The sequence below is a fragment of the Nocardiopsis baichengensis YIM 90130 genome (assembly GCF_000341205.1).
GTDB lineage: Bacteria > Actinomycetota > Actinomycetes > Streptosporangiales > Streptosporangiaceae > Nocardiopsis_A > Nocardiopsis_A halophila.
This window is the reverse complement of record NZ_ANAS01000018.1, coordinates 1-57,671: the sequence shown is the minus strand read 5'-3', so window position 1 is coordinate 57,671 and position 57,671 is coordinate 1. Positions and strand designations below refer to the sequence as shown.

Annotated in this window: 45 protein-coding genes; 15 read left to right on the top strand and 30 right to left on the bottom strand. The window is 74.7% G+C overall.

The window, feature by feature from the left end; all coding sequences use genetic code 11:
• Nucleotides 1–616: 616 nt before the first annotated feature.
• Nucleotides 617–2,281 carry a bis-aminopropyl spermidine synthase family protein gene (locus C892_RS0115070; RefSeq protein WP_017557896.1) on the top strand — a complete coding sequence of 555 codons (1,665 nt, stop codon included), beginning with the start codon at nt 617–619 and terminating at the stop codon, nt 2,279–2,281.
• Between the two features lie 492 nt (nt 2,282–2,773).
• Here the strand turns inward: C892_RS0115070 and C892_RS0115065 are convergent, their stop codons facing one another.
• The 13 genes from C892_RS0115065 to hisI all read right to left on the bottom strand — a co-directional run bounded on the left by C892_RS0115065 (nt 2,774) and on the right by hisI (nt 14,807).
• Nucleotides 2,774–3,853, bottom strand: a complete 1,080-nt coding sequence (locus C892_RS0115065; RefSeq protein WP_017557895.1) for a hypothetical protein — start codon at nt 3,851–3,853, stop codon at nt 2,774–2,776.
• A gap of 124 nt (nt 3,854–3,977) precedes the next feature.
• Nucleotides 3,978–5,174 (bottom strand): hypothetical protein, encoded by a 1,197-nt coding sequence (locus tag C892_RS0115060; RefSeq protein WP_017557894.1) that lies wholly within the window; start codon nt 5,172–5,174, stop codon nt 3,978–3,980.
• Nucleotides 5,175–5,243: 69 nt separating this feature from the next.
• Nucleotides 5,244–6,464 carry a prolipoprotein diacylglyceryl transferase gene (lgt, locus tag C892_RS0115055; RefSeq protein WP_017557893.1) on the bottom strand — a complete coding sequence of 407 codons (1,221 nt, stop codon included), beginning with the start codon at nt 6,462–6,464 and terminating at the stop codon, nt 5,244–5,246.
• A 25-nt stretch (nt 6,465–6,489) separates the two neighbouring features.
• A complete protein-coding gene (locus C892_RS0115050) occupies nt 6,490–7,500 on the bottom strand; it encodes a DsbA family protein (RefSeq protein ID WP_017557892.1) in 1,011 nt (336 codons plus the stop codon).
• A gap of 110 nt (nt 7,501–7,610) precedes the next feature.
• Complete coding sequence (locus C892_RS0115045) at nt 7,611–8,147, bottom strand: MauE/DoxX family redox-associated membrane protein (protein WP_017540494.1); 537 nt, start codon at nt 8,145–8,147, stop codon at nt 7,611–7,613.
• Between the two features lie 262 nt (nt 8,148–8,409).
• Entirely contained in the window at nt 8,410–9,258 is an 849-nt protein-coding gene (gene trpA, locus C892_RS0115040) for a tryptophan synthase subunit alpha (protein WP_017557891.1), read from the bottom strand.
• Entirely contained in the window at nt 9,255–10,487 is a 1,233-nt protein-coding gene (gene trpB / locus C892_RS0115035; RefSeq protein WP_017557890.1) for a tryptophan synthase subunit beta, read from the bottom strand. The genes trpA and trpB overlap by 4 nt, the downstream gene beginning before the upstream one ends.
• Before the next feature lie 347 nt (nt 10,488–10,834).
• Nucleotides 10,835–11,641 carry an indole-3-glycerol phosphate synthase TrpC gene (trpC, locus tag C892_RS0115030; protein WP_017540490.1) on the bottom strand — a complete coding sequence of 269 codons (807 nt, stop codon included), beginning with the start codon at nt 11,639–11,641 and terminating at the stop codon, nt 10,835–10,837.
• A gap of 183 nt (nt 11,642–11,824) precedes the next feature.
• A complete protein-coding gene (locus C892_RS0115025; RefSeq protein ID WP_017557889.1) occupies nt 11,825–12,331 on the bottom strand; it encodes a DUF2752 domain-containing protein in 507 nt (168 codons plus the stop codon).
• Between the two features lie 144 nt (nt 12,332–12,475).
• Complete coding sequence (locus C892_RS0115020; protein ID WP_026124372.1) at nt 12,476–12,937, bottom strand: CD225/dispanin family protein; 462 nt, start codon at nt 12,935–12,937, stop codon at nt 12,476–12,478.
• Between the two features lie 396 nt (nt 12,938–13,333).
• Entirely contained in the window at nt 13,334–13,708 is a 375-nt protein-coding gene (locus C892_RS0115015) for an HGxxPAAW family protein (protein WP_017557887.1), read from the bottom strand.
• Nucleotides 13,708–14,415 (bottom strand): Trp biosynthesis-associated membrane protein, encoded by a 708-nt coding sequence (locus tag C892_RS0115010; protein ID WP_017557886.1) that lies wholly within the window; start codon nt 14,413–14,415, stop codon nt 13,708–13,710. The genes C892_RS0115015 and C892_RS0115010 overlap by 1 nt, the downstream gene beginning before the upstream one ends.
• Nucleotides 14,412–14,807 (bottom strand): phosphoribosyl-AMP cyclohydrolase, encoded by a 396-nt coding sequence (gene hisI / locus C892_RS0115005; protein ID WP_017540485.1) that lies wholly within the window; start codon nt 14,805–14,807, stop codon nt 14,412–14,414. The genes C892_RS0115010 and hisI overlap by 4 nt, the downstream gene beginning before the upstream one ends.
• 149 nt (nt 14,808–14,956) lie before the next feature.
• On the opposite strand from hisI, the gene C892_RS0115000 reads away from it, so the two are divergent.
• On the top strand, nt 14,957–15,943 hold the full coding sequence (locus tag C892_RS0115000) for an SIS domain-containing protein (RefSeq protein WP_017557884.1): 987 nt from the start codon (nt 14,957–14,959) through the stop codon (nt 15,941–15,943).
• A gap of 460 nt (nt 15,944–16,403) precedes the next feature.
• On the opposite strand, the gene C892_RS0114995 is transcribed toward C892_RS0115000, so the two are convergent.
• The 3 genes from C892_RS0114995 to C892_RS0114985 form a co-directional block, all read right to left on the bottom strand.
• The gene (locus tag C892_RS0114995; RefSeq protein WP_017557883.1) at nt 16,404–18,239 is read right to left on the bottom strand and encodes an ABC transporter ATP-binding protein; all 1,836 of its coding nucleotides are present in this window, start codon (nt 18,237–18,239) and stop codon (nt 16,404–16,406) included.
• Entirely contained in the window at nt 18,236–20,185 is a 1,950-nt protein-coding gene (locus C892_RS0114990; protein ID WP_017557882.1) for an ABC transporter ATP-binding protein, read from the bottom strand. Before C892_RS0114990 ends, C892_RS0114995 begins: the two co-directional genes overlap by 4 nt.
• Before the next feature lie 635 nt (nt 20,186–20,820).
• Complete coding sequence (locus C892_RS0114985) at nt 20,821–21,420, bottom strand: peptidoglycan-binding domain-containing protein (protein WP_017557881.1); 600 nt, start codon at nt 21,418–21,420, stop codon at nt 20,821–20,823.
• Between the two features lie 272 nt (nt 21,421–21,692).
• Here C892_RS0114985 and C892_RS0114980 point away from each other — a divergent pair, with 272 nt between their 5' ends.
• Nucleotides 21,693–23,516: a glycosyltransferase gene (locus C892_RS0114980; protein ID WP_017557880.1), complete on the top strand. Its 1,824-nt coding sequence runs from the start codon at nt 21,693–21,695 to the stop codon at nt 23,514–23,516.
• A 424-nt stretch (nt 23,517–23,940) separates the two neighbouring features.
• Here C892_RS0114980 and hisF read toward each other — a convergent pair whose 3' ends face one another.
• The 7 genes from hisF to hisD form a co-directional block, all read right to left on the bottom strand.
• The gene (gene hisF / locus C892_RS0114975) at nt 23,941–24,726 is read right to left on the bottom strand and encodes an imidazole glycerol phosphate synthase subunit HisF (protein ID WP_017557879.1); all 786 of its coding nucleotides are present in this window, start codon (nt 24,724–24,726) and stop codon (nt 23,941–23,943) included.
• Complete coding sequence (gene priA / locus C892_RS0114970) at nt 24,723–25,454, bottom strand: bifunctional 1-(5-phosphoribosyl)-5-((5-phosphoribosylamino)methylideneamino)imidazole-4-carboxamide isomerase/phosphoribosylanthranilate isomerase PriA (protein ID WP_017557878.1); 732 nt, start codon at nt 25,452–25,454, stop codon at nt 24,723–24,725. Before priA ends, hisF begins: the two co-directional genes overlap by 4 nt.
• Before the next feature lie 62 nt (nt 25,455–25,516).
• Nucleotides 25,517–26,152 carry an imidazole glycerol phosphate synthase subunit HisH gene (hisH, locus tag C892_RS0114965; protein ID WP_017557877.1) on the bottom strand — a complete coding sequence of 212 codons (636 nt, stop codon included), beginning with the start codon at nt 26,150–26,152 and terminating at the stop codon, nt 25,517–25,519.
• Nucleotides 26,153–26,238: 86 nt separating this feature from the next.
• Complete coding sequence (locus tag C892_RS31830; RefSeq protein WP_017557876.1) at nt 26,239–26,403, bottom strand: CG2302 family histidine operon protein; 165 nt, start codon at nt 26,401–26,403, stop codon at nt 26,239–26,241.
• Nucleotides 26,403–26,996: an imidazoleglycerol-phosphate dehydratase HisB gene (gene hisB, locus C892_RS0114955; RefSeq protein ID WP_017557875.1), complete on the bottom strand. Its 594-nt coding sequence runs from the start codon at nt 26,994–26,996 to the stop codon at nt 26,403–26,405. Before hisB ends, C892_RS31830 begins: the two co-directional genes overlap by 1 nt.
• Before the next feature lie 44 nt (nt 26,997–27,040).
• Nucleotides 27,041–28,123, bottom strand: a complete 1,083-nt coding sequence (locus C892_RS0114950; protein WP_017557874.1) for a histidinol-phosphate transaminase — start codon at nt 28,121–28,123, stop codon at nt 27,041–27,043.
• Nucleotides 28,124–28,181: 58 nt separating this feature from the next.
• On the bottom strand, nt 28,182–29,483 hold the full coding sequence (gene hisD / locus C892_RS0114945) for a histidinol dehydrogenase (RefSeq protein WP_017557873.1): 1,302 nt from the start codon (nt 29,481–29,483) through the stop codon (nt 28,182–28,184).
• 286 nt (nt 29,484–29,769) lie between these two features.
• On the opposite strand from hisD, the gene C892_RS0114940 reads away from it, so the two are divergent.
• The 3 genes from C892_RS0114940 (at nt 29,770) to C892_RS0114930 (ending at nt 32,341) form a co-directional block, all read left to right on the top strand.
• The gene (locus C892_RS0114940) at nt 29,770–30,336 is read left to right on the top strand and encodes a ferritin (RefSeq protein ID WP_017540475.1); all 567 of its coding nucleotides are present in this window, start codon (nt 29,770–29,772) and stop codon (nt 30,334–30,336) included.
• Between the two features lie 85 nt (nt 30,337–30,421).
• Nucleotides 30,422–30,904, top strand: a complete 483-nt coding sequence (gene ybaK / locus C892_RS0114935) for a Cys-tRNA(Pro) deacylase (RefSeq protein WP_017557872.1) — start codon at nt 30,422–30,424, stop codon at nt 30,902–30,904.
• 321 nt (nt 30,905–31,225) lie between these two features.
• The gene (locus C892_RS0114930) at nt 31,226–32,341 is read left to right on the top strand and encodes a TIGR04222 domain-containing membrane protein (protein ID WP_017557871.1); all 1,116 of its coding nucleotides are present in this window, start codon (nt 31,226–31,228) and stop codon (nt 32,339–32,341) included.
• 138 nt (nt 32,342–32,479) lie between these two features.
• Here the strand turns inward: C892_RS0114930 and C892_RS28975 are convergent, their stop codons facing one another.
• Nucleotides 32,480–33,133, bottom strand: coding sequence for a hypothetical protein (locus C892_RS28975; protein WP_017557870.1), 654 nt, complete (start codon nt 33,131–33,133; stop codon nt 32,480–32,482).
• Nucleotides 33,134–33,322: 189 nt separating this feature from the next.
• On the opposite strand from C892_RS28975, the gene C892_RS0114920 reads away from it, so the two are divergent.
• Entirely contained in the window at nt 33,323–33,778 is a 456-nt protein-coding gene (locus C892_RS0114920; protein ID WP_017557869.1) for a mycothiol transferase, read from the top strand.
• Nucleotides 33,779–33,879: 101 nt separating this feature from the next.
• On the opposite strand, the gene C892_RS0114915 is transcribed toward C892_RS0114920, so the two are convergent.
• From C892_RS0114915 to dnaE, 3 genes are all read right to left on the bottom strand, one after another.
• A complete protein-coding gene (locus tag C892_RS0114915) occupies nt 33,880–34,785 on the bottom strand; it encodes a PadR family transcriptional regulator (protein WP_017557868.1) in 906 nt (301 codons plus the stop codon).
• A gap of 409 nt (nt 34,786–35,194) precedes the next feature.
• Nucleotides 35,195–35,713, bottom strand: coding sequence for a DUF6879 family protein (locus C892_RS0114910; protein ID WP_239647403.1), 519 nt, complete (start codon nt 35,711–35,713; stop codon nt 35,195–35,197).
• Nucleotides 35,714–35,986: 273 nt separating this feature from the next.
• Nucleotides 35,987–39,511: a DNA polymerase III subunit alpha gene (gene dnaE / locus C892_RS0114905; RefSeq protein WP_017557866.1), complete on the bottom strand. Its 3,525-nt coding sequence runs from the start codon at nt 39,509–39,511 to the stop codon at nt 35,987–35,989.
• Nucleotides 39,512–39,828: 317 nt separating this feature from the next.
• Between dnaE and C892_RS0114900 the strand changes: the two genes are divergently transcribed.
• From C892_RS0114900 to fxsT, 6 genes are all read left to right on the top strand, one after another.
• A complete protein-coding gene (locus C892_RS0114900) occupies nt 39,829–41,034 on the top strand; it encodes a M14 family zinc carboxypeptidase (RefSeq protein ID WP_017557865.1) in 1,206 nt (401 codons plus the stop codon).
• A 556-nt stretch (nt 41,035–41,590) separates the two neighbouring features.
• Complete coding sequence (locus C892_RS0114895; RefSeq protein ID WP_017557864.1) at nt 41,591–42,610, top strand: AraC family transcriptional regulator; 1,020 nt, start codon at nt 41,591–41,593, stop codon at nt 42,608–42,610.
• Nucleotides 42,611–42,702: 92 nt separating this feature from the next.
• Nucleotides 42,703–44,160, top strand: a complete 1,458-nt coding sequence (locus C892_RS0114890) for an aldehyde dehydrogenase (protein ID WP_017557863.1) — start codon at nt 42,703–42,705, stop codon at nt 44,158–44,160.
• Between the two features lie 724 nt (nt 44,161–44,884).
• The gene (locus tag C892_RS0114885) at nt 44,885–46,762 is read left to right on the top strand and encodes a VMAP-C domain-containing protein (protein ID WP_026124371.1); all 1,878 of its coding nucleotides are present in this window, start codon (nt 44,885–44,887) and stop codon (nt 46,760–46,762) included.
• Nucleotides 46,763–46,775: 13 nt separating this feature from the next.
• A complete protein-coding gene (locus C892_RS0114880; protein WP_017557862.1) occupies nt 46,776–47,900 on the top strand; it encodes an AAA family ATPase in 1,125 nt (374 codons plus the stop codon).
• Nucleotides 47,897–52,411, top strand: coding sequence for an FxSxx-COOH system tetratricopeptide repeat protein (fxsT, locus tag C892_RS0114875; protein WP_026124370.1), 4,515 nt, complete (start codon nt 47,897–47,899; stop codon nt 52,409–52,411). The genes C892_RS0114880 and fxsT overlap by 4 nt, the downstream gene beginning before the upstream one ends.
• On the opposite strand, the gene C892_RS30630 is transcribed toward fxsT, so the two are convergent.
• Nucleotides 52,398–52,697: a DUF397 domain-containing protein gene (locus tag C892_RS30630; protein ID WP_083934383.1), complete on the bottom strand. Its 300-nt coding sequence runs from the start codon at nt 52,695–52,697 to the stop codon at nt 52,398–52,400. The genes fxsT and C892_RS30630 overlap by 14 nt on opposite strands.
• A 232-nt stretch (nt 52,698–52,929) precedes the next feature.
• On the opposite strand from C892_RS30630, the gene C892_RS0114870 reads away from it, so the two are divergent.
• A complete protein-coding gene (locus C892_RS0114870; protein WP_239647402.1) occupies nt 52,930–53,265 on the top strand; it encodes a CU044_2847 family protein in 336 nt (111 codons plus the stop codon).
• A 71-nt stretch (nt 53,266–53,336) separates the two neighbouring features.
• Here C892_RS0114870 and C892_RS0114865 read toward each other — a convergent pair whose 3' ends face one another.
• Both C892_RS0114865 and C892_RS0114860 read right to left on the bottom strand, forming a co-directional pair.
• Entirely contained in the window at nt 53,337–55,169 is a 1,833-nt protein-coding gene (locus C892_RS0114865) for an AMP-dependent synthetase/ligase (RefSeq protein WP_017557859.1), read from the bottom strand.
• Between the two features lie 883 nt (nt 55,170–56,052).
• Nucleotides 56,053–56,712, bottom strand: coding sequence for a PaaI family thioesterase (locus C892_RS0114860; RefSeq protein WP_017557858.1), 660 nt, complete (start codon nt 56,710–56,712; stop codon nt 56,053–56,055).
• A gap of 215 nt (nt 56,713–56,927) precedes the next feature.
• Here C892_RS0114860 and C892_RS0114855 point away from each other — a divergent pair.
• On the top strand, nt 56,928–57,671 hold a 744-nt coding region (locus C892_RS0114855; protein WP_026124369.1), incomplete at its 3' end, for an AraC family transcriptional regulator.

The window sequence follows — 57,671 nt, the reverse complement described above, 5'->3', positions numbered from 1 at the left end:
CGGTGCGACCGCTGCGGCGCGATCGGCGCCCCCGCCCCGGGTGCGCGCCCCTCCTCGCCGTTGATCTCGGGAGAGTCGGGGTAATACTCGCCGGTATTACCCCGACTCTCCCGAGATCAACGGGGGCGTCGATACGGACGGCAGGCAGTGCCCCCGGGGGGGCGGCCGGAAGCCTCGAGGCGCCTCAGAGTTCCACCACGCCGGCGGACACGACCGGAAGGGCCCCTCCAAGGCCAAGGCGGCAGGCCACCCGGCGGCCGACCGCCAGAGCAGGGGGAACCGCCTCATCTCTTCGTCGCCGCACTCCCCTGGCCCCCGGCGACCCGCCGCCCGGCAAGCAGCCCCGAGCGGGGAACCAGCCGTCCCGTCGTTGACCGCTCCGACGGCCCCCGAACGCCCCACACCCGACAGCGCCAGCCGATGGATCGCCGACCCCGCCTCATCGCCGCCGTCGCCCCTGGCCCCCGGCGACCCGCCGCCCGGCAAGCAGGCGCGAGCGGGGCACTCGCCGGTCCGTCGCCGCCGGCCGCCCGGACCGCGAGGGACCCGGCGGCCGACCGACGTCCCCTGGGGCGGACCGGAACCGCCTCGACCTGGGGAATGGGAGGATCGGACGGTGAACGATCTTCCGCCTGAACTCTCGGCCCTGCTCGATGCGCAAGGCGCCGACGCCACCCGCGCCCACCGGGTCCTGGGCGCCTTGTCCAACGGCGCCTGGTGGAGCCCCCGCGAGCTGGTGCGGGCCACGGCGGTCGCCCACCGTGTGGCCGCGGGCGTCCTCGACGCCCTCGGCGCCGACCTGGAGCGGTTCGCCGCCTCCGGCAGCGAGGAGCGGGTGCGCCTGGTGCGGCCCGCCCGCTACGCGGAGGCCTTCGACCGCCCCCGCCCCGCAGACGCCTGGGCGCCGCTCATGGAGGCCCACCCCCGGGCGGCCGAGGAGCTTCGGCGCCTGGTGGCCGAGGCCCCGCCCTCCCGGACCGACCTGGACCACGTGGCCGCCACCGCGCGCACCGCCCTGCGGCGCGGGGTCTTCCTGGCCGACCGCTTCGACCTGTCCGGGCGGCTGCTGCTGTGCGTGGGCGACCACGATCTGACCTCCCTGGCCACGCTGCTGGTGCAGCCCGATGCCGAGGCGGTGGTCGTCGACGTCGATGAGCGCATGCTCGCCTCCATCGACGCGGCCGCGGACCGCCTGGGGCTGGCGATCCGGTGCCACTTCGCCGACCTGCGGCTCGGCCTGCCGCCATCGGTGGTCGGCGCCTGCGACGTGGTCTTCACCGACCCGCCCTACACCCCTGAGGGGGTCGAGCTGTTCGTGCGGCGCGGCCTGGAGGGCATGGCCGACCCGCGCCGGGGGCGCGTCGCCGTGGCCTACGGGGTGAGCGAGACGACCCCGGCGCTGGCCGCCAAGACGCAGGCCCGCCTGGCCCGGATGGACCTGCTGTTCGAAGCGGTGCACCCGGACTTCAACCGGTACGAGGGCGCCGAGGCCATCGGCGCGGCCAGCGACCTGTACGTGCTGCGGCCGCTCTCGCGCGCCCCCGCGGGCCAGGCGGGCGAGGCCGCCCGGATCTACAGCCAGGGCGGCAACGCGAAGGAGGCCGCCGCGAAACGGGCCGAGCTGGCGGAGCTCGCCGGGTCCCCGGCCCTGCCCGAGCCCGGGTCCGACGGCGGACCGGGGACGGTGGTCGGCGACTGGCCGGCCGCCCAAGACGCGGCAGGGGTGCGCCGGGTGCGGCTGGGCACGTGGATGTCGGGGCCGGTCGAGGCCGGGGATGCGGTGGTGAACCTGACCGGCGGCTGGGAGGCGCTTCTGGGGCGGGCGCTCCTGGCGGCGGGCGGCGGTGGCGCGCGGGCGGTGGTCCCCTCGTCGGCGCCGCAGGTGCGCGACGAGGCCGGCCAGCGGGCGCTGGCGGCGCTGCTCGGACCGGGGGTCCGGGTGCGGTTCCGCCGGGGCGGTCCGGGGAGCCGGCTGGTCGTGGTGGAGGCGTTCCCCTCCCCCGTCGGCGCCGGTGCGGGGCCGACGGAGCGGCTGCGCGCCCGGGTGCGCGAACGGGCCCACGGGCCGCTCCCCCGCGTGCTGCGGGAGGCGGTGATCGCGGTCGCGGCCGAGGAGGGCCACAGCGTCAACAAGCGCACCGCACGCGGCCTTGTGGCCCGAGCGGCCCCCTGGACCGCCGGGCACACCCTCCTCGACCTGCCTGAACACCGCTTCGCCGACCTCGACCAGGCCGCCGAGCGGATCACCGCCGAGCTGTCAGAGGCCGCCCCGGTCGAGTAGACCGGGAACACGCCCGCCCCGGCAGAGGGGCCTCGAACGAACAGGGAGCATGCCTCGGCCGACGAAGCACTCCTAGGCGACCGGGCCCGGTCCAGGGGTCGCTGAGCTCGGTGGACATGGACACCGACGGCTCACGGCCATGCTGTCGGAGGCCACCAGGGGTGAGGCGGCTGCCGGATCGGGCGCACGCCCCGTGTGAGCCCGTGTGTGAGGTGGCGGAGTCTCGGCGTCTGAGAACCGGAAGAGGGCTTGGCCACGGGGTCGGCGAAACCGTCGGGGAAGGGTTCTTGAACGGGCGCGTCGGGCCGCGGCGCGCTGAGCGGGGCAGTGCGGAAGCCTGTGGTGGCGGCGGGCATGGAGGCGGGGCGCTTGTCGGGTGTCGGTTGAAGGCATAGCCGGGGGCACGGAGTACGCGGTTCCACGGGCGTGCGGGTATGAGCGAGGCCCCGAGCGCTGTCGGCGCTCAGGGCCTCGTGGTGCTCTCGTTGAGGGTCAGCCCGTTCCGGTGCCGGCGCCTTGGCCTGTTCCCTGCCCGGTCGCCGCGTCGCCGCCGGTTCCGGCACCGCCCTGGCCCGCGTCCGCTCCGGTGCCCGCGTCCGCTCCGGCGCCCGTGCCCGCCCCGGTTCCGGCGCCCGCTCCGGTGTCGGTGCCCTCCTGGCCCGAGCCTGCGCCCTGGTCGGCGCCCATCTCGGGGCGCTCCAGCTCCACCACCCGCCGGTACAGCGGGTCCTGGAAGGAGTTCAGCGCGATCAGGGGCGCGGTCAGGTCCTCACGCTCCGCCGGGTCCTCCGAGGACTTGTCCTGGGCCCAGGAGACCATCAGGTAGTGGCCGTTCACCGAGGCCTCGGCCCGGCTGAAGCCGGCCCCCAGGCGGGTCAGCGGGTCCTCTTCGCCCGGGTTGACGATGAACCCGGGGCTCTCCTCGTCCTCGTCGCTGAGCAGCGGCTGCTCCATGGCGTCGGCGACCGCCTCGGAGGCCTCGGTGTCGCGCAGGTTGAACAGCACGACCGCGCCGACGTAGTCGTCCGAGACGTAGCCCGCGCTGGCCGCCTGGATGCACCCGGCGTCCTCCAGCGCCTTGACGACCGGGTCGCCCCAGACCGCCGCGGAGCAGTCCTCGGTCAGGGACTGGGCGGAGAGCTCGAAGACGATGCCCTGGCTGTCGATCTCCTTATTGTCCCGCTCGAACATCTCGCCCTCGCTGAGCGGGCGGGAGTCGACCTCCTGGGAGACCAGGGCCTCGCCCATACTCTCCGAGCCGTAGACCGAGTAGGTGGCGGGGCGCGCCTGCTCCGGGGCCTTGGCTCCCCCGGCCATGACGTTCCACACGAGCACGCCGACGAGCGCGACCACCGCAACGCCCAGGGCGCCCAGCAGGGCCGGAAGGGCCTTGCCGCGCTTCTTCGGGCCGTCCTCACCGCCCGCGTCCGCCCGGCGCCGGGAGCCGCCGCCGGAGCGCCGGCGCGGCGCGCCGTCCGCCTCTTCCGCCGGGTCGGCTCCGCCGGTCCTCCTGCGCCTGCCGCCCTTGGCGGCCGGGGGCGGGGTCGCGCCTGAGGGATCTGAAGAAGACACCGTGACCTCTCGAATGCCGGAGCGTGCTGCTCGCGTTGTGACGTGCGGGCCGCGCGGTGAGCGCGGGGCGCGGCGCCGGTAGGCGCATCCTAGCCGGGATCGCGGGGGGCGCCGTGCGGGCGGGTCAGCCCTCCTGCTCCTCCTTGGCTCGTCCGACCTGCTCGTACACCCACACCGCGGCGTCCATCGCCACCACGTTGACCTCGGCCATGCTGGTGTCCTCCTCCGGCTCCCCGCCGTCGGCCCGGGCGACCCAGTAGACCGCCAGGTAGTGGCCCATGACCTGGGTGGAGGCCTGGCTGTAGCCCTGGTGCAGTCCGTCCACGCCCTCGTCCATGGGCACCAGGAAGCCCACGTCGCTCTCGTGGTCGTGCGGGTCGAGCGCCGTGGCGGCCTCGCTGGAGGCCTCGGCGTCGGACAGGTCGAAGAGCGTGAACTGCGCCACGTACTCCTTGTCCTGGTCCTGGTAGAAGCCGCGGGCCGCGGAGGTGCAGCCGCCGTCGACCAGCGCCTGTCCCAGGTCCTCGCCCCAGACCCAGCGGGTGCAGGAGTCGGTGGCCTCGGCGTTCTCCAGGAGCATGGTGAAGTCGTCGAGTTCGAGCTTCTCGGCGTCGGAGGCGAACACCTTCTCGGCGTCGAGCGGTTCGGCGTCGTCGGCGCGCTCGGCGATGGGGGCGAAGATCTCCTGGTCCTGCGCCTCGCCCTGGTAGACCGTGGGCAGCAGGGTGGAGTGGCCGTCCTCCGGCATCTCCAGGGCGGGCTTGTCGCCGCCTTCGAGGGGGGTGTCGGTGAGCAGGAGGTAGAGGAGCACCCCCAGCAGGGCGACCAGGGCGACCCCGCACAGCCCCAGGAGGACCCCGAGGACGGCGGTGCCGCGCTTGCCCGAGCTCTGTTCGGCGAGCGTGCTGACGACGTTGTTGGGCCGGTCGCCCAGCACGCTGACCTTGCGCAGCGCCGTGGCGGAGAACTTGGAGACCGGGTCGACCTCGGCGGCGGCGGAGCGGCGGCCGCGGCGGGGCGGTGTGCCGTTCTTCTTGGCCTTCTCGGCCTTCTTTGCCTTCCGCCCGGCGCGCCCCTTGCCCGCGCGCCTGCCGCGGGCGGGGGCGGCCTCCCCGGCGGCCCGGCCGTCGTCGGGCAGCTCTTCGGGCAGGTCCTCGGGCCCGGCCGCGTCCTCGTGCTCGGGGGCCGGGCCGGCCTCCTCGACGGGTCCGGTGTCGACCACGGTGTCGGGCGATGCGGCGTCACCGCGGTGGCGGCGGCCGGACCGGGCGCGGCGCGACCTGCGCGCGCCCGCCCGGTCGGCGGAGTCCGATCTGCTCACGTCGTTGGCTCACTCATCCTCGCCGGCGCCGCCTGCGGCCGCGGGGTCCCGCGGCGGCGTCGGCGGCGCCTATTCCTCCCGCTTGTGGCCGGCGGGTCCGGTCGCGGTCCCGTCCTCGCCGGTGCCGCTGTCGGGGGCCGGTTCCGCACCGTCCGGTCCGGCCGGGGCGGCCGGTCCGGCCGGGGCGTCCTCGGCGGCGTCTCCGGCGCCGTCCAGCCGCTCCGGCGCGTCCGCGGCGTCCGACGCCTCCGGTGCGGAGGCGGGGGCCGCGCCGCCGGAGCCGGGCTCCTGCGGGCCGGTGCCGCTCGGCGCCGCGGACTCCTCCGCGCCGGGCCCGGTGTCCGCCTCTGCGCGGGCCCCGGACCGGCCCTCGGAGGCCGGGTCGGTGTCGAAGACCTGGGTTCCGGCCTCGTGCCCGTAGGGCACCACGCGCGTGGAGAAGCGGTCGAGCCGCCGCCCCGCCCACACGAAGTAGGCCAGGGCCCCCAGGAACACCGCGACCGAGGTCCAGTTGTTCAGCCTCAGGCCGAGGATCTCGTTCGCGGGGTCGATGCGCATGTACTCGATCCAGAACCGCCCCACACAGTAACCCATGACGTACACCGCGAAGAGCCGCCCGCCCTGGAGGGCGTCGGTGTAGCGCCGACCGAGCCAGACCAGGAGCACGGTGAGCCCGATGTTCCACAGCGACTCGTACAGGAACGTGGGGTGGTATGTGGTGAAGCCCTCGATGTAGCCGGCGGGCCGGCCCGCCTCGGTGGAGATCTCCAGCGCCCACGGCAGGTCGGTGGGGCGCCCGAAGAGCTCCTGGTTGAAGTAGTTGCCCCAGCGCCCGAAGGCCTGCGCCAGCGGGATGGTGGGGGCGATGGCGAAGGACAGCTTCGTCATCGACAGCCCGCGCTTGCGGGCCACCAGCCACACGCCCAGGGCGCCCAGCGGGACGGCGCCCCAGATGCCCAGGCCCCCGTTCCAGATGTACAGCGCCTGGATCGGTTCCCGGCCGGGGCCGAAGTACAGCTGGTAGTCGCTGATGACGTGGTAGAGGCGGCCGCCGATCAGGCCGAGGATGACCGCGGGCACCGCCAGGTCCATGATGGTGCCCTTCTCACCCCCCATGGCGGCCCAGCGGCGCTCGGACCACGCCACGGCGACGATGACGCCGGTGAGGATGCACAGGGCGTACACGTGCAGGGTGAGCGGGCCGATGTCGAACTGGCTGACCGGCGGCGGCGGGATCGCGGCCAGGGTGAGGCCGTCCCCGACGGTTCCGGCCTCAGCGGCGGTGGGCATCGCTGGTGTCGTCATCTCGGGTGGTTCATTCCTTGGCGTCAGGGGAGGCGGAGGCCCCGGCATCGCCTTCGGCGTCCTCGCCGCCCTCGGCGTCCTGGGCCGGCGTGGAGTCCGGTTCGCCGGGCTCGGCTTCGGCGACGGCGCTGCGGAGGCTGGAGGCAGAGTACATCTCATTGCCCATCTTCGCGCCGTCGAGGTAGACGCTGGGGGTGCCCGCGAACGCGTTCTCGCCGCTGTAGCGCTCGTTCACGGCGCCGGTGGCCTCCAGGACCCCCAGCACGTAGGTGTCGTCGAGGAAGGAGGAGTCCACGCCGTTCTCGTCGCCCCAGGCGATCAGGTCGGTGACCGGCATGGTGCCCACCGCGTCGCCGCCCATCTCGGCCTGGGCCTTCTCCAGCAGGTCGGGGGCGTAGTCCTGGGCGAACCGGTCGGCGACCTCGGACTCGGCGTCGACGCGCTCGGCGAAGGCGGGGTCGTCGATGCCGACCTCCTCGCCCCAGCCCTTCAGGTCCTCCGGGGAGAACCCGGCCTCGCCCTCGGCGGGCTGGTTCTCGAAGAGGATGTCGTTGTACTCGACGAACTTTCCGGCGTCGGCGGCGGCACGGGCGGCGGCCCCGCCGCGCAGCGAGTTGGTGCCCAGCGGCTCGCCGCGCAGGGCGAAGATGCTGACCGGGCGGTAGTGCACGATGACCTCGCCGGCGGCGGCCATCTCCTGGACGGCCGAGCCGGTGGCGGTCTCGAACTGCTTGCAGGCCGGGCACTGGTAGTCGGCGTAGATCTCCAGCACGGGGGCGCCGGCGCCGTCCTCGGCCAGCACGACGCTGCCGTCGGTCTGCAGCGCCTGCGGGGGGAGCTGGACGTCGCTCTCGGAGCGGTCCCGCATGACGACGAAGTAGCCGACGGCCACCACGACCGCGACGACCACGACCGCGGCCCCCGCGACCAGCAGCACCCGGTTCCGCTTCGCCTTCTGCTGCTCCTTGAGGCGCTGCTGCTTCAAACGTTCGCGCGCCTCGCGCCGCGCCGCCTTGCCCATGGGCCGATCACCGTTCTCCGTCGTGTGGGTTGCTCGCGTCCGTCCCCGCGGAGGCGGGGTCGTTGTATCAGGTTCGGCGGCGCCCCGGGGACGCCGCCCGCCGCCGGGGCTCAGCGGTAGAGCCCGGCGACCCGGTCGAGGGACAGGGGGGAGCGCGGCCAGATCATGACGATACCGGCCAGCAGGATGAAGCCGATGTCGCGGGCGATGTCGACGCCGTAGGCGGTCTCGCCCGGTTCGACGGTGCCGCCGGTGCCGAAGCAGCCGCAGTCGATGTTCAGCCCGCGCGCCCAGGCCGAGATGATCCCGGCGATGAACAGCAGCATGAGCACGGCGGTGGCCGCGCCGACGTAGCGGGTGGCCAGCCCGATGAGCAGGAGCAGCGCCAGGGCGAACTCCAGCAGCGGCAGGGTGATGCCGATGAACTCGGCGATGCCGCTCGGGAAGAGCTGGTAGGCCTCGACGGACTGGATGGACAGCGCCGGGGGGAGCTTGGTGTAGGCGGCGAAGGCGAGGATGCCGGCCAGGGCGACACGGCAGGCCAGGGTGGCCCAGGGCTGGACGGCGTCCCAGCGGGCCGCCCCGGGGGCGCGGGCGGCGCCGCCGTCGGGCTCGTCGGGGTCGTGCTCGTGGGGCCCGGTGCTCATGTCTGCCCTTCCCTCGTGGCCGGAGTGGACGCGCTGCGGGCCGCGGTCGCCGGAGGGGGCGCGCGGCGTCGCAGCGGAGCCTACTGCATGTGACCGGCCGGGTACCGTTCGTCGCGGTGAACGCTGAACGCGCTGAACGCGGTGAACGCGGCGCGGGGCGCGGCGGCCGGTGCTGGAGAACTCTACGCCGACCGCCGCGCCCCGCACGTCCTCTTCCTGGGAAGAGGACGCGATTCTCACCCGTTTCTCACCCGGGCGGGCCTCAGCGGCGCCCGGCCCGCGCCCCCTCGGCCAGCTCCTCGGCGAAGGCGCCCACCGCCGCGGTGGCCGCGCCCAGGTCGGCGGCGTCCAGCACGCGCTGGCAGAACCCGGCCCCGGCGATGACCCCGTCGGCGTACCCGGCGACCTCGGCGGCCTGCTCGCCGGTGGAGATGCCCAGCCCCACGCACACCGGGAGGCCGGACCCGGCGGCCTGGCGGGTGCGCACCACCAGCTGCTCGGCGGTGCTCGCCACCTGGGCGCGGGTCCCGGTCACCCCCATCAGGGAGGCGGCGTAGACGAAGCCCCGGCAGGCGTCGGCGGTCAGCTTCAGCCGCTCGTCGGTGGAGGAGGGCGCCACCAGGAAGACGCGGTCGAGCCCGTGGGCGTCGCTGGCCTCCAGCCACTCCCCCGCCTCCTCGGGCAGCAGGTCGGGGGTGATGGCCCCGGAGCCGCCCGCGGAGGCCAGGTCGGCGGCGAAGCGGGCGGTGCCGTACCGGTCGATCGGGTTCCAGTAGGACATGACCAGCGCGGCGGCGCCGGCCTCGGCGACCGCCTCGACCACCCGCAGCACGTCGGCGGGGGCGGTGCCGGCGGCCAGCGCCCGGTCGGCGGCGCGCTGGATGGTGGGGCCGTCCATGGTGGGGTCGGAGTAGGGCAGGCCGACCTCGACCACGTCGCAGCCGCCCGCCACCATCGCCCGGACCACCTCGATCGAGGAGGACAGGTCGGGGAACCCGGCCGGCAGGTAGCCGATGAGCGCGGCCCGCCCCTCGGACCGGGCCCGGGCCAGCCGGCTCTGCAGCGGGGTGCCCCCGCCGGCGTCCTGTGCGGTGCTGGCGTCGCCGTTCACTCCTGCTCCCCCTCGTCGTCCATGAGCCCGAAGTAGGCGGCGGCGGTGCCCATGTCCTTGTCGCCGCGGCCGGACAGGCTCACCAGGATGGTCGCCTGCTCCCCCAGCTCCCGGCCGAGCACCTGGGCGCCGGCCAGGGCGTGGGCGCTCTCGATGGCCGGGATGATGCCCTCGGTGCGGCACAGCACCCGGAAGGCCTCCATGGCCTCGGCGTCGGTGACCGCCCGGTACTCGGCGCGGCCGGTGTCGGCGAGCCAGGCGTGCTCGGGGCCGACCGCCGGGTAGTCCAGGCCGGCGGAGATGGAGTGGCTGGGCACCGTCTGGCCGTGCTCGTCCTGGAGCACGTAGGTGCGCGCACCCTGGAAGATGCCGGGCGTGCCGCCGGTGATGGAGGCGGCGTGCCGGCCCGAGGCGACGCCGTCGCCGCCGGCCTCGAAGCCGAACAGCCGCACCCCGGGGTCGTCGATGAAGGCGGCGAAGGCCCCGATGGCGTTGGACCCCCCGCCCACGCAGGCGGCGACCGCGTCGGGCAGCCGGCCGGTGCGCTCCAGGACCTGCTCGCGGGCCTCCTGGCCGATGATGAAGTGCAGGTCGCGCACCATCGAGGGGAAGGGGTGCGGGCCGGCGGCGGTGCCCAGCAGGTAGTGGGTGCTGTCGACGTTGGCGACCCAGTCGCGGAAGGCCTCGTTGACCGCGTCCTTGAGGGTGCGGCTGCCGATGGCCACCGGGACGACCTCGGCGCCGAGCATGCGCATCCGGGCGACGTTGAGCGCCTGGCGGCGGGTGTCCTCCTCGCCCATGTAGACGACGCACTCCAGGCCGAGCAGGGCGCAGGCGGTGGCGGTGGCCACCCCGTGCTGCCCGGCGCCGGTCTCGGCGATGACGCGGGTCTTGCCCATGCGCTTGGTGAGCAGCGCCTGGCCCAGCACGTTGTTGATCTTGTGCGAGCCGGTGTGGTTGAGGTCCTCGCGCTTGAGCAGCACCCGGGCCCCGCCGCAGTGCTCGGCGAAGCGGGGGGCGTCGGTGAGCGGGCTGGGCCGGCCGGTGTACTCGCGCAGCAGGGTGCCCAGCTCCCGCTGGAAGTCCGCGTCCTCGCGGGCCTCGCCCCAGGCCCGGGCGACCTCGTCCAGGGCGGCGACGAGCGCCTCGGGGCTGAAGCGGCCGCCGTAGCGGCCGAAGTGTCCGGTCGCGCCGCCGCGGGCGGCGGTGCCGGTCGTGTCGGTGGTCATGTCGGGTCTCTCCTGGCCGGCGCTGCGGGGCGCGCGGCCGAACCGTGGGTCGTCATCGGGCGGTCGGGGGCTTCGGGCCCCTCGGGCCGCGCCGCGACCGGCTCGGGGCGGGCGGGCCCGGTGGGGCGCCGCCGCGTGCGGGCCTCCGCCGTGGGGCGGTGCCGCGGGTGAGCCGCCGCGTCGCGGTTCGTGCGTGGTCCCTGCCCGAGGGGGGCCGCCGGCCGGCGCGGCCGGGGGCGGTGGGCCCGGAGCCCGTGCGGCGCCGGTGCGCAGGGCGCCGTCAGGCGCCCGGTCCCTCCCTCAGGGCAGGCCGGGCCATCGGCGGTGCAGCGGTTCGGTGCGCCCGTTCATCGGCGGTCCCGCAGGGCCGGGTGGGCGCCGGCGGTGACCAGGTCGGCGACGGCGGTCCGCGGGTGGCGGCCGGTCACCAGGCTCTCGCCGACGAGCACCGCGTCGGCGCCGGAGCTCGCGTAGGCGAGCAGGTCGTGCGGGCCGCGCACGCCCGATTCGGCGACCCGGATGCGGTCGTCGGGGATGGCGGGGGCCACGCGGGCGAAGGTGTCCCGGTCGACCTTGAGGGTGGTCAGGTCGCGGGCGTTGACGCCGATGACGGTGGCGCCGGCCTCCAGGGCCCGCTCCACCTCCTTCTCGGTGTGCACCTCCACCAGGGGGGTCAGACCGAGCGACTCGGCGCGCTCGACCAGCGAGACCAGGGCGTCCTGGTCCAGGGCGGCGACGATGAGCAGCACCGCGTCGGCGCCGTGCACCAGCGCCTCCCACAGCTGGTAGGAGCTGACCACGAAGTCCTTGCGCAGCAGCGGGGTGGTGACCGCGGCGCGCACCGCGGCCAGGTCCTCCAGGCTGCCGCCGAACCGGCGGCCCTCGGTGAGGACACTGATCAGGCAGGCCCCGCCGTCGGCGTAGTCCCGGGCGAGCGCGGCGGGGTCGGCGATGGCCGAGAGGGCGCCCTTGGACGGGCTGGACCGCTTGACCTCGGCGATGACCTGGACGCCGGGCCTGCGCAGGGCGGCGACCACGTCCTGGGGCCGGGGGACGGCGGCGGCCGTCTCCTTGAGGCGTTCCAGCGGCGTCTGCGCCTGCCGTGCGGCGAGGTCGTCGCGCACCCCGTCGAGGATCTCGTCGAGCACGCTCACGTGGGCCTGCCCCCTCCAGATAGCGGTTGTCTCGGCGTCCGCGCCGCGCTGGACGCCTGTGGCCTCGGGGTACACGGCGGGAAGGCCGGTCGTCGGTGCCCCGGTGTCGTCCGATCGTATCCGTCCGGCATCGGCCCGGGCGCACCGGCCCGCGGATCGGGACGCGCGCCGCCGCCGGGCGGTTCAGCCCCAGAAGGGGGCGGGGGCGGGCACCCCGCCGGGGGCCAGGATCACGCCGAAGGGGGTGTTGCGCACGGCCCAGAACACCAGGATCAGGACGAGGAACGCCCCGAGCACCACGGGCGGGGTGGCCTTGCGCGGGGGCGCGCCCGGTGGGAGGGGGCGGAAGGAGCGGTAGAGCCACCGGCCGTAGCTGAACAGGATGTAGGGCAGCAGCGCCAGCAGGACGACGTTCATCTGCGCGGCGCCGGCGATGTCGAGGTTGGTCAGCGCGTGCACGGCCCGGGTGCTGCCGCAGCCGGGGCACCAGGTGCCGGTCATCAGCAGCCAGGGGCAGGTGGGGTAGTTGCCCGGCTCGTTGGGGTCCATGGTGTGGACGACCAGGAGGCCGACGAGGGCGCCCGCGCCGAACAGGACGGGCCAGGTGCCCGGGTGCAGGCGGCCGGTGAGCGCCCGGAGGCGCCCGAGCGGGCCCGGGGCGGGCGGCGGGGTCTCGATGCTGGTCTCCACGGAGCCGAGTCTAGGCCCTGGCCCGCGCGGGCGGGAAACGGCGGTGCCCCCACCGGACAGGGCGGGGGCCTACAGCAGGAGCGGCGCCGCATCCGGGGATGCGGCGCCGCGGGAGCCGAGGGTCGCCGGGCGGCCGGCGGCCGATCAGTAGTCGGTGCTACCGAAGCTCTCCTCCAGCTCGTCGATGTCGTTCTGGTAGTCCTCTTCGTACTGCTCCATCTCGGTGTTGTACTGGTCGACCGACTCGTTGACCGCCATGGCCGAGAGGACGACCGAGAAGATCATGGCCACGAGGCTGAGGGCCCAGAGGATGCCGCCGATGATGAAGGCGAGCTTGCGGAACTTGGACGCCTTCTGGTGCGCCTCCATGGCGCCGGCCTGGTCGCCCTGGTTCCACAGGGAGTTGACCTTCATGCCGAAGATCAGCGCCGGGATTCCCAGCGGCCAGAAGCAGAGCAGGGAGAAGATGAGACCGGCCATGCCGATCTCGGGCGGGTTGCCCTGAGGGGCGCCTCCGGGCGGCATGCCCCCGGGCGGGGGGCCGTAGCCACCACCGGGCGGGGGACCTTGGGGGGAGCCGGGGGGACCGGGCGGCGGGTAACTCATGACTGCCTACTTCTCTGTTCTCAGGACCGACGAAGAATTCTCGACCACGGCGCCGCGCCGTCGCGCGGGCAGGCGTGATGGGGGCCGACGGACTCAGGGTCGGGATCGCCGCGTTTCGCCGCAGATGAGTAGGCATCATGCCAGATAGTGGGGGCATTGACCCACTCGATGGGGTTTCCGTCCGGCGACGGGCGGATGTCGCCGCTGTTCAGAGGCGGTGCAGGCGGTGTGTCCGATTCGGGCCGAACGGACTCCGCCCCTGCACCGGGGACGCCTCCCCCGGGCCCGCGCCCCTCGGCGGCCCCGGAAACGGCTCCGGCCCGTTCCCCCGGTGCGTACGCACCGGGGGAACGGGCCGGTCGGGCGGCTCGGGCGGCTCGGGCCACCCGGGCCGTACTACTTGGCGCCCGCGGCGGCGGGCTCCTTGTCGTCCTCGCCGCCCTTCTTCGCGCTCTTCTTCGCGGCCTTCTCCTCGGTCTTCTCACCGGCCGCGGCCTTGGCGCCCCCGGCGCGCCCGGCCTCCCACTGCTCGCGCGTGGGCGGCACGGGGCGGGGCTCCTTGCGGCCCAGCCCGGCCTTCTTCATGACGCCGGCGACGACCGCCAGCACCACGCTGGCGCCCAGGCCCACCAGGGTCCAGGTGATGATGTCCCCGCCGAGGATGATGGCGGCGCCGGCCACGGTCCAGGCCGCGATCCAGGAGATGGTGAGGAACCAGGCGGCGACGGTGTTGCCGTGGTCCTCGTGCTCCTCGTGGTGTGCGTCGGCCATCAGGGCTCCTTCTGTGCTGCCGGGGCGCCCGCCTGTCGGGCGCGGTCGCGGTCGGGATCGTCGTTGTCGGGGGCGCCGCCGTCCGGAGCGGACCCGCCGCCGGCGGCCGGCTCGGCGGTGGGGTCCTCGCCCGCGTCGAGCGACTTCCACAGGTCGGCGGGGTCGGCCGGGCCGTCCTGCGAGGTCGTGGCGGGGGCGCCGTGGCGATCGTACCTGCTGCCCATGGCGGGCCAGCCAGGACCCCGCAGCGCGGCGGCGGCCCCGGCGGCCAGCAGGACGGCACCGCCCAGTGCGGCCAGGGCCGGCCACCCCCACGCCACGTGGAGCGCGCCCAGGTCCCCCTGGGCGGTGGTGGCCTCGGCGGCGGACGCGTTCAGCGCGGAGGCCCTGGTGCCGCTCCACACGCCGACCAGTGCGCCGGCGCCGAAGACGGCCAGCAGCGCGCCGGCGACGGTGCGCGCCCGGCCGCGCGTGGCCAGCAGTGCGGCGACCGCGGCCAGGCCGGCCCAGCCCATCGCCGCCGCGCCCGGGGCGGCGGCCGCGCCGTCCACCTCGACGGGGGCGGCCGCCAGCGGGCCGGCCATCTCCACCGTGCCGGTGGCCCAGGTCTGTCCGGCGGCGGTGATCAGCGCCGCGGCGCCCGCCGCGGTGGCGGCCAGGGCGGTGGTGTACTCGCGCTTGGCGCGTGCGGCGGCGGTGCCGGTCACCGGCCGCCCTCCACCGGAAGCGCCCCGGCGTCGAAGCAGGTGCGGTCGCCGGTGTGGCACGCCGCCCCGGTCTGGTCGACCCGCACCAGCAGGGTGTCCCCGTCGCAGTCGAGGGCGACCGAGACGACGCGCTGGACGTTGCCGGAGGTGGCGCCCTTGACCCAGTACTCGCCGCGGCTGCGCGACCAGTAGGTGGCGCTCCCGGTGGTCAGGGTGCGGTGCAGCGCCTCGTCGTCCATCCACGCCAGCATCAGCACCTCGCCGGTGTCGTGCTGCTGGACGACGGCCGGGACGAGGCCGTCGGGGGTGCGCTTGAGCCGGGCGGCGACCTCGGGCGCGAGCCCGCTCGGGGGCGCGCCTGCCGGGCCGGTCCCGGATGGACGGGCGGTCATGGCCACAGCCTATGCGCGGTGGGGCGGAGGGTGCGGCCGGGTCGCCCTTAGTGCGGGCCGCGGGGTCGGTGACAATGGCCACTGGGCGGGTGGGGGACGTCCGGCGAGTATCGTCGGGGGCGTTTGCGTAGGTGCCCCGAAGGAGTTCCGTGACCGCCCAGTTGCTCACCGCCGACCTCGCGGGAATGCCCGGCGCGCTCAACGCGCTGGCCGACCGGCTCGCCCGCAGGGACCCGTTCGAGGCGCTTCCGGCGCTGGTGGACGACGAGCCCGCGGGGATCGTACTGCTGGGCACCGGGTCGGCGCGGCACGCCTGCGAGGCCGCCGCGCACCGGCTGCGGCGGGCGGGGCTGGGGGCGACCGCCGAGCACCCCTCGGCCGAGGGCTCGCTGCCCCCGGGGCCGGCGACGCTGGTGGTGGCGGTCGCGGTCGGCGGCGGGCTGCGCGAGCTGTGCACGGCGCTGGACCGGTACGTGGGCGGTTCGGCGATCATCGTCATCACCGACGACGCGAACTCGCCCGCGGCGCGCTACGCCGACATCCTGGCGCCGCTGGGCGCCGAGCCGGAGAAGAGCGGGCTGAACTGCCGGGGGCACCAGCTGGCGCTGGCCCTCCTGCTCCACCTGGGCCACCGCCTGGGGGCGCCGCCGCTGGGCGGCTCGGCCGACCTGGTGCCGACGCTGCGCCGGTCGGCCAACGCCTCGGCGGACCTGCTGGAGCGGGCGCGCGCGTGGGTGCCCGGGGCCGCGGCCGCGCTGGGGGACGGCGCGCCGGTGCACGCGGTGGCCCCGGCCGAGCGGGGGGCCTCGGCCGAGCAGGCGTCCCTGGTGCTGCGGCAGGGGCCGGTGCTGGCGTCGTTCGCGTTCGAGACGGCCGAGTGGTCGCACACGGGCCGGTACCTGGCGGCGGTGAGCGACTACCGGGCGCTGCTCTTCACCGGTTCGCACTACGACGAGCGCTTCTCCGAGCACCTGCTGCAGCTGCGGGGCCGGTTCGTCGCCGTGGGGGGCGAGGTCGCGGGCGCCGCCGACACGGTGCGCTACCTGGGCGACGCCGACCCCGACGTGGCCCTGCTGACCGAGCCGCTGGTCGCCGAGATCCTGGCGGCCCACTGGTGGGCGGCCCGGGGCGTGTGACCCCTCGCCCTGCCGGAGCAGGGCTCGTCCCTCCCGGGCCGGGCCTTCTGATCCACGTCGGTTCGCCGGTGCGAACCGGCGGCGGGGGCGCAGGGGCGGAAGACCGCCCTCAGGCACCGCCCGGGCTCCACGGGCATCGCATCCCGCCGGGCCGGCGGTGGGGCCGTTCTGGAATCCGCGGATCCCCCGGACGGCACAGGACCGACCGAACCACCCGGGAATCCGGTGCTGAGGCCGCCGTCGGTTCCGTGAGGCGGCCGCCGTCCTGCGATCGGTCCCTCACGGCTTGCGAAGACCCCGGTAGGTGAAGGCCACCGGGCGCCGGGCCTCCGGCCGCGTCGGCCCGCCCGCCTTTCGTCCCGATGCCGGGCCCCTGGAGCGTCCCGCCGCCCCTCAGAGTGCGGGCACGGGCGGGCGCGGGGAGCGGTGCTCACCGCTCCCCGCGCCCGAGGCCCCGTGCTCAGGCCGAGCTGCGCACCCAGGAGGCGTACAGGTCGGCGTAGACGCCCTCGCGGGCCGCGAGCTCGGCATGCGGGCCGCGCTGGACGACCTTCCCCGCGTCGAAGACCAGCACCTCGTCGGCGGCCTCGGCGGTCGACATCCGGTGCGCGATCGCCACCGACGTGCGCCCGTCGGTGATGCGGTCCAGCGCCCGCTGGATGCGGGTCTCGGTGTGCGGGTCGACCGCCGAGGTGGCCTCGTCCAGCACCAGCAGGTCCGGGTCGGCGATGAACGCCCGCACCAGCGCCACCAGCTGCCGCTCCCCCGCCGACAGGGACTCGCCGCGCTGGCCGACCGGGGTGTGCAGGCCGTGCGGCAGCCCCGACAGCCAGTCGCCCAGGCCCAGGTCGGCCACGGCCCCCTCCAGCTCCGCGTCGGTCGCCTCGGGCCGCGCGAAGCGGATGTTCTCGGCCAGCGTGCCGTCGAAGAGGAACCCCTCCTGGGGCACCATCACCACCCGGCGGCGCAGCGACGAGAAGGCGACCTCGCGCAGGTCGGCGCCGTCCAGCAGCACCCGCCCCTGCCCCGGGTCCATCAACCGGGTCAGGAGTTTGACGAAGGTGGTCTTGCCCGACCCCGTCTCCCCCACCACGGCCACCCGGGTGCCGGGGGCGATCTCCAGGTCCGCCCCGTCGAGCACGGTCGGCCCGCCCGGGTAGGCGTAGGAGACCCCCTCGAAGCCCACCCGCACCGGGCCGCGGGGCAGCTCGCGCCCGTCCCGGCCCGGGTCGGCCACGTCCGGCTCGGTGTCGAGCACGCCCAGCACCCGGCGCCAGCCGGCGATGGCGTTCTGCGCCTCGTTGAAGATCTCGGTGGCCATCATCATCGGCTGCACGAACAGGGTGACCAGGAACAGGAAGGCCACCAGCTGGCCGGGGGTGAGGTGGCCGCCCACGCCCAGCAGCACGCCGGTGACCACGACCGCGGCGTTGCCCACCGCAGCCACCAGCTCGGCGAAGGGCGAGACCGACATCGACAGCCGCTGCGCCCGGACCTGCGCCTTGCGGGTGGCCAGCACGGAGTCGTCGATCCGCCGGGCGGTGCGCTCCTCGGTGCCGTGGGCGCGGATGACGGCGGCGCCGACCACCGTCTCGCCGATGACGCCGAGCATGTCGCCGGTGCGCTCGCGCACCGACAGGTAGGCCCTGGACAGCAGCTTCTGCAGCCACCGGGCGCCGAAGAGCAGCGGCAGGAAGCACACCCAGACCACGAGGGTCAGCTGCCAGGAGTAGACCGCCATCAGCACGGTGGCCACCAGCAGCTGGCCGGAGCTGACGATGAGCAGGATGCCGCCCCACTGCATGAAGGTGCTGATCTGGTCGACGTCGGAGGTGACGCGGGAGACCAGGGCGCCCTTGCGCTCGCTGTTCTGGGTGAGCACCGACAGGTCGTGCACGTGCCGGAAGGCCTTGCGGCGCAGCGTGGCCAGGCCGGACTCGGTGGCCCGGTACAGGCGCACGTTCATCACATAGGAGCTGAGCGTGGCCACGGCCAGCACGGCCGCGCAGATCGCCACGGCCCCGGCGGTGAAGTCCAGGTCGGGGCCGCCCTCGACGGTGATGCCGTTGTCGATGATCTGCTGGACGGCCAGCGGGACCACGATCTTGCCGGCGGTGGCGACGACGGCCACCAGCACGGTCCAGCCCAGGCCGCGGGTGAACTCCGGGGACAGGGCCAGGCCCCGGCGGATGGTGGCCACGGCGCCGTCGGAGGAGCGGCTGAGCCCGGGGGCGGCGCCGGGGCGGTCCGGGTCCCGCTCGTCGGCGCGGTCGGGGGCGGCTGCGGGTGCGCTCATCGGAGGGCCTCCTCTGCGGCGGCGGAGCCGCCCTCGGCTGCGGGCTCGGTGGGGGCGCCGCCGGCCGCGGCGCGCCCGGCGGCGGCGCGCTCCTCGGCCGCCCGCTCATAAGCGGTGACCAGCCGCTCGTAGCCGGGGGAACGGCGCAGCAGGTCGGCGTGGGCGCCCCGGTCGACGACGGTGCCGCCCTCCATGTAGACGACCTCGTCGGCCAGTTCGATGGTGGCCCTGCGGTAGGCGACGACCACCACGGTCGCGTCCAGGTCGCGCTCGCGCAGTCCGGCCAGGATCTGCGCCTCGACCTGCGGGTCGACCGCCGAGGTGGCGTCGTCCATCACGAGCAGCCGGGGGCGGCGCACCACGGCGCGGGCCAGGGCCAGGCGCTGGCGCTGGCCGCCGGAGAGGCTGGCGCCGCGCTCGCCCAGGCGGGTGTCCAGCCCCTCGGGCAGGGCGGCGACGAAGGAATCGGCGCGGGCCAGGCGCAGCGCGGCCCACACCTGCTCGTCGGTGGCGCCGGTGTCCAGGGCGACGTTGTCGCGGACGGTGTCCTCGAAGACGAAGGTGGACTGGGGCACCAGCGCGGCCGCGGCGGGGATCTGCCCGGCGGCCAGCTCGCGCACGTCGGTGCCGTCGTAGGCGACGGTGCCGGCGTCGGGGTCGACCAGCCGCAGCAGCAGCGTGGTCAGGGTGGACTTGCCGGAGCCGGTGGGCCCGACCAGGGCGACGGTGCGCCCGGGCGCCAGGTCCAGGTCGACGCCGTTCAGCACCGTGGTGCGGTCGCCGCCGGCCCCGCTGTCGGCGATGTCGCGGTCGGCGCCGCCGTCCTCGTAGGAGAAGTCCAGGCCGCGGACGGCGACCCCGATGCCGCCGCGGCCCTCCAGGCGGGCCTCGCCGTGCTCCATGGCGCCGTCGGCGGCCAGGACGGCGGTGACGCGGTCCCAGCCCACGACGCTGCGGGGCATGTCGCCCAGCAGCCAGCCGAAGGAGCGGATCGGCAGCGCCAGCAGGGTGAACAGGTAGGACATCTGCACCAGGTCGCCCACGGCGATGGCGTCGGCCGACAGCCGCCAGGCGCCCACCAGCAGCACCCCGAGCACGCCGAGGTTGGGCAGGGCCTCCATGACGGGGTCGAACAGCCCGCGCATGCGGCCCAGGCGGATCTGGGCGTCGCGCAGCCGGTGGGCGGCGGCGGTGAAGCGCTCGGTCTCGGTGTCCTCCCGGCCCAGGGTCTTGACCACCAGGGCGCCGTCGAAGGACTCGTGGGCGACCTCGCTGACCTCGGCCCGCAGCGCCTGGGCGCGGGTGGCCACCGGGGCGGCGCGGCGCTGGAAGACGACGTTGACGGCGAAGAGCAGGGGGAAGACGACGAACCCGACCAGGGCCAGGACGGGGTCGGTGAGCACCATCGCTCCGGCGGCGATGACGAGCATGAACAGGCTGCCCACGACCATGGGCAGCGGCGCCAGGGGCATCCAGGCGGCCTCGACGTCGGCGTTGGCGTTGGACAGCAGCTGTCCGGCGGGGTGGCGGTGGTGCCAGGCCAGCGGCAGCCGCAGGTACGTGCGGGCGACCTTGCGGCGGTAGCGGGCCTGCATGCGGAACTGCATGAGCCCGGCGTAGAGGCGGCGCAGGCCCAGGCCGAGGGCCTTGAGCACGCCGACGGCCAGCAGGGCGGCCGCGGCGGCGGTCAGGGCGCCGGCGGTGGTGCGGCCCTGCTCGAATGCGGGGAGGATGACCTGGTCGGTGATGCGGCCGAGCACCTCGGCCGAGGCGACGGTGACGGCGGCGTGCAGCGAGGCGCCGAAGACCGCGACGAGGAACACGGCGGGTTCGGTGCGCATGGCGACCCACAGCACCCGCAGTCCGCGGGCGAAGATCCGCTCCCCGGGCCCGGGGGCGCCGCGGGTCCCGTCCGCCCCGTCGCCGTTCGCGTTCGACTGCGCCATGCGGCCCCCTGTTCGTCCACGGTGTTCGGTGGCTCTCGGTCGCGTTCGCGCCGGTGGGCGCCCGCAAAAAGCACATGCCATCCGATCAGGGGACGGCATGTGCCGGACCAACCTACTGTGCCGCGAGGCGTCGAGAGTATCGATTCTGTTCAGCACGGCCCGGGTGCGGGCTATTCCACGCGGGGGGCGGCGCTGGTCACATCCGGGAGGCCGCCGCCTCCGCGCGCAGCGGTCCGGTGCAGGCGCCCCGAGGCGTCGCGCGCTCGGGCGCCCCGAGGCCGGTGGCCGGTTCCGGGCAGGGCCGTCCAGGACACGGGGAGAGCATCGCCCCCTGGGTCCTCACGTCATGGCGTCCACGCGAGTGGTGCCGTTTCCGTCCGACCGCTTCAACGCCTCCGTCACGGTTCCGGGCCGGGCCCCGGCCGCCCAGCGACGGCGGCCAGGTCCGCCGAAAGTTCCACCACTCCAGCGGACGCCATCACAGGCGCCCGGGGGCCAGGGGGCGCGCCTGCGGCAGGGCACGAGGGCCTCCTGAGCGTCGGTGCAGACGTCACGTCCACACCGGGCTCCGAAGGCCCTCCCCAGTGTTCAACCGCCGTTCCAGGCGCGTCGGGTGGCGCCGGCGTCCCGGCGCATCACCTCTCGCCGGTCAGGCCGAGCTCCTGGCAGGCTCCGCCGGTGACGAGGACGCGGAAGGTGATCGGCCCGACGATGCCGTCGGCGTCGACCCCCACGACCCCCTGCAGCTCGCGCACGGCCCCCTCGGTGACCGGGCCGTAGTAGCCGTCGACGGACAGGGCGTAGCCGTACCCCACGGCCAAGGCGTACTGCACCGCCCGCACCCGGTCGCTGGGCTCGGCCTGCAGGCCGGGCCCGACCTGGCCGAAGTCGCTGCGCGCGTGCTCCCAGGTGGCGATGTCGAACTCCCCGCTCTGCGGGACGTCCACCGCGTCCTGGTACGCCTCGACCGCCGCGGTGAAGTCCTCGCCGTAGTGGTCGTCGACCTGGCCGGCCTCGTAGTACCCGAGGCTCTGGAGCACGTGCTTGGCCATTCCGACCTCCCAGCGCTCGTCGCCGGGGGCCAGCACGGTCCACTCGCAGGCCTCGATCTTCGCCTCGACCTCGGGCGGGGTCCCGGCCCCGTCTGCGGACGCGGCCGGCGCGACGGCCAGGCCCCCGGTGAGCGCCAGCGCCCCCGAGGCGAGCAGGGCGGCGATCCTGTTACCAATGGACATGAGAGTGTCTCCCTTTTCTCTCAGGGTCCCGTCCGTTCTCTTCAGGGAGACCCGCGGCGGCCGTCCGGGGTTCGCGTGCAGCGGGTAAATACCTCTCGACGGCCAGTGTTCACTCCCTTTGTCCGTCGCAGGTCAACCGGGGCACGGGGCTGCGCGTCGCCGGACCGGCACCGCGAATGCGCGGTGAACGGCGCCGTTCATGTCAGGGAATTCCTCGTACGGAGCCCGGTGACCGGTGCACCGCGCGGGCGATCGGCGCCAGACTGGTCAAGGTGTCCGATACCCCTTCCCCCACGTCCAGTCCTCCGGAGCGGGCGCCCGCTCCCCTCCGGGCGGCGCCCTGGGACGGCCTGCGCGACGCCGCCGCCCGGGCCGGCCTGCGCCTGGCCAAGGCCTTGCCGGAGAGGGCGCGCGCCTCGGCGCTCGCCGCGGCCACGGCCCGCAGGAGCAGCGGCCCGCCGCCCCGGTTCCCCGCCGCCTACCTCCTGCTGCTCGCGGCCGGCGAGCAGGTCGACGAGGCGCGCGACGACATGGCGCGCATCGCCCGGCGGGCCTCGGCCGCCACGCCGCGCGGCCGCAGGCGCGCCCTGCGGACGGCCTCGGTGCTCGCCGCGGCAGAGCGGCCCCGGCTGACCGAGGTCGCGCTGCGCCACCTGCCCGAGCTGCCGGAGCGCTACGCCGTCCCCCTGGCCGGGGCTGTGGCGGCGCGCAACGCGCGCCTGCTGTTCGACAGGGGGCGGATCAGCGAGGCCGTCTCCGCGGTGGAGCCCTTCACCGGGGGGCACGAGGTGTGCGCACGGCTGCACGAGCGGCTGGTCGGCGAACACCGTGCCCTGGGACCGCTGCCCGAGCCGCCCCCGCGGGACGGGGAGGGGTACGAGCCGGTGCCGGGGCGGGTGCTGCACCTGGTCTCCAACGCGCTCCCCCGCACCAGTGCCGGGTACACGGTCCGCACGCACAGGATCGTCACCGCGCAGCGGGACGCGGGGCTGGTGCCGGCCGTGGTCACCTTCCCGGGATGGCCGCTGGACGACCGGGGCGGACCGGAGTCCTGCGAGCTGGACGGCGTGGGATACCACCGGCTGCACCCGGGCAGGGAGCTTCCGGGCGGGCTCGGCGGCCAGGTCGATGCGGGGGTGGAGGGGGTGACGGCGCTGGCCCGGCGGCTGCGCCCGGCCGTGCTGCACGCCGCCACCGACCACCGGAACGGGTCGATCGCCGCGGGGGCGGCCGCGCGGCTGGGGCTGCCGTTCGTGTACGAGGTGCGGGGGTTCCTGGAGGAGACCTGGCTGTCGGCGGCCGGCGCGCAGGCGCACGGGAGCGAGCGGCACCGGGCGATCGTCGAGCGCGAATCGGCGCTGATGTGTTCGGCCGACGCGGTGGTGACGCTGTCGCGGACGATGCGCGGTGAGATCGTGGCGCGGGGGGCCGACCCCGACCGGATCGTGCTGGCGCCCAACGCGGTGGAGCCGGCCCTGCTGGACACCCGGCCCGACGGTGCGGGGTTCCGGCGGGAGCACGGGCTGGGGCCGGAGGACTTCGTGGTGGGGTCCGTCTCCAGCGTGGTGGGCTATGAGGGGTTCACCGTGCTGGCCGAGGCGGTGGCGCTGCTGCGCGAGCGCGGCGTGCCCGCCCGGATGCTGCTGGTGGGGGACGGCAAGGCCATGGGCGATGTGCGTGCGGCGGTGCGGCGCCTGGGCATCGAGGGGGCGTGCGTGCTGCCCGGCCGGGTGGGCCGGGACGATGCGCTGCGGGCGCACGCGGCGCTGGACGCCTTCGCGGCGCCGCGCGCGGACGAGCGGGTGTGCCGGCTGGTGACACCGCTCAAGCCGGTGGAGGCGATGGCTCTGGGCACCCCGGTGGTGGCCAGCGACCTGCCGGCGCTGCGCGAGCTGCTGGCCGGGGGCGAGGCGGGGCTGATGGTGGCGCCGGGGGACGCGGTGGGGCTGTCGGAGGCGCTGGAGCGGCTGTACGGCGACCCGGATCTGCGGTCGGAACTGGGCGATGCGGGCCGCGCCGAGGTGTCGGCCCACCGCACCTGGCCCCGCATCGCCGAGGTGTACCGGGACCTGTACGCACGCCTGGGCGCGGCCTGACCGGACGCGCCGGGCGCCTGGCCGGGCCTGGTCGGGCCTGGTCGGGGCCCGTCCCCGCCGGAGGTCCGTCTCCGGCGGGGACCTGCACAGGGACGGCCTGCTACTCGGAGAGCCCCACCGCCCGGACGTGCCCCGGCGTATGAGGACACACGAATCCGCGCCGGACACGGTCCCGCGCGGAGGCCCGCCACCTGGGCCGGACCGAGGCGAGGTTTCCGGGCCGGCTCCACTCGCGAGAACGACCGCCCCCGCTACGCCCTGAGGAACTCGCCCCAGGGCCCAGGGCCAGGACGGCCGCCGCCGTACCACCGGCGGTTTCGATGCGCGGCGAGGCAGCGGTGGAAAGACGGACGGCCGCTCGGGAACCTTCAGAGGGGAGGGAGCCGTCCTCTCCTCAGGGAACGGATCCCCCTCCCCCGTGGCCTCAGGGCACGGGGCGGATCGGGTGGCCCTGTTCGCGGAGCTCGTCCTTCACGTCGCCGATGGTGAAGTCCCCGAAGTGGAACACCGACGCCGCCAGCACCGCGTCGGCGCCCGCGTCGATCGCCGGCGGGAAGTGGGACACCTCGCCCGCGCCGCCGCTGGCGATGACCGGCACGTCCACCCGGGCCCGGACCGCGCGGATCAGGTCCAGGTCGAACCCGGCCTTGGTGCCGTCGGCGTCCATCGAGTTCAGCAGGATCTCCCCGGCGCCCAGCGCGGCCGCGCGCTCGGTCCACTCCACGGCGTCGATGCCGGTCCCCCGGCGCCCCCCGTGGGTGGTCACCTCGAACCCGCTGGGCAGCGGCGCCTGCGGGGTCCCTTCGGCGCGGCGCACGTCCGCCGAGAGCACCAGGACCTGGTTGCCGAACCGCTCGGCGATCTCCCGGACCAGCTCGGGGCGGGCGATGGCCGCGGTGTTCACGCCCACCTTGTCGGCGCCCGCGCGCAGCAGGCGGTCGACGTCGTCCGGGGTGCGCACGCCGCCGCCCACGGTCAGCGGGATGAACACCTGCTCGGCGGTGCGCCGCACCACGTCGTAGGTGGTCTCCCGGTCGCCGCTGGAGGCGGTGACGTCGAGGAAGGTGAGCTCGTCGGCGCCGGCCGCGTCATAGCGGGCCGCCAGCTCCACCGGGTCCCCGGCGTCGCGCAGGTTCTGGAAGTTGACGCCCTTGACCACGCGCCCGGCGTCCACGTCCAGGCACGGGATGACGCGCACGGCCAGGCTCACGCCGACTTCACCGCCTCAAGGGCCTCCGGGAGGGTGAACGCGCCCTCGTACAGGGCGGTGCCCATGATCGCGCCCTCGACGCCCTCGGGCACCAGGGTCGCGATCGCCTTGAGGTCCTCCAGGGCGGACACCCCGCCGCTGGCCACGACCGGCTTGTCGGTGCGCGAGCACACCGCCTTCAGCAGCTCCAGGTTCGGGCCCTTGAGGGTGCCGTCCTTGTTGACGTCGGTGACGACGTAGCGGGCGCACCCCTCGGCCTCCAGGCGGTCGAGGGTGGCGTACAGGTCGCCGCCGTCCCGTGTCCAGCCGCGGGCGGCCAGGGTGGTGCCGCGCACGTCCAGGCCGATGGCGATGCGGTCGCCGTGCTCGGCGATGATGCGCGCGCACCAGTCGGGGTCCTCCAGGGCGGCGGTGCCGATGTTGACCCGCGTGCACCCGGTGGCCAGGGCCGCCGCCAGCGAGTCGTCGTCGCGGATGCCCCCGGACAGCTCGACCTTGACGTCCAGCCGCCCCACGATCGAGGACAGCAGCTCGCGGTTGTGGCCGCGGCCGAAGGCGGCGTCCAGGTCGACCAGGTGGATCCACTCGGCGCCGGCCTCCTGCCAGGCGCGGGCGGCCTCCAGCGGGTCGCCGTACCGCCCGCCGGATCCGGCCTTGCCCTGGACCAGCTGGACCGCGGTCCCGTCGGCCACGTCCACGGCCGGGAGGAGTTCGAGGGTGGAGGACATCGGTTCGCAGACCCTGCTTTCCGGGATGGGTTCGCTTCGCGGAATCGGTTCGGCGGCGCCGCTCACAGCGACGCCACCCAGTTGGCCAGCACCTTGGCGCCGGCGTCGCCGGACTTCTCGGGGTGGAACTGGGTGGCCCACAGGGGCCCGTTCTCCACGGCCGCCACGAACGGGGCGCCGTGCGTGGACCAGGTGACCCGCGGCGCCGCGATGTGCGGGGAGTCCGCCTCCAGCTCCCAGCGCAGCACCCCGTAGGAGTGCACGAAGTAGAAGCGCTCCTCGGGGCCGATCCCGGCGAACAGGCGGCTGCCCTCGGGGACGTCGAGGGTGTTCCACCCCATGTGCGGGACGACGGGCGCCTGCAGGCGCTCGACGGTGCCGGGCCACTCCCCGCACCCGTCGGCGGCCACGCCGTGTTCGACGCCGCGGTCGAAGAGCACCTGCATGCCCACGCAGATGCCCAGCACCGGGCGGCCCCCGGCCAGGCGCTTGCCGATGACGCGGTCGCCGTGCACCGAGCGCAGCCCCTCCATGCAGGAGGCGAACGCCCCCACGCCGGGGACGAGCAGGCCGTCGGCCTCCATGGCGGCATGGGGGTCGGCGGTGACCTCCACGCCGGCGCCGGCGCGCTCCACGGCGCGCTGGGCGGACCGGAGGTTGCCGGATCCGTAGTCGAGGATGGCGACGCGAGGCTGCACGGTCGACCGCGCCTTTCTTGGTTCGGCGGTGGTGGGTCGTCGGTGGGGCGGGCGGAGGGGCGGTCCGCTGCGGGGCGGGCGGCGGCTCAGCCGCCGAAGTAGCCCAGGCGGAGCACCCCCGAGGCCACGGCGAGCAGGGCGCAGGCGCCCAGGGCCACCGCGAGCACGCGCTGGTTCTTCCAGGTGGAGATCGCGCCCCCGGCCAGGACACCGCCCAGGCCGATGAGCAGCACGCCCCACAGGTCCTGCATCAGAGCACGCCCTTGGTGGAGGGGACGCCGCTGACGCGCGGGTCCTTCTCGCAGGCGAAGCGCAGCGCCCGCGCCAGGGCCTTGAACTGGCACTCGACGATGTGGTGGGCGTTGCGGCCGTAGGGCACGCGGACGTGCATGGCCACGCGCGCCTGGGCGACGAACGACTCGAAGATGTGCCGGGTCATGGTGGTGTCGTAGTCGCGGCCGATGACGGGCGCCATGCCCTCGGGCTCGCTGTGCACCAGGTAGGGCCGGCCGGACACGTCGACGGTGGCCTCGGCGAGGGCCTCGTCGAGCGGCACCTTGGCGTCGGCGAAGCGGCGGATCCCCGCCCGGTCGCCCAGGGCCTCCCGGAAGGCGGCGCCCAGGGCCAGGGCGGTGTCCTCCATGGTGTGGTGGGAGTCGATGTGCAGGTCGCCCTCGGTGCGCACGGTCAGGTCGAACAGGCCGTGCTTGGCGAGCTGGTCGAGCATGTGGTCGTAGAACCCGACGCCGGTCGAGACGTCGGACACGCCGGTCCCGTCGAGGTCGATCTCGACGCTGACCTTGGTCTCCTTGGTGGCGCGTTCGATGCGGCCGATACGGCTCATGGTGGTGGGACTCTCCTGGGTCTCGGGGCGGCCGGCGTCGGCGTTCAGGCCGTCACCTGCAGCAACGCCTCCCGGAAGGCGGACATTTCCTCGGGGGTGCCGATGGTGGCGCGCAGCCAGCGCGGCGGGCCGACCTCGCGGATGAGCACGCCGCGCTCCAGCATGCCGCGGAACACCGCGCTCCGGTCCTCGAACTCCCCGAAGAGCACGAAGTTGGCGTCGGAGTCGGCGACGGTGAAGCCCTGCCCGCGCAGCCACCCCACCAGGGCGTCGCGCTCCTCGCGCAGCTGTTTGACCCCGGCCAGGAGCTCGTCGGAGAACTCCAGCGCGGTCAGGGCCACGGCCTGGGTGACGGCGGACAGGTGGTAGGGCAGCCGCACCAGCTGCAGGGCCCGGACCACCGCCGGGTGTGCGGCCAGGTAGCCCAGGCGGGCCCCGGCCAGGGCGAAGGCCTTGGACATGGTGCGCGAGACGATGAGCCGCGGGTGGCGCTCCAGCAGGGACAGCGCGCTGGGGGTGCCCTCGCGGCGGAACTCGGCGTAGGCCTCGTCGACGACGACCATGCCGGGTGCGGCGGCGGCCAGCCGCTCGACGGTCTCCAGCGGCAGGGCGGTGCCGGTGGGGTTGTTGGGCGAGGTCAGGAAGAGCACGTCGGGGCGGTGCTCGGCGATCTGCTCCTCGGCCCGGTCGGGGTCGACGGCGAAGTCGGGCCCGCGCTCGGCGGTGATCCAGCGGGTGCCGGTGACCTCGGTGATGACCGGGTGCATGGAGTAGGACGGCTCGAAGCCCATGGCGCTGCGCCCGGGGCCGCCGAAGACCTGCAGGATCTGCTGCAGGACCTCGTTGGAGCCGTTGGCCGCCCATACCCGGGAGGCGTCCAGGCCGTGGCCGAGGTAGCCCGCCAGCGCCTCGCGCAGCCGGACCGCGTCGCGGTCGGGGTAGCGGTTGAGGCCGCGGGCGGCGTCGGCGACGGCGCGCCCGAGGGCCTCGACCAGGCGCTCGGAGGGCGGGAAGGGGTTCTCGTTGGTGTTCAGGGCGACCGGCACGTCCAGCTGGGGGGCGCCGTAGGGGGCGCGCCCGCGCAGGTCGTCGCGGATCGGCAGGTCGTCGAGGCCGAAGTCGCTCACGGTGTCAGGTGTCCGTCCGGAAGGTCGGTGCGGTGGTGCGGTGGTGGTCCGGGGCGCCTCAGGCGCCGGTGCGGCCGACGCGCGCGGTCACGGCCTCGCCGTGCGCGGGCAGGTCCTCGGCCTCGGAGAGGGCGACGACGTGCCCGGCGACCTCGGCCAGGGCGTCGCGGTCGTAGTCGACCACGTGGATGCCGCGCAGGAAGGTCTGCACGCTCAGGCCCGAGGAGTGGCAGGCGCACCCGCCGGTGGGCAGCACGTGGTTGGACCCGGCGAGGTAGTCGCCCAGGGACACCGGTGCGTGGGGGCCGACGAAGACGGCGCCGGCGTTGCGGACCCGCTCGGCGGTGGCGCGCGGGTCGCGGACCATGATCTCCAGGTGCTCGGCGGCGTAGGCGTCGACCACGCGCAGGCCGTGCTCGACGTCGTCGACCAGGACGATGCCGGACTGGGGACCGCCGAGCGCCTCGCGGATGCGCTCGGAGTGCTTGGTGGCGGCCACCCGGTGCTCCAGCTCGGCCTCGACCCGGTCGGCGAGCGCGGTGGAGGGGGTGACCAGGACCGAGGCGGCGACGGTGTCGTGCTCGGCCTGGCTGATCAGGTCGGCGGCGACGTAGCCGGGGTCGGCGGTGTCGTCGGCCAGGACGGCGATCTCGGTGGGCCCGGCCTCGGCGTCGATGCCGATGGTGCCCTTGAGCATGCGCTTGGCGGCGGCCACCCAGATGTTGCCGGGGCCGGTGACCATGTCGGCACGGGCGCACTCGCCGGCGCCGTAGGCGAACATGGCCACGGCCTGGGCTCCGCCCGCCGCGTAGACCTCGTCCACGCCGAGCAGGGCGCAGGCGGCAAGCACGGTCGGGTGCGGCAGGCCGCCGAACTCGGCCTGCGGCGGGGAGGCCACGGCCAGCGAGGCGACGCCCGCCTCCTGGGCGGGCACGACGTTCATCACGACGCTGGAGGGGTAGACCGCGCGGCCGCCCGGCGCGTAGAGCCCGACCCGGCCGACCGGGACCCAGCGCTCGGTGACGGTGCCGCCGGGGGCCACGCGGGTGGTGGTGTCGGTGCGCCGCTGGTCGCGGTGGACCAGGCGGGCGCGCCGGATGGACTCCTCCAGGGCGGCGCGGACCGCGGGGTCGAGGGTGTCCAGCGCCGCGGTGATCTCCTCTTCGGGGACCTTGATCCCGGTGAGGCGGACCCCGTCGAAGCGCTCGGCGAGCTCGATCAGCGCCTCGGTGCCGCGATGCCGCACGTCCTCGACGATGGGGCGGACCTTGTCCACCGCCGCCTCGACGTCGGTCTCGGCGCGCGGCAGCAGGTCGCGCGGGTCACCGGTGGTGCCTCGAAGGTCGATTCGGGAGATCACGGCCCCATTCTAGGGGGCGGGGGCCCCGCACGCCCCAGGAGATCCCTGGCCGCACGGGGTGACCGCGGTCACCCGGGGATGCGCCCCGGGCGGCGCCCGCGTCCCCTTTTCGTCCGCCCCACCCGCTTCGCCACCGTTCAGGCAAGCCTCACCATAAAAGGGATCAATGAGCCTGGCCTAACTTTGGGAGGGCTAACCTAATTGATTGCAAGAAAGGCTTGCCTACGTGACACAAATTGCCGCGCTATTAATCGACTCAGGTTTTCGGAGGCGCTATTGTGAAGGCATGGCTTCGACACCTCATACCACCGAGCACGGCCTTTCCAAGTTCCACCGCCTCCTGCTGGACCAGGTGCGGCACGAGTTCACGGCCTCGCACCAGTACGTGGCGCTGGCCGCCTGGTTCGACGACCGCCACCTGCCCCAGCTGGCGCGGATCTTCTACCGCCAGTCGCTGGAGGAGCGCGACCACGCGATGATGATCGTGCGCTACCTGCTCGACCGGGACGTTCCCACCTCCATCCCGCGTGTCGACGAAATCCAGAACGATTTCGACGCGCCGCGGGACCTGGTGGCCCTGGCCCTGGCCCAGGAGCAGCGCGTGACCGAGCAGTTCCACGTCCTGCAGCGGGTGGCCCGCGAGGAGAACGACTACACCGGCGAGCAGTTCCTCCAGTGGTTCCTCAAGGAGCAGGTCGAGGAGGAGCACAAGATGTCGACCATCCTGGCGGTGCTGGACCGCGCCGCGGGCGGGTCGATGTTCGAGGTGGAGACCTGGCTGGCGCGCGAGATGCCCGACGAGGCGGGCGACGGCGACGCCCCGGAGACCGCGGGGCCGGCGCTGACGGTATGAGGGGGGGCACGCCCCCTTCCCGCCGCCCCGTGCCCGCCGCCCCGTGCCCGCCGCCGCCCGCAGGCGGCGGCACTAGGCTGTCCGGGTGAGCGGAAAGGGGACCCCGGCCACGGTCGCGGCGGGCCGGGCGAAGATCCAGAGCGTCCTGCACACGTATGAGGCGTCGGGCGACGGCGCCTCCTCCTACGGCGAGGAGGCCTCCGACGCCCTCGGCGTCCCGCGCGAGCGCGTGTTCAAGACGCTGGTGGCGGAGGTCGACGGGGCATTGACGGTGGGCGTGGTCCCGGTCGCGGCGACGCTGGACCTCAAGGCGCTGGCCGCGGCGGTCGGCGGAAAGAAGGCCGTGATGGCCGACCCGAAGGCCGCCGAGCGGGCCACGGGCTACGTGCGCGGGGGCATCAGCCCGCTGGGCCAGCGCAAGAGGCTGCCCACGGTGGTGGACTCCTCGGCGGGCGACCACGCGACGGTGTACGTCTCGGCGGGCCGGCGCGGCCTGCAGATGGAGCTCTCTCCTGAGGACCTGGTGAGCCTCACCCAGGCGAAGACGGGTCCCATCGCCGCCTATTAGGGCGGTAAGGGCCTCAGGCTCAAGGCGGCGGCCGGCGACGGTCGCCGCCTTCGGCATGCACGACATGCGGGGACGCGAACCTCGGAGGCCCCGGGCGCCCGCGCCATCACGCCCCAGGCACCCCGGCGCCCCTTCGGGACGACTGCCGTGCGCGGTGCACGGCGTCCTCACCGCCGCGTGCCGCCCTGCCCTGTTCGTCGCCCGAACGCCCTTGCCCTGCCCCGACGCGTGTTACCTAGTGCTAGGTACTTTTCACCGGACCGCCTCCGACTTACCGTGGTCTGCATCACATCTGAAGGTGGGACGCGTCAGGGAGGCACGATGGTCCCGGCGGTCGTGCTCGGCACGGTCATCACCCACGTGCTGATCGCGCTCTGCCTGCTGCTCTCCCGCTGGGGCTACGCCCGCGCCCGCACCTCGGGCCCCCGGTTCCCCGCCGTCGGCGCCGACGACCTCGACCCCGCGGACCTCGGCATGCTCGCCGGAGGCCGGACGCGCATGGGCGAGGTCGCCCTTGCCGGGCTGTACCTGTCGGGCCGGGTGATCGCGCGCGGGAACGGCGCGGTCTCGGCCCCGGAGCAGCCCCCTTGCGGCGCCCCGCCGCTCCCCCGCCCCCCGTCGCCGTTCGGACGGCTCATGGAGGCCTCCCTGGAGCCCGGCCGGTGCCTGCCGGCCGAGCGCCTCATCGAGTCGGTCACCCTCGGGGACGCGGCCACCGCGGTGCTGTGGCGGCTCCGCCGCCTCGGCCTGTTCTTCGACCCGGCCCGCCTGCGCCGGGTCCGGCGCCTGCGCCGCGCGGCATGGGCCGCGCACGCCGCCGCCGGCACGGGCGCGGCGGTCCTGGGCGCGGTGCTGCTGCTGGCGGGCATGCGGCCGGGAGACTCCCCCGTGCACCCCGCGGCCCCGGCGGTCTTCGCCCTGCTGCTGATGGCCTACCCCTTCCTGCTGCACGTGGCGCGGCGGCTGCTGGGCGGGCTGCCCGGGGCCGTGGCGTGCGGGGCGGCGGCCGCCGCCGTCGCGCTGGTCGCGGCCCCTCTGCCGCAGGCGGCCTTCGCCGCCCCGCTGCTCTACGCGTGCTGGTTCGGGGTGCACTGGGTGTACCGGGCCACCGGTGGGCGGCTGGGGCCGCGCACGCTCGCGGGGGACGCGCTGTTGGCCGAGGCCCGAGCGGCGGGGCCGGGCCCCGGTGCCGTCGGGGCGCTGCGCACGACGGCGCTGGTCGGCTTCCCCGAGCTGCGGCGTCGGGAGGGCGAACGGGGAGCGGCGCCGGGCGGCGCCCGCGAGGAGGCCCTGGTCCGCTCCTTCGCGGCGGCCTGCGGGCGCGGACTCGGGCGCGCGGACACCGGGCTGGGCGGCGACTTCGCGGGCGACGGCGGCAGCGGGACCTGGCGCGGCGACGGCGACGCACCGCAGGTGGAGCGCCACCGCCGCTGGTGATGGCGCCACAGGGGACGGCCGGACGACGGGGCACGCTCCGGCCGCGGGACCGCGCCGATCCTGACGGTTGCACCGGCGTCCACGCCTTCGCCGCCGCAGACCGCCGGCGTTCCCCGGCGGTCCGAGAGACGCAGGAGACTAGGACGCGGCCGTCTCGGTCGCAGAAGCGGGCTTTTCCCCGGAATCGCTGCCGGACTCGGTACCGGGCCCGCTGTCGGGGTCGGTGTCAGCGTCGGATTCGGCTGCGGCGGCGGACACGGCCGGGACATCGCCCCGCCAGGTGCTCACCGCGTCGAACAGGCCGTACTGCAGCACCGCGACGAACGGCCAGACGACCAGCGCCGCCGTGGCGTCCAGGCGGAGCCGGTCGGTGATGACGTCTCCGGGGGCGGCGGCGGCCAGCGCCTCCGCGAAGGCATCGCCTTCCAGCAGGACGCCGGTGCGCCACACCAGCACGGCACCGAGCACCGCCCCGGCGGCCAGGCCCAGCAGGCACGCCATGCGCATGTCGAGCGGGGGTCTCCCCTGTTCCGCGCGTCGGCGGGCCAGGCGGTACTGGACGAGGTAGGCGCAGTACCCGGTGGCGATCCCGGCCCCGGCGGCGATGACCGCGTAGTGGCCCTGAACCGAGAACGCGGCCTCGCCCAGGGGGTAGGGCAGAGGTCGGCCGTCGGCGCCGACGGTGACCTCCGGCCGCGGGGCCAGCCACCACCACAGCAGGCCCAGCGGGACCCCGAGCGCCGCGACCGCCCCGAGGACCGCGCCGCCCGCGGCCCATCGCCCACGAACCATCGGGGCGCCCCCTTCCGTTTTCCGCTCACACGAATCTATCCCGCCCGGGGGCCCGGAAAACCAGTGGTCGGCCCCGAGGGCGGCGGTGACAATGAGCGCATGGACACGCCATGCGACCGTGGACCCGCACTCCCCGGCCAATGGGGGTGCCGACCGGCGCCTCCCCCGGTGTGGGCGGACGAGACCACGATGCTCAGTGCCTTCCTCGACCGCCGGCGCGCATCGGTGCGCCGCTCCTGCTCCGGACTGTCCCCCACCGGCTCCGCCGCCGCCCCGGTCCCCGGCGCTCCGCTGCTCTCGCCGCACGGGGTGGTGGCGCACCTGACCTGGGCGGAGCACCACTGGTTCGAGGCGGTGCTCCTCGGTCGGCCCGAGCGCGAGCCCGACCCGCTCCAGGGCACCGCCGCAGGCTCCGATCCGCACCACGGCCCGGAGCAGGACCTCGCCGACCTCTTGGCCGCCTACGACCTGCAATGCGAACGCTCACGAACGATCACCGCACGCTTGGAACCGCGATCGGGCGCCCGCCGGTCCCGTGTGGGCGAACCCCCGGTGACGCTGCGGTGGGTGCTGATCCACATGCTCGAAGAGACCGCCGCCCACTCCGGACGGTTGGACCTGCTCCATCGAATGGCCGCCGCCTGAACCGTAGAGCGCCCCCTTCCGCCCCCTCACCCCCTCTCAGGCGGCACGGCACCGCCCCCGCCCGGTGCACCGGGCGGGGGCGGAAAGGGCGTCGGTCCCGGCTACTCCTCGGCGTCGCCGTCGTCCGAGCCGGCCGCCTCGTCCTCGGCCAGGAGGCGGTAGAGCTCCCTGCGGGTCTCCGTGAGCATGCGCTTGGCCCGCTCCTGCTGACCGGGGGTGCCGACCTGCGCCACCTGGGCGGCGGCGGCCGCCAGCTGGTAGGCCAGAGCCTGTACCTCCATCTGGCCCGAGTGCGCGTCCTCGAACTCCTCCGCCGCCGCCTGCCACGGCGGGGTCAGCCCGTCCGCGCGCTCGTCGACGTAGGCGCGCCCGTCCTCGGTGAGCTCGTAGGGGCGCCGGCGGCCGCCCCCCTCGGACGCGGCCGGGCGGACCAGGCCCTCGTCCTCCAGCTGCTGGAGCATCGGGTACACCGACCCGGGACTGGGCCGCCAGACGCCGGAGCTGCGCTCCTTGCCCTCGCGGATGATCTCGTACCCGCTGAGCGGGCCCTCGGCCAGCAGCAGCAGGATGCCGGTGCGCACGTCGCCCCGGCGCGCCCGCTGGCCGCGCCGTCCGCCGCGGCCGCCGAACGGCCCGCCGGGACCGCCCGGTCCGCCGGGGCCCCCGAACCCGAAGGGCGGCGGCCCCCACGGGCCGGCGGGGGGCATCGGCGGGACCTGTCCGCCGGGGGGCACCGGCGGAACCTGCCCGCCGGGGCCCGCCGCGAACGGCCCCTCGGGTGGACGCCATCCGTGCCACTCGCGGCCGTGGCCATGGGGCCCGCCGCGGTGGTGGCCGTGCGGCCCGCCGCGCCCTCCCCCCTGCATCCAGTGCTTGAGCACCGCGGGGCCGGAGCCCCGCGCCGCGGCCTCCTTGAAACGCCGCAGGCGCTCGCGCCCGGAACCGGCGCCGGGCCGGTCCTCTTCTCCGCCGCCGCCCCAGGGCCACGGCATCGCCATCGCGGTCATGGTGTCCTCCTCGCTCCGGGACCGCCTCCGCGACTCCGGCGATCGGTCCCGATAGGTGATCTTCTATCTTGATCGTTAACGATATATCGGTATCGATCGCCAAGCAAGTACATGTGATGCACGTCACGACACAGACGGCGCCGAAGGCCGGTTCCTGGTGAGGGCGCTGCGGGCGAAGCCCGAGAGGGCGGCGGGGGCCGGAAGGCTGTGCCCCGAGGCCGCGGTGCCCGCAGACGGGGTCGCGGTACCGAGGCCGCCGAGAGCCGGCCTCGGGCGACGCAGACGACGCCGAACCTCCGGACGCCGCCCACCGTGATCGCTCCGCTCCTCGGGGGCACCTGGTGCACGGAGCCCCTGGCAGCGGCGCAGGCCCCGCCCCTCCCCTCGCGCTACGCGCCGCGCGTCCGTGTCACCAGGCCCCGGGGCGGTACTCCTGGTGCGGGACGGCGCGGTCCCAGGCCGCCGCGAAGAGCAGCCGGTAGTAGTCGATCGGCCCGGGGACGAACGTGACCTCCGCGCGCTCGATCTCCCCGAAGGCGTCGAAGTGGTACAGGAGCGCGGCCCGGCCGTCGAAGATCCAGCAGTCCAGGCGCGGGAACGCGAGCCCGGCGGTCCGGGGGCGGGGCAGCCACCGCACCTCCAGCCCGGCCGCGGCGTTGAGCTGCTCGGTCACGGCGTAGGCGTAGACGATGGAGGGCACCAGCGGCTCGGACACCACGCGGACGCGCCGGAAGCTGACGCCGCGGGCGGTGCTGCTCCGCACCAGGCGGCGCCAGCCGTGGCCGTCCTCCGCCAGGGGAAGCCGGGTCTTCCAGGAGGAGAAGGCCAGGTCGCCGGGGAGATGGGCGCCGTGCTGGTCCAGGTGGAAGGCCGACCCCCTCGTCATGGAGATGAGCCTGCGGAACGTCGACGCCGCTTCTACAGGCATGCAGGTCCTCTCGGGGCGTTCCCGACGAGACCGCCCCTTCACGCTCGGATTGCCCTGATCCTGAGCGCTCGCGTCTGGCCGGTCAAGGGCGGCGCCGGCGCGAGGGGGCCGGTGCCCGCCGCCGTCCGGCCGTTCGGTGAGGCCTTCCGGTGCTCCGAGGCGGGCGAGCACGAAGAGGCCGCCGGGCCCGCACCGCCGTCCGTGGACGTGTGGGTGCGGGCCCGGCGGCACGGGGCCGCCTGCAGGGGCCCGGGACGCGGGTCGGCCCCTTCCTCAGACCCCGCCGAGGCAGTTGGAGCCCAGCAGCGCCTTCAGCTCGCCCATCAGCTCGGGCGACGGGCTCACCCGCAGCGCCTCGTCGAGGGCGAAGACCGTGGTGCGGGGCCCGTTGTGCACCTGCAGGTGCACCTGGGTCTGGCCCTTGTTGCGGGACAGGATGTCGCGGAACTCGGTGATCGTGCCCTTCTCCACCCGGGAGATCGGCATCGACACCACCACCGGCTGCTCCTTGCCCACCTGCGACAGGTCCGGCTGGATGACCTCCATCGCGATCAGCTTGGGCACGTCCTCGCGCCGGTCGAGCCGCCCCTTGATGAACAGCACCGCGTCCTCGGCCAGCACGTGCGAGCACAGTTGGTAGGTGTTCGGGAAGATCATGCAGTCGACGGCGCCGCCCAGGTCCTCCAGCTGCGCCATGGCCCAGCTGTTGCCCTGCTTGGTGATCTTGCGGGTGAGCCCGGACAGCAGCCCGCCCACGGTCACCGTGCTCCCGTCGGGCCGGTCGGCCAGGTCCGCCACCGAGCAGTCGGCGTTGGAGGCCAGCAGGTGCTCCAGCCCCAGCAGCGGGTGGTCGGAGACGTACAGGCCCAGCATCTCCCGCTCGAACGCCAGCAGCGTGGTCTTGTCCCACTCCCCCTCGGGGATGTCCGGCACCACCTGGATGCCCGACTCCGGCTCGGCGATTCCGCCGAACAGCGAGTCCTGGCCGGCGGCCTCGGCACGCTTGTGCCCGATGATGGCGTCGATGGCCTGCTCGTGCACCAGCACCAGGCCCTTGCGCGGCTCCCTGAACTCGTCGAACCCGCCGGCCTTGATCAGCGACTCGACCACGCGCTTGTTGCAGACCTGCTGGGGCACCTTGTCCAGGAAGTCGGCGAAGGAGGTGAAGCGCCCCTTCTCCCGGCGCGCCTTGACGATGCCCTCGACGACGTTGGCGCCCACGTTGCGCACGGCCGACAGGCCGAAGCGGATCTCCTCCTTGCCGCGCGGGGTGAACGTGGCGTCGGACTCGTTGACGTCCGGCGGCAGCACGTTGATGCCCATGCGGCGGCACTCGTTCAGGTAGAGCGCGCTCTTGTCCTTGTCGTCGCCCACGGAGGTGAGCACGGCCGCCATGTACTCGGCCGGGTAGTTCGCCTTGAGGTAGGCGGTCCAGTAGGAGACCAGGCCGTAGGCGGCCGAGTGCGCCTTGTTGAAGGCGTAGTCGGAGAACGGGACGAGGATGTCCCACAGGGTCTTGATCGCCTCGTCGGAGTAGCCGTTCTTCTTCATGCCCTCGCTGAACGGCTTGAACTCCCGGTCGAGGACCTCCTTCTTCTTCTTGCCCATGGCGCGTCGGAGCAGGTCCGCTTCGCCCAGCGTGTACCCGGCGAGCTTCTGCGCGATCTGCATGACCTGCTCCTGATACACGATCAGGCCGTAGGTCGTGCCCAGGATCTCCTCCAGGGCGTCGGCGAGCTCGGGGTGGATCGGGGTGATCTCCTGCTGGCCGTTCTTGCGCAGGGCGTAGTTGATGTGGGAGTTGGCGCCCATGGGGCCGGGACGGTACAGGGCGCCGACGGCGGAGATGTCCTCGAAGTGGTCGGGCTTCATCTGCCGCAGCAGCGCCCGCATCGGGCCGCCGTCGAACTGGAAGACCGCCAGGGTGTCGCCGCGCTGCAGCAGTTCGAAGGTGGCCGGGTCGTCCAGGGTCAGGTCGAGCAGCTCGACCCTCTCCCCCCGGTTGGCCTCGATGTTCTTGATGCAGTCGTCCATGATGGTCAGGTTGCGCAGCCCGAGGAAGTCCATCTTCATCAGGCCGAGCGTCTCGCAGGTCGGGTAGTCGAACTGCGTGATGATGACCCCGTCGGAGTCGCGCATCATGACCGGGATGTGGTCGGTGATGGTCTCCGAGCTCATGATGACGCCCGCGGCGTGCACGCCGGTCTGGCGGATCAGCCCCTCCAGGCCCTGCGCCAGGTCCATGACCTGCTTGACCTCGACGTCCTCCTCGTAGAGCTTGCGCAGCTCGCCGGCCTCGTTGTAGCGGCCGTGGCTCTCGTCGAAGATCCCGGTCAGCGGGATGTCCTTGCCCATGACGGCCGGCGGGAACGCCTTGGAGACCCGGTCGCCCAGGGCGTAGGGGAAGCCCAGGACGCGCGAGGCGTCCTTGATGGCGGCCTTGGCCTTAATCGTGCCGAAGGTCGCGATCATGGCGACCTTGTCCTCGCCGTACTTCTCGGTGACGTACCGGATGACATCGCCGCGCCGGCGCTCGTCGAAGTCGATGTCGATGTCGGGCGGGGACTCGCGCTCGGGGTTGAGGAACCGCTCGAAGATCAGGCTGTGCGGGATCGGGTCGAGGTCGGTGATGCCCAGTGCGTAGGCGAGCAGCGACCCCGCGGCCGAGCCCCGGCCCGGGCCCACGGCGATGCCGTTCTCCTTGGCCCAGTTGATGAAGTCGGCGACCACCAGGAAGTAGGAGGGGTAGCGCTTCTGGATGATGACGTCGATCTCGTACTCGGCCTGCTCGACGTAGCCGTCGGGGATGCCCTGGGGGAAGCGCCGCTCCAGGCCCTGCATGACCTCCTTGCGGAAGAAGCTCTCCTCGGTCTCGCCCTCGGGCCAGGGGAGCTTGGGCATGAGGTCGTAGTAGTCGAACATCCCCGTGGTGTCGACCATCTCGGCGATGGCCAGGGTATTGCGGCACCCCTCCAGCCAGGCGTCGGAGGTGTCGATCGCACGCATCTGCTCGGCGGTCTTCAGGTAGTAGCCGGACCCGCCGAACCGGAACCGGTTCTCGTCGGAGAGCTTGGAGCCGGTCTGGATGCACAGCAGCGCGTCGTGGGCGTCGCGCTCGCTCTCGTAGGTGTAGTGCGAGTCGTTGGTGACCACGAACCGCAGGTCCAACTGCTTGGCGATGGTCAGCAGGCCCTCGCGGACCCGGCGCTCGATGTCGAGGCCGTGGTCCATGAGCTCGACGAAGAAGTTCTCCTTGCCGAAGATGTCCCGGTAGTCCGAGGCGACCTGGAGGGCCTCGTCGAACTGGCCCAGCCGCAGGCGGGTCTGCACCGCGCCGGAGGGGCAGCCGGTGGTCGCGATGATCCCGGAGGCGTGCTCGGAGATGAGCTCCTTGTCCATGCGGGGCTTGCGGAAGAAGCCCTCGGTGGAGGCCCGGGAGTTGAGCTTGAAGAGGTTGTGCAGCCCCTCCTTGTTCTGCGCCCACATGGTCATGTGGTTGAAGGCGCCGCCACCGGAGACGTCGTCGCTCTTCTGGCTGGGGTCGCCCCAGCGGACCGGCTTCTTGTGGTACCGCGACTCCGGAGCGACGTAGGCCTCCACGCCGATCACCGGGGTGATCCCCGCCGCCCGCGCCTGGGTGTAGAAGTCGTAGGCGCCGTGCATGTTCCCGTGGTCGGTCATGGCGACCGCGGGCATCTTCTCCTGCCGGGCGACCTCGAAGAGGTTCTTCAGCTTCGCCGCACCGTCCAGCATCGAGTACTCGGTGTGGACGTGCAGGTGGACGAAGGGATCGGCCATCGCGCGGGGTTCCCCTCATGCGAGTCGGTGGGACGGCGGACGCCTCCTGAGCCTACGACCATCACGCGGGTGCCGGGGCGCCTCCCGCGCCGCCCGGGGATGTCCGGACGGCCACACCGGCCGGGCCGGCGGCGCGCCGGCGCGCCGTGGGCCCCGCCCACCTGGTCGGGCGGGGCCGGAGACGGGTGCGCGGGCGCCCGGGGAGCCCCCGCGGAGCGGTCGGCCCGGTTCGGCGGTTCCGGTCCCCTTGACCCTGTGCACCCCCGACGGTTAAGAAACATGGGACGACTGGACATCCCCCAGCGAACGGAGACCCCATGGCGTCCGCGCGCCTCGCGTTCCCCGCCGTCCTCGCCGCCGCCGCTCTGGCCGGCGGCGCCCTCACCGCCCTGTCCGCACCGGCCGCCGCCGAGCCGGCCGCCGCCCCCTGCAGCCCGCACAAGGACACCGGAACCGCCTCCTGGACCGACCACGCCGAGCTCGGGGACGAGCTGCAGCGCCTGGAGCGGCGCTCCAAGGGCGCGCTGGAGGTGGAGGTCGCCGGCCGCTCCGGCCAGGGCCGGGAGATCTGGACGGCCCGCGTCGGCGAGGGGCCGCGGACCGTCATGGTCGCCAGCGAGATCCACGGCAACGAGAAGACCGGCACCGAGGCGGTCCTGCGCCTGCTCCGGTCGCTCTCGGGCCCGTCGAAGCAGGCGCGCGAGCTGCGCGAGCAGGTGACCGTGGTGGCGGTGCCGAAGATGAACCCGGACGGCTCGGAGCTGGACCGGCGGGGCAACGACCGCTCCTGGTCCGACGTGGTGGACGACTTTCCGCAGCTGGAGGGCGCCCCGCCCTCGTGGAACCACTACACCGGCGAGCTGCAGGGCGACGACTACGCGCAGCGGCCGGGGTTCGACGTCAACCGCGATTTCAACCCCGACCTGGACTACGTCCCCGACCCGGCCGACCTGCCCGGCGACTCGGCCTCCCCCGGCTGGTTCGTCCAGCCCGAGTCGCAGGCGGTGCGCGACGCCTATGTCGCCCTGGCCGAGGAGAAGGGCGGGGTGGACGCCTACATCGACCTGCACCACCAGGGCCCCTGCTACCAGGATGAGAACGGGGAGTTCTGGGTCGACCTGTCCCTGTCGGGCAACTTCCTGCCCGAGCAGGGCAGCCCGGAATGGGAGCGCAAGTACTCCGAGTACGACGACGTCTACGACAACGAGTTCTCGCGCCAGCTGAACCTGGCCGCCTATGACGAGCTGCAGTCCTACGGCGAATCGAACTTCGGCGACGTCACGCTGTACCCGCAGGAGCAGGACCTGCCGGGAACGGCTCTGGCGTCGTTCGCACTGAACGGCAGCGGGACGGTGCTGTTCGAGGTCCGCGGGCAGACGCAGAGCTGGGGCTCCAAGCAGCGCGGCCGCCTGGTCACGACGGTGGAGCGCGGCCTGACCGCGGTCGTCGAGGGCGTCGCCGACGGGTCGGCCCGGAACCTGGACCCCGAGCGCTACGACGACATCCCCGCGACCGCGCGCTGATCCGCCGCCGCGCATGCGCCGGGCGCCTCGGGGGCGCCTGAGACGGCCTGCCGTCGCCCCTGAGCCGCGGGCCCACAGGGCCGCACTCCGCACCGGCGGGGTGCGGCCCTTCCCGTGCGCCGGGGCCCGGCGCGGTTCCTCCTCCGCCCTCCTCCCTCTCCTCCATAAAGGCGCGGGAACGAGGCCGTTCAGCGCTCGCCGCGGCGTTCCTACGCAATTCGGCCGCACGGCCGTTCATAAATGGCGATGATTTTCCGCTCCATCGCCGAAACGGCATGGGAGGGCACGGGAAACCCGCGGGTTCGAAAGCCCCGGCGGAACATCCTCCGGCACACTGCGGCCCCTTCCCCGCACCGCGCCATGTTCCCCACTTCGCCGACGTTTCTGTATTAAAGTGACCGCGCGGCCGGCCGCCGTCCGCGCACCGCTTCAACGGCCGCCCCCGCGCCGGACGGGAACGCCCTGTATCCGAGCGGCGGATTCCGCTTCCCTCTCCATGGCCCGCAGGACCGGCTCGCCTGCGGACCTGACGGTCATGCCCGAAGAAAGGTGCCGAATGAACGCTCCCTCCTCGCTCGGAATCGACAGGGCGCTCGTCCTCATCGAGTTCGCGCAGGAATACGGGCTGGCGGCGGAGGACTGCCTCGACGGGACCGGGCTCGCCCACGACGCCCTCGGCGCCCCGGATGCACAGACCACCGCGGCCCAGGAGGCGGCGATCGCGGCGAACCTGGTGCGCCTGCTGCCGCACCGGCCCGACCTGGGACTGCTGGTGGGAGAGCGCCTCCACGCGGCCGGGCACGGGTCCCGGGGGCCGGCCCCGGGCGCCTGCGCCACCCTCGGCGAGGCGGTGGAGCGCGCCGAGCGCGCCGAGTGCACCTCCGCGTCGGCATGGGGCCTGTGCGCCTGGTCCGTGGAGCGCGCGGGCGCGACGGTGGCCCTGCGCGCCCGGTCCCGGCACCTGCCGCGGCCGGTCCGGCGGTTCGCGCTCGACCGCGACCTGGCCCGGCTCGCCCTGCTCGCCCGCCGGATCACCGGGGAGGCACCGCCTCCGGCCGTGGTCCGGACCCGCCACAGCGACCCCGACCGCGCCGAGGCCTACCTGCGGGTGCTGGGGGTGGTCCCGGAGTTCGGCGCGGACCGGGACGAGGTCGTCGTGGACGCCCGCGCCCTGGAGCACCCGCCGGCCCGGTCCGGCCCGCGTCCCCGGGTGCACCGCGACGGGCTCCGCGCCGAGCCGGCCCGCCGCCTGTCCGAGCCCGACCTGGTCGCCCGGGTCCGTGAGCACATCGAGGCCGATCTGGCCGCCGCCGACCTGGAGTCGGCGGCGCGGGCGTTGGCGGTCAGCCCGCGCACGCTCCGGCGCCACCTGTCGGGGCACGGGTACTCCTTCCGGCGGATGCTGGACGCGGCGCGGCAGGACCGCGCACTGCTGCTGCTCCGCCAGGGCCTGGCGACGCGGGAGATCGCGGGACGGCTGGGCTACACCGAGCCGTCGGCCTTCCTGAACGCCTTCCGGCGCTGGACCGGGACCACGCCGGGGCGGTTGGAGCGGCCACCGCACGCGGCGCGGTAACCGGTTCCACTCATCGATCCCCCGAACCCGTCTGGCCTTACCCCGCCGGGAGATGCAAACTGAAACCCGTTCTGCATTCTCAGGGAGGCGTGATGGCGACGCACGACCGGCTCTACATCGGGGGAGAGTGGGCCGCACCCGCGGGCACGGGGGTGCTGGAGGTGGTCGGCCCGCACGACGGCAGGACCGTCGGGTGGGCCCCGGACGGGACGCCCGCCGACATCGACCGCGCCGTCGGCGCCGCCCGCCGGGCGTTCGACACCGGCCCCTGGCCGCGGACCTCCCCCGCCGAGCGGGCCGCGGCGCTCGGGCGGCTGGCCGGGGCCTACGGGCGGCGCACCGAGGAGGCGGCCGCGCTCATCACCGCCGAGATGGGCAGCCCCCTGGCGTTCTCACGCCTGGCCCAGGCGCCGCTGGCCCACGCCGTCCTCGACTACTACGCGGGCCTGGCCGGGCAGGTGGAGTGGAGCGCGGTGCGCCCCGGCATGCTCGGACCGGTCCACGTCGAGCGCGAGCCGGCCGGGGTGGCGGCCGCGATCGTGCCGTGGAACGTGCCGCACTTCCTGATCGCCGCCAAGGTCGCGCCGGCGCTGCTGGCCGGGTGCACGGTGGTGGTCAAACCGGCCCCGGAGACGGCGCTGGACCCCTACCTGCTCGCCGAGGCGGCCGAGGAGGCGGACCTGCCGCCCGGGGTGCTCAACATCGTGGCGGGCGGCCGCGGGGCCGGCGAGCACCTGGTGGCCCACCCCGACGTGGACCACGTGGCCTTCACCGGCTCGACGGCCGCGGGGCGGCGCATCGGCGCCCTGTGCGGCGAGCACCTCAAGGGGTGCAGCCTGGAGCTGGGCGGCAAGTCGGCGGCGGTGCTGCTGGACGACGTCGACCTGGACGCCTACCTGGGGATGCTGCCGCTGACGGCGGTGCTCAACAACGGCGAGGCGTGCATCGCCCAGGCCCGCGTCCTGGCCCCCCGCTCGCGCTACGACGAGGTGGTGGAGGCGGTCACCGAGCGCATGGCGGCCCTGCGCGTGGGCGACCCGGCCGACCCGGAGACCGAGGTCGGGCCCCTGGTGTCGCAGCGCCAGCGCGAGCGGGTCGAGGGCTACATCGCCCTGGGCGCCGAGGAGGGGGCGCGCATCACCACCGGCGGCGGGCGCCCGGCGGGCCAGGGCCGGGACCAGGGCTTCTACGTGGAGCCGACGGTCTTCGCCGACGCCGCGAACGGCATGCGCATCGCGCGCGAGGAGATCTTCGGCCCGGTCGTGGTGGTGGTCCCCTACGACGGGGAGGGGCCGCACGGCGACGACGAGGCGGTGCGGCTGGCCGACGACAGCGAGTACGGGCTGGCCGGGTCGGTGTGGACGGCCGACCCCGAGCGCGGCATGGCGGTGGCCCGCAGGGTCCGCGCCGGCACGTACGGCGTCAACGCCTACAACATCGACGTCAACACCCCGTTCGGCGGCCGCAAGGCCAGCGGTGTCGGCAGCGAGTTCGGCCCGGAGGGCCTGGAGGAGTACCTGCGCTGGAAGTCGATCGTGACGCTCGGCTGAGATCGGGGCCGGGGCCGGTCCGCCGCGGGAGCGGCTTCCCTGCGGCGGACCGGCGTGCGGCCGAGGAGCGGGAGCCGCCCGGTGCTCCCCGCCGGGCCCGGGCCCGGCGGCCGGGGTCCCCCTCCCCCACGCGACTTCCGAATGGTCGAGGAGCGCGCGGCCGAGCGCGGGGCCTTCCCGGCCCCCCTTCGGCCGCCCGGCGAACGGCGGTCGCGGGCACGAGGGGCCCCACGCTCTCCGGCGAACGCGGTCTGAGCGGACCGCGGCACCCCCTTGCCCCTGGGACGGTTCACCCGGGTTTCACGAGGGGTTCACGCCGAGGACATGCTCGACGCCCAGACGGACCGCGTGCGCATTCCCTCACCCTTCGAGGACATTCCCCCAGATCAATGCGGTGTTCCGGGGCGGTGCGCCCGCCGCTCGGCCCGGTTCGTCCTGATATGCCGTTCCGGTTGCGAATCGATGAATGGGTCCCCCCTCCCTCAGAACCCTCCTGTATAACCGCTCTGTAACGGCAGGGAGGCCGCCTCTGACCGCCCTCACTGCACCGACCTGCGATTTTTCGGTAGCCGAATCCCTACATAGCGTATTCACGACCACGGCGGGAACAATAAGGAGCCAACCGAATCGCACACCTCGGACAACCGCAGAAAGTGACCGCGCCACGGTGGCTTCTCCTTCTCACCCCCTTGCCCCCGCCCCGCTCTCCCTCCCCACGTGGCAGGTGCGGATCCCCACCCTCGGCGGTGCGGTCGCCGGCGGCGGCGTCGTCGTGCCCGGCGGCCGGATCCTCACCTGCGCCCACGTCGTCGACGCCGCGCTGGAGCGCCGCCCCGGGCGGACTCCCTCGCCGCCGCCGGACGCCGCCGTGCCCGTGGAGGTGCCCGGGGCGGGCGGGTTCGTGCCCCGCACGGCCCGGGTCGACCCGCGGGCCTGGAACCCGGCCGGGGACACCGCGGTGCTGCTGCTCGACCCCGCGCCCGGCGCCCCCGCGCCCGAGCCGGCGGTGCTGCGCGGCTTCATGGAGCGGATCCGGCGCACCCGCCGCCCCCGCGCGGTGCAGGTGCGCGGGCACCCGGCGCTGTACGCCGCCCAGGCCCCCCTCGGGCTGAGCGCCTTCGGCCGGGTGGTGGGCCCGGGGGTGCGGTTCGGCACCGCCCAGCTCGACCTGGACCCCGACGCCCCGATGGGCATCATGCCCGGCTTCAGCGGCTGCGGCGTGCTGGACGTGGAGGAGGGCGCGGTCATGGGCATCGTCGGCCAGGCGCTGCTGGGCCCTGGCGGCGAGGGCGCGCGGCTGGCGGCCGTCGTCCCGGTCGAGGCCGTCTCCGCACTGGCCCCGCTGGTGGCCGACAGCCCGCGCGAGCGGCTGGAGCGCGCACTGGCCTCCCTGCCGTTCGCCGAGGTCACCGCCGCCTATGCCACGGCGACCGCCGCGCGCCCGCTGGAGCACGTGCGCTTCGGCACCGCGCTGGAGGCCTTCGACCGGCTGGCCGAGCTGGCGCCGGGCGGCGACGGGCTGCCGCGCGAGGTGGTGTTCACCGAGGAGGCGGCCAAGCTGGGCGCGGCGGACGCCGCGGTCCTGCGGGCCTATGCCGACTCCCGCCCCGAGTCCGAGGTGCCGCGCGCGGCGCTGGCGCGGCTCCGGGCGCGCACGGCGGCCCCGGATCCGCCCTCCGGCGCCCGGCTGGAGCTGACCGCCGAACCGGTCCCCGGGCCGGGCGGCGGCGCCCCCTGCCGCTACGAGCTGCGCGCCCGGCTGCGGGCCGCGGGAACGGTGACCGCGCGCCCGGCGCGCCGGGTGGGGGCCGACCGGCTGCGCCCGGCGGCCCTGGAGGCGATCTCCGAGGCCGAGCGCCTGCTGGAGCAGCACAGCCGCCCCCAGGCCCCGGCGCTGTCGCTGCATTTCACCCTCCCTTTCGACCTGCTCATTTCCGGAGCGATCCCGCATTGGCGGACGCGCACCCCGCTCAGCCCTTATGGGGAGCGTCTGGGCACGGCCCACGAAATCGTCCTGCACAGCTTCGAACGGCTGCAGGCGCGCCAGTGGAGCGGGGCCCGGCTGCGGATGGAGCGGCGCGCGGCGCTGCTGTCCGGGAGCGGCCACGGCCGGGTGCGGCGCATCGACGCGCGGCACGGCGGGACGGCCCCGGCCCACGACCGCCTGGCCGATCCGGCGATCGCCGTGTGCGTGCTGGTGGGCGGCGACGCGCGGGAGCTGCGCGGCGCGCTGGCGGCGGCCCTGGAGTCGGGGGTTCCGGCGGTGCTGTGGCAGGCGCCCGGGCGGCGCCCCCGGGCGGCGGCCGATCCCGCCGCAGATCGGGAAAGCCCTTCCGCCGTTCCTCCGTTGGCGGAACACGCGGCATTCGATACCTTGATTTCCCGAGAGTTCGATTGGCTCACGCGAGAGGAGATCTCCGGACTCTCGCGCCGCCTGCGCGAATGGCGCATCGATTCCACCGATACCGACATTTCCGACGAGACGCACACCAGAACCGGTGACCCCTTCGACATCGCCCTTCTCAGCGACCTCACCGGCCCCGCAGCCGAGGAGCGGCCCGGAGTCATCGCCGCCCCCGAGGAGATCCCGGACAGCGAATAGGGAGGTCCCGTCGATGACGTCCGCTCCGGGCCCCGGCACACCAGGGCCGGGCAGCGGCCCCGCGCTCCCCTCCTGGTGGATCTACCGGGGCGTCGGCACCCCCGGCCCGTACGCGGCGCCGCTGCGCGAGCGCCTGCCCCCGCCGCCGCCGTGGCGCCGGTTCCCCGGGGTTCCGGACGGGTCGGCCCCGCCGGAGGACGAGGCCGAAATGGAGCGGGTGCTGGGGCCGCGGCGCACGTCCTCCGCGCCGCGCCGCCTGACCGACGGCGAGACCACCGTGATCAACGCGGTCAACGCCGCGCTGCTGCTGCGCCGCCCGCTGCTGGTCACCGGGCGCCCCGGGGTGGGCAAGTCCAGCCTGGCCTACAGCGTCGCCCGGGAGCTGGGGCTGGGCCGGGTGCTGCGCTGGTCGGTCACCAGCCGCACCACCCTGGCCCAGGGGCTGTACGAGTACGACCCGCTGGCCCGCATCCACGACATCAGCGCCGACGCCGCCGCCCTGGGCCCCGCCGCCGACCAGGGCCGGGAGGCGCACCGCCCCATCGGCGACTACCTGCGCCTGGGCCCGCTGGGCACCGCCCTGCTCCCCTCGGCGCTGCCGCGGGTGCTGGTCATCGACGAGTTCGACAAGGGCGACGCCGACCTGGCCAACGACCTGCTGGACGTGCTGGAGAACGGCGCCTTCCGGATCCCCGAGCTGGCCCGGCTGCGCTCCTCCCAGCCGGAGATCACCGTGCCCGTCGACGACCCGGGCCGCACCGCCACCGTGCGCGGCGGCGAGGTGGTCTGCCACGAGTTCCCCTTCATCGCCATCACCAGCAACTCCGAGCGCCCCTTCCCCGCCGCCTTCCGCCGCCGCTGCCTGCCGGTGGAGATCCCCCCGCCCACCCGCGAGCAGCTCGCCGAGATCGTGGCCGCGCACTTCACCGGGCGCGACGCCGAGGAGGACCGCGACCTGATCCGGGCCTTCCTGGAGCGCTCGGCCGGCAAGGGGGGACTGTCCATCGACCAGCTACTGAACTCGGTCCATCTCGTCAGTTCCGAAGTCCGGGCGCGTGCCACATCCTGGGACCCCAATGCCTGGCAGCATGTACTCGACGTCATCTGGCAGCGACTGACCGAAACGGACCGCGAGTGACCGCGCGAGGCGAGAGGCCCGATCCGCGGACCGAGGGGGCGGCACAGGGGCCGTCCCCCGGTGAGCCGTTCCCGCAGGAGCACGGGGACGGCCCTTTGTGGTGGGAGGTGGCCGACGCGGTGTGGCTCGCCGCCCGCACCGGTTCGGCCCCGGACGCCGCCGGCGGGCCGCCGCCGGACCGCCCCGAGGAGCCGTGGCGCGGGGCGCGCCCGGCCGCCGCGGCCGACGGCCCCGGCGGCGGGGGCGCCCCGCCCGCCGAGCGCCCCTGGCCCCAGGAGCCGCCGCCCCCGGACGCCCCCGCGTCCGCGTTCGCCCCCGACCCGCCCGACCGCTTCGGGCAGGCCGAGTTCCCCGCCCCCGGACCGGCCCCCGCCCCCACCGCCGACCTGCCCGACCCGCAGGGGCTGGTGCGCGCCCTGCGGCGGCTGCACCGGACGCGCGTCGAGCCCGGCCGGGGCCCCGTCGACGAGCGCGCCACCGCCGAGGGGTACGCCGAGCGGCTGCTGGCCAGGCCGCCGCGGGCCGGTGCCCGCGGGGTGCCGCTGCTGCCCCGCTTCGCCGGGGCGCCGGCCCCGCCGGACACCCTGACGGTGCTGGTCGACGCGGGGCTGTCCATGCTGGTGCACGAACCGCGGATCAAGCGCTTCCTGGAGCTGCTGGCGCCGCTGCGCCCCCACGGCGCCACCCGGGTGCTGCGCCTGGACTCCGACAAGGCCTGGCACGACGACCTGGTGCTGCGCTCCGACCACGGCCCCGCCCCCTCCCCCCGCCGGCTGGTCGCCCCGGGCGGGGGCCAGGTGGTGCTGGTGCTCACCGACGGGGTCGGCGAGGGCTGGCACCAGGGCGCGGTGCAGTCGTGGCTGGCCCGCTGGGGGCGGGGCGCGGCCGTGGGCGTGCTGCACCTGCTCGACCGCGCCCAGTGGCCGCGCACCGGGACCCGGCCCCGGCTGGGGGTGCTGCGCCCTCCCGAGGACTCCGTGCAGGCGCCGGCCCCCAACGCCCGGTACCGCTTCGGACCGGCCGGCGGGCTCGCCGGCCCCGAGCCGCCCCGCGGCGGCGCCGTTCCGGTCCCGGTCTTCCCGCTCGACCCCGAGGAACTGGGCTCCTGGGCCTCCTTCGTCTCCCAGGACCCGGCGGTGCCCGACTACACCGCCTCGGTGCTGTTCGCCGAGCCCGCCCCCGGCCCGGTCCCCTCCGAGACCCCGCTTCCGACGGTCCGCCAGGGCGCCGTCCGCTCCCCCGCCGACGCCGAGGCCCTGGTGGCGGCGTTCCGCGAGACCGCCTCCCCCGCCGCGCTGGAGCTGGCCGTGTGCCTGGCCGCCGTCCCGCTGAACCTGCCCATGGCGCACGCGGTGCGGGCGCGGTTCGTCCCCGAGGCCGGCCCGGGGGACCTGGCCGACGCCCTGTGGTCGGGGCTGGTGGTGCGGCGCCCCGGCGGCATCCCCCTGACCCGCGCCGACCAGGTGTCCCTGGGGTTCCACCCCGGGGTGCGCGCCGCCCTGCTGGCCTCGGGCGGGACCCGGTCCCGGATCCGCGCGCTGCTGGACCTGGCCGCCGAGCGCTTCTCCGGGGCGGTGCCCTGGATGCCCGCGTTCCAGGCGCTCTTGCGCGGGCGGACCTTCGATCCCGCGCTGCCGCCGGTCCACGACGACACGGCGCCGGTCGCCCGGGCGCTCCGTCCGGCCATGCGGGCCCTGCCCGGGGTGCTGCGCACCGCCGCCGACCTCTGGGACGTGGCGCCGGTCGGCGGCGGTGCGGACCCGGCGGTGCAGCGGCACGGCCGGCCGGGGGCGGACGAGCCGGTGGGGGCGGACGAGCGGGCGCGCCCGGCGCCTGCGGAACCAGAGCCGAAAGACGAGCAGAGGAACGACGACGTGGCTGCTGCAGATCCCGATTTCCCCGGCACCGGCGGCGCGGGCGCCCCGACGGCGCACCGCTCGGAGGTCCCCGCGCAACCGGGGCGGACGAGCGAGGGCAGGGCCGCCCCGGGGCCCAAGCGGCCGCCGGCGGCGGCGCGGTCCCGGCCCTATGTGTGGGGCAGGATCCCGCAGCGCAACCCGTCGTTCGTGGGCCGCCGCGAACTGTTGGAGGAGCTGGGCCGGCGACTGGCCGCCGGCGACACCCACATCCTGCCCCAGGCGCTGCGCGGCATGGGCGGCGTGGGCAAGACCCAGTTGGCCGTGGAGTTCGCCTGGCGGAACCGGGCCTCCTATGAGCTGGTGTGGTGGATCCCGGCGGACACCCCCACCCAGATCCAGCAGTCGCTGATCGACCTGGCGCCGCGGCTGGGCGTGGACACCGACCGCGACCCGGCGAGCATCTCCCGCTCGGTGCTGGAGGCGCTCCGGTCGGGCCACCCCTTCCAGGAGTGGCTGCTGATCTACGACAACGCGGCCGACCCGGAGGACGTGCGCAACCTGCTTCCCAGCGGCGGGCCCGGGCAGGTGCTCATCTCCTCGCGCTCGCCGCAGTGGCGCAACGCCGGCGGCAGCCTGCTGGAGGTCGACGTCTTCCGGCGCGAGGAGAGCGTCGAGCTGCTGCGGCGGCGCGGCCCCGAGGCGCTGACCGAGGCCGACGCCGACCTGATCGCCGACAAGCTGGGCGACCTGCCGCTGGCGGTGGAGCAGACCGCGGTGTGGCTGTACGAGACCATGATGGACCCGCAGGACTGGCTGGAGGTGTTCGACGAGAAGCAGGAGGAGCTGCTGACCAGCGTGGCGCCCTCGCCGGACTACCCGTGGACGGTCGGGGCCACCATGAACATGGCGCTGGACCGCCTCTACCAGACGGACCCGGCCGCCTTGCGGCTTCTCCAGGTGTGCGCGTTCCTGGCGCCCCAGCCCATCCCGCGACGGCTGTTCAACGGAGCGCGCAACATCGAGGGACCCCAGGAGTTCCTGGAGATCCTGTCGGACCCGACGGTGCGGCTGGGCCGGGTGCTGCGCAGTATCGACCGCTACGCACTGGCCCGGATGGACCACCGCAACGGCACCTTCCAACTGCACAAGCTGGTGCAGGAGACGCTGAAGCTGCCGCTGACCGACGAGCAGCGCTCGGAGTACCGGCACTGCGCCCATCAGCTGCTGGCCAACTTCGAGCCGGACGCGCCTGAGTCGGTGATGGACTGGCCGCGCTACGCCGAGCTGCAACCGCACATCTGGGAGACCGAGCAGTGGGACTGCCAGAGCGGCTGGTGCCGCCACCTGGTCTGCAACCAGATCAGGTTCCTCCACCTGTGGGGCCGCCCCCGTGCGGCCAGGACGCTGGCCGAGACCACCATCCGGCACTGGACCCACCACCTGGGCCCTGAGCACCCCCAGACCCTGCGCGTCCAGGCCGCCTACGCACTGCTGCTCTCGACCTTCGGGCACTTCGAGGACTCCCACGAGCTGACCCTGCACGTGGTGGACACCCTCACCCGGCTGAACGGGCCCGACGACCCCGAGACGCTGGACGTCACCATCGACCTGCCCACGGACCTGCGCAAGCTCGGACGCTTCGATGAGGCGATCGAGGTCAGCGCCGACGTGCTGCAGCGCCAGGAGCGGCTGATGGGCCGCGACGACCCGGACACCATGTTCGCCGCCCACGTCCACGCGGTGGGGCTGCGCCTGCTGGGCCGGTTCGACGAGGCGATGGAGATCGACCGGTACAACCTGGAGCGGCGCACCGAGCTCCTCGGCCCGGAGAACCTGCGGACCCTGTCGAGCGAGTACACCCTGGCCCTGGGCCACATGGAGTCGGGCGACTACTGGCGCGCGCTGGACATCCTGGAGAACTCGCGCACGATCATCGAGCGCGTGTATCCGGCCGACAACCAGTTCCGCCTGGGCTCGCTCCTGGTGCTGTCGACGGTCCTGCGCAGGATCGGGCGCCTGGAGGAGGCCCTGGAGATCTCCGACGAGGTCTACCGGACCCATGTCGAGCGCGACGGCCCGGACTCGCTCTACAGCCTCCAGGCCGGCGGATGCCACTCGGTGGTCCTTCGCGCGGTCGGCGAGCACGACCAGGCCCTGGCCCTGTCCCAGCACACGCTGGACGGACTGCGCTCGGCCTACGGCCCCGGCCACCCGCTCTACGCCGACGCCGCGGTCAACCACGCGGTGGTGCTGCGCCTGATGGGGCGCCTCGACGAGGCACGGCGCCTCAACGAGGAGGCGCTGGAGGTGCACCGGGACCGGCTGGGACCCGAACACCCCAACACGGTGGCCAACGCGGTCAACCTCGCCAGCGACCTGTTCGCGCTGGGGGCTCCCCGGCGCGCGCTGGAGCTGGACGGGCGGACGCACGAGCTGATCAGCGGGCACATGGGAGCCGACCACCCGCTGACCCTGGTCGTCGAGCGGAACCTGCTGCTGGACCGGGTCGCGGTGGAGGGCTCGGTGCCCGAGGCCGAACGCGAGGAGATGCTGACCCGCTACCGGCAGGTCTTCGGCCCCGAGCACCCGGCGACGCGGTCGGCGGCGCGGGACGTGCGGGGCAACTGCGACCTGTTCCTCAACCTTTTGTGAAGGCTCCGGCGGCCGGGGCGGCGCGCCCCGGCCCGCCGCGGACCTCAGAGGCGACGAAGGCGGCCCACTCGCCGGGGCCGAACCGCAGGGCGGTGCCGGGGTGGTGCGAGTCCCGGACGCATGCCGCGCCTCCGCCCCCCGGCACCGCCTCGACGCAGTTGCCCGCCGGGTCGCTCCTCGTGGACGTGCGCCAGCCCCGGCCGTCGTACAGCCCGGTGCGGGCAGGGGGCCGGTGCGCGGTGCGCCCGCCTCTCCCGTCGGCCGACGGAGTCGGCTCAGCGCTCATGGACACCTCTCGACCGTGCGGTGGGGGCACGCCCCGATACGGGACGTAAGGAGGCACACGCGACTCTTTCCATGACGAAGTTCCCGACTCGGCGCCAGTCGGGCTGTATATCCCCGGCGCTTTTGTCTTCATGTCGGCCGATCCCGGACATTTCCCTTACGGCGCGGGGGTTTCCGCGCCCAGGATGGACCCCCGCCCGGGGCGGGCGGCAGGCGAGCGGGAGGCGGAGTCGATGGCCGAGATCGTACGGTTCCCCGATGAGCAGGGCGGCGAGGACGCCTACGTGCTCATCGAGGCGGCGGGCAGCTCGCCGCAGATGCGCGATGTCAGCGGGCGCGACATCCTGCGCAGTGCGGACGAGACGGCGCAGAAGGTGTTCGGCCGCATCCGCGACCTGTCGGCCCTGGTGGCGCGGGAGCTGCGCGACCTGCCGGGCGACCCGGACGAGGTGACGGTGGAGCTGGGGGTGAACGTCAGCGCCGAGGCGGACGTGTTCATCGCCAAGACCGCCTCCCAGGGCGGCATCAAGGTGACGCTCACCTGGAGGTCGGGCAGGGGGAGGGTCTGAGCGGCGCACACCCGCGCCGCTTCCCCGGGGGCGGCGAGCCCTGAAGGGCCCCGCCGCCCGCGGCCCCGGGGTCAGCGCTTGGCGTACATCCGCTCGATGACCGCCGCGTCGCGCTCCATGATGCGGGCGCGGCGCAGCTTGAGCGTGGGGGTCAGGGTGGAGTCCTCCACGCTGAACGGGCGGGGCAGGATCGTGAACGCCCGGACCGACTCGGCGCGGGACACGGCGGCGTTTCCGGCGTCGACCGCCTTCTGCACCTCGGCGCGCAGGTCGGGGTCGTCGGCCAGGTCGCCCGGCCCGGCGTCGGCGGGCTTGCCGGCCTCGCTCTTCCAGACCTCGAACTCCTCGGCGTCGAGGGTGATGAGCGCGGTGACGAAGGAGCGGCCGTCTCCGATGAGCATGCACTGGTCGACCAGCGGGGCCGCGCAGACGCGCTCCTCGATCGGGACCGGGGCGACGTTCTTGCCGCCGGCGGTCACCAGGATCTCCTTCTTGCGGCCGGTGACGCGCACGTACCCCTCGTCGTCGACGGCGCCCAGGTCGCCGGTGGCGAACCAGCCGTCGCGGAAGGCGGCCTCGGTGGCCTCGGGCCGGTTCCAGTAGCGCTCGAAGACCGGTCCGCCCTTGACGAGCAGTTCGCCGTCGTCGTCGATCCGCACCTCCACGCCGGGCAGCGGGCCGCCGATGGTGCCCGCGCGGGAGCGGCCGGGCAGGTTGGCCAGCACCGCGGCGGTGGTCTCGGTCAGGCCGTACCCCTCGATGACCTCCACGCCCACGCCCCGGTAGAAGTGGAAGAGCCGCACGTCCAGGGCGCCGCCGCCGGAGATGACGCGGGTGCAGCGGCCGCCGAGGGCGCCGGTGAGGGGGCGGTAGACGATCGGCTCGAAGAGGCGGCGGCGCAGCCGCAGCAGCGGGCCGGGGCCGCCGGGGGTGTCCAGGGCCTTGCTGTAGGCGACCGCGGTCTCGGTGGCGGCGTCGAAGATCCGGCGTTTGAGGCCGGTGGTGCGCTTGCGCGCGGTGGTGTGGATCTTCTCGAAGACGTAGGGCACGGCCAGCAGGAAGGTGGGCCGGAAGGTGCCCAGGTCGGCGATGAGCTCGCGGACGCCGGGGGCGTGGCCCAGGCGCGCGCCCGCGCTGACCGCGGCGACCTGCACCATGCGGCCGAACACGTGCGCCAGCGGGAGGAAGAGCAGCGTGGAGGGGGCGGCGTCGGGGTCGCCGCCGTCGTCGAAGAGCGCCGAGAGCGCCGTGGTGGCGGCCTCGACCTCGGCGAAGAAGTTGGCGTGGGTGAGCACGCACCCCTTGGGGGTGCCGGTGGTGCCGGAGGTGTAGACGATGGTGGCCGGGTCGGCGGGGCGCACGGCGGCGCGGCGCTCCTCGACCGCGGAGTCGGGCACCTCGGCCCCGGCCTCGGAGAGGGCAGGCAGCGCGCCGGGCTCGCCGCGCAGCGGGTCCATGGTCCACAGGTGGCGCAGGTCCGGTACGTCGGCGCGCACCCCCTCGACGGTGGCGGTGTTGTCGGCGTCGTCGGCGAAGCAGGCGACGGCCCCGGAGTCGGAGAGGACCATGGCGACCTGCTCGGGCGAGGAGGAGGGGTAGATCGGCACGGTCACCGCCCCGGCCGCCCAGATCGCGAAGTCGGCGACGGTCCACTCGTAGCGGTTGGCCGACAGCAGGCCGACCCGGTCCCCGGCGCCGATCCCGGCGGCGATGAGCCCCTTGGCCACGGCGGTGACCTGGTCGGCGACGTCGGCGCCGGCGACGTCGCGCCAGCCCGGGGAGCCGCCGTCCTTCATGCTGAGCATCGCGGCGCGGGGGTGCCCGGCGGCGCGTTCGTACAGGAGCTCGGCCAGGCCGCCGCTCTCACGGGGCCGACCGGTTGCGGGGGTCGAGATGTGGGTCACTCTTCCGTGTCTATCCGACATTCGTAACAAATCTGAACATCAGGGTTCATAGTCGGACATGAGAAACACCATACTGACGAGTAACCCCCATCACCTCTGCCCTCCTCTCCCCGCCGGTCCGCAGCCCCGGTGCCCGGCGCGTGCGTCTCCGCCTCACCCGGGACACGTCTCCGAACAGGGCGGACGCTATAGACGCGACTCTATGCCCAGCAACGCCGCACCCGGTCCGCGACACGGACGCCCCCGCCGACGCCGCCCCGGAGGCCCCTGACCCGGTCGCCTCCTCCAGCGGCCCACAGGCCACCGTCGTCAACCGAAGACCGGTTTCCCGTGTCGGCACTGCCGCCCTTCGCGAGCAGGTCACCTCGGCCGGGGAGAGGCCCTCACGCCCCCATGGCCGCCTGCGACCACTCGGCGACGCCCCACCGTCCCGTGCAGATGCTGCAGACGGAAGCCGCACCACACGCGGGTGATCCCGCCGACTCGTCGTCCCCCGACCATGCCGCCCCGAGGACCGTTCCCTCTTGCGGGACGACTTTGGAAAGCGATGGGCGCGCCATCCGCGAGCGCGGGGCACGCCCACTGAAGGGGTTCATCCGCAATCCGCTCAGGTCGGGACGGATACGGATGTCGCGCCACCAAACGGTCATCATCGCCGGACGAGGGCCCGGACCAGTGCGCACGTCCTCGCCGGGCGGCCGTCGGCCGCCCGGCGGAAGGCGGAGGCGTCCTCCGCCGGGTCGCGTCAATGCCATCGCGCTCCGGCCCCGAATCGGCGCCCCACGGCGAGCTCGGCCGACGGGGCCGGGGCCGCCTGCCGTCGTCGGAGCAGGGCGACCCCCGCCGGGCGGGACTCACTCCGCCGGAGGAACGGGCGGACCGCTCACTCCGGCAGGTCGAGGCGCACCATGATGGCCGTGCCCTCGGCGGTGACCTCGCCGCCGTGGCGGATCTCGCCGGAGACGAACACCTTGCGCCGCTCGGTGCCGGTCACCCGCGCCCGGACCTCCAGCGGCACGTTGAGCGGAGTGGGGTTGCGGTAGTTCACGTCCAGGTTGGCGGTCAGGCCCGGCATACCGGCCGCGCTGGCGGCGCCCCCCAGGGCCTGGTCCAGCACCGCGGCCAGCCAGCCGCCGTGCACCAGTCCGGGCGGGCCCTCGTACAGGCCGTTGAGAGTGAACTCCGCGCGCAGCCCCTCGCCGTCCTTGTCCAGGCCGATCGGCGGGGCCAGGGGGTTCACCGGCCCGGAGACGCCGTTGGCGACCGTGCCGTACTCGACGGCGCCGTCGGCGTAGGTGGAGCGCACCATGGCGCCGAGGGGGCGCCGCTCACCCTGGAGCAGCTCCTCGGCCTTGGCCACGGCGTCGGCCGCCGCGGACAGCGCCCCGGGCGCGGCCTCGGTGTGGGCGACGGTGTCCATCAGCGAGCGCACCCGGTCCACCAGCGCGGAGAGCTCCGCGGGGATCTGCTCCTCGGGGACCACGGTGAACCCGTAATCGGCGGGATCGGGCTTTTCCGCTACCGGCTGTGCGTCGACCGTCATGGCTTCCTTCGTCGGTTCGTCATCCCGCACCGGTGGGCGCGGGGGCGGTCGGGCGCCGCTCCGGCGCCGCAAACCGAATATTACTCGGTAGTAGTTTTCGGGGGCGGAACCCGGGGGCCGGGTCGTCACCACCAGCAAGGAACAACCCGGGCACATCGGGCGATATTTCGTGAATCGCGCCACCCGCCCCTTCCCCGCGCGTCTACGCTGGCGGCATGAGCACGCCTCCCCGCGACACCGTGCGCTACTGGCGCCACCCGGGCCTGCCGGGGGTCGAGCTGGTCAAGGCGCACTACGTCCGGCACGCCTTCACCCCGCACACCCACGAGGCCTACACCCTCGCGGTGATCGAGTCCGGGATCGAGGTCTACGACTGCCGGGGCACCACGCACCGGGTCGGAGCGGACGGCATCGCGCTGGTCGAGCCGGGAACCGTGCACACCGGCCACTCCGGAACGCCCGACGGATGGCGCTACCGGGTGCTGTACCCGGAGGAGGAGGTCGTCGCCGACGCGGCCCGGGACATCGGCATGGCGGGTCCTCCCCTGTTCACCGGCTCCTCGGCGCACGACCCGGCCACCGCCGCGGTGCTGCGCGCCGCCCACCGGGCGGCCGAACAGGGCGACCGGCTGAGCGCCTCGACCCTGACCCGCCAGGCCCTGCACCGCCTCCTGGCCGGGCACGCCACCTCCCCCGCCCACGGGGCGGGCACGCCGGCCCCGCGCCGCATGGTCGCCGAGGCACGGGAGGCCCTGCGCTCCCGGATGGCCGACCCGCCGACCCTGGAGGAGCTGGCGGCGGGGGTGGGCGTGTCGGCGTTCGCCCTGCTGCGCGCCTTCCGCCGCGACCTGGGGCTGCCCCCGCACGCCTACCTGAACGACGTGCGCGTGGAGCGGGCCCGGCGCCTGCTGGCCGAGGGCTCCCCGCCGGCCGAAGTGGCGGCGGCGGGGGGGTTCGCC

Coding starts and splice junctions, on each gene's coding strand:
- C892_RS0114915 (WP_017557868.1), bottom strand. CDS start 34,785: ATGACCGCGATGGCGATGCCGTGGCCCTGGGGCGGCGGCGGAGAAGAG.
- C892_RS0114900 (WP_017557865.1), top strand. CDS start 39,829: ATGGCGTCCGCGCGCCTCGCGTTCCCCGCCGTCCTCGCCGCCGCCGCT.
- priA (WP_017557878.1), bottom strand. CDS start 25,454: ATGTCCTCCACCCTCGAACTCCTCCCGGCCGTGGACGTGGCCGACGGG.
- C892_RS0115050 (WP_017557892.1), bottom strand. CDS start 7,500: ATGGGCAAGGCGGCGCGGCGCGAGGCGCGCGAACGTTTGAAGCAGCAG.
- lgt (WP_017557893.1), bottom strand. CDS start 6,464: ATGCCCACCGCCGCTGAGGCCGGAACCGTCGGGGACGGCCTCACCCTG.
- hisB (WP_017557875.1), bottom strand. CDS start 26,996: ATGAGCCGTATCGGCCGCATCGAACGCGCCACCAAGGAGACCAAGGTC.
- C892_RS30630 (WP_083934383.1), bottom strand. CDS start 52,697: ATGAGCGCTGAGCCGACTCCGTCGGCCGACGGGAGAGGCGGGCGCACC.
- hisI (WP_017540485.1), bottom strand. CDS start 14,807: ATGACCGCCCGTCCATCCGGGACCGGCCCGGCAGGCGCGCCCCCGAGC.
- C892_RS0114985 (WP_017557881.1), bottom strand. CDS start 21,420: ATGTCCATTGGTAACAGGATCGCCGCCCTGCTCGCCTCGGGGGCGCTG.
- C892_RS0114880 (WP_017557862.1), top strand. CDS start 46,776: ATGACGTCCGCTCCGGGCCCCGGCACACCAGGGCCGGGCAGCGGCCCC.
- dnaE (WP_017557866.1), bottom strand. CDS start 39,511: ATGGCCGATCCCTTCGTCCACCTGCACGTCCACACCGAGTACTCGATG.
- C892_RS0115045 (WP_017540494.1), bottom strand. CDS start 8,147: ATGAGCACCGGGCCCCACGAGCACGACCCCGACGAGCCCGACGGCGGC.
- trpB (WP_017557890.1), bottom strand. CDS start 10,487: ATGACCACCGACACGACCGGCACCGCCGCCCGCGGCGGCGCGACCGGA.
- C892_RS0114930 (WP_017557871.1), top strand. CDS start 31,226: ATGGTCCCGGCGGTCGTGCTCGGCACGGTCATCACCCACGTGCTGATC.
- C892_RS0114860 (WP_017557858.1), bottom strand. CDS start 56,712: ATGACGGTCGACGCACAGCCGGTAGCGGAAAAGCCCGATCCCGCCGAT.
- C892_RS0114920 (WP_017557869.1), top strand. CDS start 33,323: ATGCTCAGTGCCTTCCTCGACCGCCGGCGCGCATCGGTGCGCCGCTCC.
- C892_RS0114940 (WP_017540475.1), top strand. CDS start 29,770: ATGGCTTCGACACCTCATACCACCGAGCACGGCCTTTCCAAGTTCCAC.
- C892_RS0114895 (WP_017557864.1), top strand. CDS start 41,591: ATGAACGCTCCCTCCTCGCTCGGAATCGACAGGGCGCTCGTCCTCATC.
- C892_RS28975 (WP_017557870.1), bottom strand. CDS start 33,133: ATGGTTCGTGGGCGATGGGCCGCGGGCGGCGCGGTCCTCGGGGCGGTC.
- C892_RS0114990 (WP_017557882.1), bottom strand. CDS start 20,185: ATGGCGCAGTCGAACGCGAACGGCGACGGGGCGGACGGGACCCGCGGC.
- C892_RS0114995 (WP_017557883.1), bottom strand. CDS start 18,239: ATGAGCGCACCCGCAGCCGCCCCCGACCGCGCCGACGAGCGGGACCCG.
- C892_RS0114890 (WP_017557863.1), top strand. CDS start 42,703: ATGGCGACGCACGACCGGCTCTACATCGGGGGAGAGTGGGCCGCACCC.
- C892_RS0114870 (WP_239647402.1), top strand. CDS start 52,930: ATGGCCGAGATCGTACGGTTCCCCGATGAGCAGGGCGGCGAGGACGCC.
- C892_RS0115020 (WP_026124372.1), bottom strand. CDS start 12,937: ATGAGTTACCCGCCGCCCGGTCCCCCCGGCTCCCCCCAAGGTCCCCCG.
- C892_RS0114910 (WP_239647403.1), bottom strand. CDS start 35,713: ATGCCTGTAGAAGCGGCGTCGACGTTCCGCAGGCTCATCTCCATGACG.
- C892_RS31830 (WP_017557876.1), bottom strand. CDS start 26,403: ATGCAGGACCTGTGGGGCGTGCTGCTCATCGGCCTGGGCGGTGTCCTG.
- C892_RS0115015 (WP_017557887.1), bottom strand. CDS start 13,708: ATGGCCGACGCACACCACGAGGAGCACGAGGACCACGGCAACACCGTC.